This is a genomic window from Streptococcus halichoeri, assembly GCF_009870755.1.
Lineage (GTDB): Bacteria > Bacillota > Bacilli > Lactobacillales > Streptococcaceae > Streptococcus > Streptococcus halichoeri.
In genome coordinates, this window is the sequence record NZ_WLZU01000002.1 from 57,672 (window position 1) to 115,342 (window position 57,671).

At 43.8% G+C, this 57,671-nt stretch carries 50 protein-coding genes and 1 pseudogene (1 of these 51 only partly in view); 19 read left to right on the plus strand and 32 right to left on the minus strand.

The genetic code is table 11. From position 1 onward, the window contains the following. Positions 1-139: 139 nt before the first annotated feature. The 8 genes from GWD08_RS01060 to GWD08_RS01090 all read left to right on the plus strand — a co-directional run bounded on the left by GWD08_RS01060 (position 140) and on the right by GWD08_RS01090 (position 9,815). Positions 140-979 carry a hypothetical protein gene (locus tag GWD08_RS01060; RefSeq protein WP_159563937.1) on the plus strand — a complete coding sequence of 280 codons (840 nt, stop codon included), beginning with the start codon at positions 140-142 and terminating at the stop codon, positions 977-979. Between the two features lie 18 nt (positions 980-997). Beyond that, positions 998-2,251 (plus strand): toxic anion resistance protein, encoded by a 1,254-nt coding sequence (locus GWD08_RS01065; RefSeq protein ID WP_159563938.1) that lies wholly within the window; start codon positions 998-1,000, stop codon positions 2,249-2,251. Between the two features lie 495 nt (positions 2,252-2,746). Continuing rightward, the gene (gene gshAB, locus GWD08_RS01070; RefSeq protein WP_159563939.1) at positions 2,747-5,014 is read left to right on the plus strand and encodes a bifunctional glutamate--cysteine ligase GshA/glutathione synthetase GshB; all 2,268 of its coding nucleotides are present in this window, start codon (positions 2,747-2,749) and stop codon (positions 5,012-5,014) included. A gap of 682 nt (positions 5,015-5,696) precedes the next feature. Then, a complete protein-coding gene (locus tag GWD08_RS08720) occupies positions 5,697-5,972 on the plus strand; it encodes a hypothetical protein (protein WP_244295462.1) in 276 nt (91 codons plus the stop codon). A gap of 6 nt (positions 5,973-5,978) precedes the next feature. Then, the gene (locus GWD08_RS01075; protein WP_280114347.1) at positions 5,979-7,217 is read left to right on the plus strand and encodes an AcpB/EbpR/MafR family transcriptional regulator; all 1,239 of its coding nucleotides are present in this window, start codon (positions 5,979-5,981) and stop codon (positions 7,215-7,217) included. A 103-nt stretch (positions 7,218-7,320) separates the two neighbouring features. Next, positions 7,321-8,193 (plus strand): Hsp33 family molecular chaperone HslO, encoded by an 873-nt coding sequence (gene hslO / locus GWD08_RS01080; protein ID WP_159563940.1) that lies wholly within the window; start codon positions 7,321-7,323, stop codon positions 8,191-8,193. Continuing rightward, entirely contained in the window at positions 8,180-9,157 is a 978-nt protein-coding gene (gene dusB / locus GWD08_RS01085) for a tRNA dihydrouridine synthase DusB (RefSeq protein WP_159563941.1), read from the plus strand. Before hslO ends, dusB begins: the two co-directional genes overlap by 14 nt. Before the next feature lie 16 nt (positions 9,158-9,173). Further along, the gene (locus GWD08_RS01090; RefSeq protein WP_159563942.1) at positions 9,174-9,815 is read left to right on the plus strand and encodes a deoxynucleoside kinase; all 642 of its coding nucleotides are present in this window, start codon (positions 9,174-9,176) and stop codon (positions 9,813-9,815) included. A gap of 394 nt (positions 9,816-10,209) precedes the next feature. Here the strand turns inward: GWD08_RS01090 and GWD08_RS01095 are convergent, their stop codons facing one another. The 4 genes from GWD08_RS01095 to GWD08_RS01110 form a co-directional block, all read right to left on the minus strand. Then, complete coding sequence (locus GWD08_RS01095) at positions 10,210-10,605, minus strand: single-stranded DNA-binding protein (protein ID WP_159544735.1); 396 nt, start codon at positions 10,603-10,605, stop codon at positions 10,210-10,212. Positions 10,606-10,800: 195 nt separating this feature from the next. Beyond that, positions 10,801-11,427, minus strand: coding sequence for a YtpR family tRNA-binding protein (ytpR, locus tag GWD08_RS01100; protein WP_159563943.1), 627 nt, complete (start codon positions 11,425-11,427; stop codon positions 10,801-10,803). Further along, positions 11,424-11,762 carry a thioredoxin family protein gene (locus GWD08_RS01105; RefSeq protein ID WP_159544731.1) on the minus strand — a complete coding sequence of 113 codons (339 nt, stop codon included), beginning with the start codon at positions 11,760-11,762 and terminating at the stop codon, positions 11,424-11,426. The genes ytpR and GWD08_RS01105 overlap by 4 nt, the downstream gene beginning before the upstream one ends. Further along, entirely contained in the window at positions 11,732-12,043 is a 312-nt protein-coding gene (locus tag GWD08_RS01110) for a DUF4651 domain-containing protein (protein ID WP_159547931.1), read from the minus strand. The genes GWD08_RS01105 and GWD08_RS01110 overlap by 31 nt, the downstream gene beginning before the upstream one ends. A 213-nt stretch (positions 12,044-12,256) precedes the next feature. Between GWD08_RS01110 and pepA the strand changes: the two genes are divergently transcribed. Both pepA and proC read left to right on the plus strand, forming a co-directional pair. Next, a complete protein-coding gene (gene pepA / locus GWD08_RS01115) occupies positions 12,257-13,324 on the plus strand; it encodes a glutamyl aminopeptidase (protein ID WP_159563944.1) in 1,068 nt (355 codons plus the stop codon). A gap of 11 nt (positions 13,325-13,335) precedes the next feature. Then, positions 13,336-14,136 carry a pyrroline-5-carboxylate reductase gene (proC, locus tag GWD08_RS01120; RefSeq protein WP_159563945.1) on the plus strand — a complete coding sequence of 267 codons (801 nt, stop codon included), beginning with the start codon at positions 13,336-13,338 and terminating at the stop codon, positions 14,134-14,136. A 404-nt stretch (positions 14,137-14,540) separates the two neighbouring features. Here the strand turns inward: proC and GWD08_RS01125 are convergent, their stop codons facing one another. The 14 genes from GWD08_RS01125 to pbp1b all read right to left on the minus strand — a co-directional run bounded on the left by GWD08_RS01125 (position 14,541) and on the right by pbp1b (position 32,613). Continuing rightward, positions 14,541-15,203 carry a CPBP family intramembrane glutamic endopeptidase gene (locus GWD08_RS01125; protein WP_159563946.1) on the minus strand — a complete coding sequence of 221 codons (663 nt, stop codon included), beginning with the start codon at positions 15,201-15,203 and terminating at the stop codon, positions 14,541-14,543. 596 nt (positions 15,204-15,799) lie between these two features. Further along, positions 15,800-16,990 (minus strand): acetate kinase, encoded by a 1,191-nt coding sequence (locus tag GWD08_RS01130; protein WP_159544721.1) that lies wholly within the window; start codon positions 16,988-16,990, stop codon positions 15,800-15,802. 56 nt (positions 16,991-17,046) lie between these two features. Further along, positions 17,047-18,003 carry a class I SAM-dependent methyltransferase gene (locus GWD08_RS01135; RefSeq protein ID WP_159547923.1) on the minus strand — a complete coding sequence of 319 codons (957 nt, stop codon included), beginning with the start codon at positions 18,001-18,003 and terminating at the stop codon, positions 17,047-17,049. 231 nt (positions 18,004-18,234) lie between these two features. Then, positions 18,235-18,630, minus strand: a complete 396-nt coding sequence (comGG, locus tag GWD08_RS01140) for a competence type IV pilus minor pilin ComGG (protein ID WP_159563947.1) — start codon at positions 18,628-18,630, stop codon at positions 18,235-18,237. Then, the gene (gene comGF, locus GWD08_RS01145; RefSeq protein WP_159544715.1) at positions 18,620-19,069 is read right to left on the minus strand and encodes a competence type IV pilus minor pilin ComGF; all 450 of its coding nucleotides are present in this window, start codon (positions 19,067-19,069) and stop codon (positions 18,620-18,622) included. Before comGF ends, comGG begins: the two co-directional genes overlap by 11 nt. Continuing rightward, positions 19,023-19,382 (minus strand): competence type IV pilus minor pilin ComGE, encoded by a 360-nt coding sequence (comGE, locus tag GWD08_RS01150; RefSeq protein ID WP_159560368.1) that lies wholly within the window; start codon positions 19,380-19,382, stop codon positions 19,023-19,025. The genes comGF and comGE overlap by 47 nt, the downstream gene beginning before the upstream one ends. Further along, the gene (gene comGD / locus GWD08_RS01155; protein ID WP_159563948.1) at positions 19,336-19,782 is read right to left on the minus strand and encodes a competence type IV pilus minor pilin ComGD; all 447 of its coding nucleotides are present in this window, start codon (positions 19,780-19,782) and stop codon (positions 19,336-19,338) included. The genes comGE and comGD overlap by 47 nt, the downstream gene beginning before the upstream one ends. A gap of 17 nt (positions 19,783-19,799) precedes the next feature. After that, a complete protein-coding gene (gene comGC, locus GWD08_RS01160) occupies positions 19,800-20,129 on the minus strand; it encodes a competence type IV pilus major pilin ComGC (protein WP_269437354.1) in 330 nt (109 codons plus the stop codon). Then, positions 20,129-21,151, minus strand: coding sequence for a competence type IV pilus assembly protein ComGB (gene comGB, locus GWD08_RS01165; RefSeq protein ID WP_159563949.1), 1,023 nt, complete (start codon positions 21,149-21,151; stop codon positions 20,129-20,131). The genes comGC and comGB overlap by 1 nt, the downstream gene beginning before the upstream one ends. Then, the gene (gene comGA, locus GWD08_RS01170) at positions 21,096-22,037 is read right to left on the minus strand and encodes a competence type IV pilus ATPase ComGA (RefSeq protein ID WP_159547913.1); all 942 of its coding nucleotides are present in this window, start codon (positions 22,035-22,037) and stop codon (positions 21,096-21,098) included. Before comGA ends, comGB begins: the two co-directional genes overlap by 56 nt. Positions 22,038-22,100: 63 nt before the next feature. Further along, complete coding sequence (locus GWD08_RS01175) at positions 22,101-22,463, minus strand: DUF1033 family protein (RefSeq protein WP_159547911.1); 363 nt, start codon at positions 22,461-22,463, stop codon at positions 22,101-22,103. Positions 22,464-22,745: 282 nt separating this feature from the next. Further along, the gene (rpoC, locus tag GWD08_RS01180; RefSeq protein ID WP_159547909.1) at positions 22,746-26,387 is read right to left on the minus strand and encodes a DNA-directed RNA polymerase subunit beta'; all 3,642 of its coding nucleotides are present in this window, start codon (positions 26,385-26,387) and stop codon (positions 22,746-22,748) included. 97 nt (positions 26,388-26,484) lie between these two features. Then, entirely contained in the window at positions 26,485-30,051 is a 3,567-nt protein-coding gene (gene rpoB, locus GWD08_RS01185; protein WP_159547907.1) for a DNA-directed RNA polymerase subunit beta, read from the minus strand. Positions 30,052-30,318: 267 nt separating this feature from the next. Then, positions 30,319-32,613: a penicillin-binding protein PBP1B gene (pbp1b, locus tag GWD08_RS01190; RefSeq protein ID WP_159547905.1), complete on the minus strand. Its 2,295-nt coding sequence runs from the start codon at positions 32,611-32,613 to the stop codon at positions 30,319-30,321. Positions 32,614-32,714: 101 nt separating this feature from the next. On the opposite strand from pbp1b, the gene tyrS reads away from it, so the two are divergent. Beyond that, positions 32,715-33,971: a tyrosine--tRNA ligase gene (gene tyrS, locus GWD08_RS01195; RefSeq protein WP_159547903.1), complete on the plus strand. Its 1,257-nt coding sequence runs from the start codon at positions 32,715-32,717 to the stop codon at positions 33,969-33,971. A 48-nt stretch (positions 33,972-34,019) separates the two neighbouring features. Here the strand turns inward: tyrS and GWD08_RS01200 are convergent. Then, a pseudogene (locus GWD08_RS01200) lies at positions 34,020-34,410 on the minus strand (DDE-type integrase/transposase/recombinase); the annotation flags it as partial. Between the two features lie 349 nt (positions 34,411-34,759). Between GWD08_RS01200 and relB the strand changes: the two are divergent. Then, on the plus strand, positions 34,760-35,047 hold the full coding sequence (relB, locus tag GWD08_RS01205) for a type II toxin-antitoxin system RelB/ParD family antitoxin (protein ID WP_159547901.1): 288 nt from the start codon (positions 34,760-34,762) through the stop codon (positions 35,045-35,047). Further along, positions 35,037-35,375 carry a type II toxin-antitoxin system mRNA interferase toxin, RelE/StbE family gene (locus GWD08_RS08645; RefSeq protein ID WP_167547757.1) on the plus strand — a complete coding sequence of 113 codons (339 nt, stop codon included), beginning with the start codon at positions 35,037-35,039 and terminating at the stop codon, positions 35,373-35,375. The genes relB and GWD08_RS08645 overlap by 11 nt, the downstream gene beginning before the upstream one ends. A gap of 305 nt (positions 35,376-35,680) precedes the next feature. Here the strand turns inward: GWD08_RS08645 and GWD08_RS01215 are convergent, their stop codons facing one another. The 6 genes from GWD08_RS01215 to ispE all read right to left on the minus strand — a co-directional run bounded on the left by GWD08_RS01215 (position 35,681) and on the right by ispE (position 41,777). After that, complete coding sequence (locus GWD08_RS01215; RefSeq protein ID WP_159547899.1) at positions 35,681-36,319, minus strand: hypothetical protein; 639 nt, start codon at positions 36,317-36,319, stop codon at positions 35,681-35,683. A 378-nt stretch (positions 36,320-36,697) separates the two neighbouring features. Then, the gene (locus GWD08_RS01220) at positions 36,698-37,981 is read right to left on the minus strand and encodes an MFS transporter (protein WP_159547897.1); all 1,284 of its coding nucleotides are present in this window, start codon (positions 37,979-37,981) and stop codon (positions 36,698-36,700) included. Between the two features lie 639 nt (positions 37,982-38,620). Continuing rightward, on the minus strand, positions 38,621-39,436 hold the full coding sequence (locus tag GWD08_RS01225; protein ID WP_159547895.1) for a metal ABC transporter permease: 816 nt from the start codon (positions 39,434-39,436) through the stop codon (positions 38,621-38,623). Further along, the gene (locus GWD08_RS01230; protein WP_159547893.1) at positions 39,437-40,138 is read right to left on the minus strand and encodes a metal ABC transporter ATP-binding protein; all 702 of its coding nucleotides are present in this window, start codon (positions 40,136-40,138) and stop codon (positions 39,437-39,439) included. It abuts the gene before it with no gap. A gap of 4 nt (positions 40,139-40,142) precedes the next feature. Continuing rightward, complete coding sequence (locus tag GWD08_RS01235; RefSeq protein ID WP_159547891.1) at positions 40,143-40,586, minus strand: zinc-dependent MarR family transcriptional regulator; 444 nt, start codon at positions 40,584-40,586, stop codon at positions 40,143-40,145. 336 nt (positions 40,587-40,922) lie between these two features. Next, on the minus strand, positions 40,923-41,777 hold the full coding sequence (gene ispE / locus GWD08_RS01240; RefSeq protein ID WP_159547889.1) for a 4-(cytidine 5'-diphospho)-2-C-methyl-D-erythritol kinase: 855 nt from the start codon (positions 41,775-41,777) through the stop codon (positions 40,923-40,925). A gap of 171 nt (positions 41,778-41,948) precedes the next feature. On the opposite strand from ispE, the gene GWD08_RS01245 reads away from it, so the two are divergent. After that, on the plus strand, positions 41,949-42,941 hold the full coding sequence (locus GWD08_RS01245) for a polyprenyl synthetase family protein (RefSeq protein ID WP_159547887.1): 993 nt from the start codon (positions 41,949-41,951) through the stop codon (positions 42,939-42,941). A gap of 749 nt (positions 42,942-43,690) precedes the next feature. Here the strand turns inward: GWD08_RS01245 and cydC are convergent. From cydC to GWD08_RS01280, 7 genes are all read right to left on the minus strand, one after another. Beyond that, a complete protein-coding gene (gene cydC, locus GWD08_RS01250; RefSeq protein WP_159547885.1) occupies positions 43,691-45,439 on the minus strand; it encodes a thiol reductant ABC exporter subunit CydC in 1,749 nt (582 codons plus the stop codon). After that, positions 45,432-47,150 carry a thiol reductant ABC exporter subunit CydD gene (gene cydD, locus GWD08_RS01255; RefSeq protein WP_159547883.1) on the minus strand — a complete coding sequence of 573 codons (1,719 nt, stop codon included), beginning with the start codon at positions 47,148-47,150 and terminating at the stop codon, positions 45,432-45,434. Before cydD ends, cydC begins: the two co-directional genes overlap by 8 nt. Next, a complete protein-coding gene (cydB, locus tag GWD08_RS01260; protein ID WP_159547881.1) occupies positions 47,140-48,168 on the minus strand; it encodes a cytochrome d ubiquinol oxidase subunit II in 1,029 nt (342 codons plus the stop codon). Before cydB ends, cydD begins: the two co-directional genes overlap by 11 nt. A gap of 1 nt (position 48,169) precedes the next feature. After that, complete coding sequence (locus GWD08_RS01265) at positions 48,170-49,597, minus strand: cytochrome ubiquinol oxidase subunit I (protein WP_159544672.1); 1,428 nt, start codon at positions 49,595-49,597, stop codon at positions 48,170-48,172. 89 nt (positions 49,598-49,686) lie between these two features. Next, a complete protein-coding gene (locus GWD08_RS01270) occupies positions 49,687-50,895 on the minus strand; it encodes an NAD(P)/FAD-dependent oxidoreductase (protein WP_159547879.1) in 1,209 nt (402 codons plus the stop codon). A gap of 14 nt (positions 50,896-50,909) precedes the next feature. Further along, complete coding sequence (locus tag GWD08_RS01275; protein ID WP_159547877.1) at positions 50,910-51,812, minus strand: prenyltransferase; 903 nt, start codon at positions 51,810-51,812, stop codon at positions 50,910-50,912. Between the two features lie 157 nt (positions 51,813-51,969). After that, the gene (locus tag GWD08_RS01280) at positions 51,970-53,190 is read right to left on the minus strand and encodes a peptidoglycan bridge formation glycyltransferase FemA/FemB family protein (protein WP_159547875.1); all 1,221 of its coding nucleotides are present in this window, start codon (positions 53,188-53,190) and stop codon (positions 51,970-51,972) included. Positions 53,191-53,527: 337 nt separating this feature from the next. On the opposite strand from GWD08_RS01280, the gene GWD08_RS01285 reads away from it, so the two are divergent. The 5 genes from GWD08_RS01285 to GWD08_RS01305 form a co-directional block, all read left to right on the plus strand. Next, a complete protein-coding gene (locus GWD08_RS01285) occupies positions 53,528-54,292 on the plus strand; it encodes a (S)-acetoin forming diacetyl reductase (RefSeq protein ID WP_159547864.1) in 765 nt (254 codons plus the stop codon). A gap of 518 nt (positions 54,293-54,810) precedes the next feature. Then, positions 54,811-55,959, plus strand: coding sequence for a betaine/proline/choline family ABC transporter ATP-binding protein (locus GWD08_RS01290; RefSeq protein ID WP_159544662.1), 1,149 nt, complete (start codon positions 54,811-54,813; stop codon positions 55,957-55,959). Further along, positions 55,959-56,591: an ABC transporter permease gene (locus GWD08_RS01295; RefSeq protein WP_159563950.1), complete on the plus strand. Its 633-nt coding sequence runs from the start codon at positions 55,959-55,961 to the stop codon at positions 56,589-56,591. The genes GWD08_RS01290 and GWD08_RS01295 overlap by 1 nt, the downstream gene beginning before the upstream one ends. A 6-nt stretch (positions 56,592-56,597) precedes the next feature. Beyond that, a complete protein-coding gene (locus GWD08_RS01300) occupies positions 56,598-57,521 on the plus strand; it encodes an osmoprotectant ABC transporter substrate-binding protein (protein WP_159544658.1) in 924 nt (307 codons plus the stop codon). Beyond that, positions 57,518-57,671, plus strand: partial view of an ABC transporter permease gene (locus GWD08_RS01305; RefSeq protein ID WP_159561586.1) — the 5' end (the start) only. The gene runs 524 nt beyond the window's last position; only the first 154 of its 678 coding nucleotides appear in the window; its start codon is at positions 57,518-57,520; its stop codon lies beyond the right edge, outside the window. The genes GWD08_RS01300 and GWD08_RS01305 overlap by 4 nt, the downstream gene beginning before the upstream one ends.

Below are 57,671 nucleotides of genomic sequence, written 5' to 3' on the forward strand. Positions count from 1 at the left end.
TCACAGGCTGCTCGGTCTTAGTACTGATTTTTAATGACATTACCATAATTTCTTTAAGAAAAAAATAAATTGCGGTAAAATATGATAAAGTCCCCTAGGATTAGGGGTCCAAAGTCTATAGAAATCTCAGAGAAAGACCATGAAAAAAAAGCAACTGATCCGATTTATCCCCCAAATGCCGCGCTGGGCATGGCTACTCCTTTACTTGGCTTGTCTAGTCGTCCTCACCCAGCTATTACCAGACGCACTAGCCTTTTTGACATCGGTGGCCCTGGCCATTCTTTTCTACCAGACCAGACAGGCACAAAAGCAGCTAACTGCGCAACAAATGGCGCAACGCGTTCAGCATTTAAAAGACGTGATTCATTTGGCTGATCGTCAACACGAGCTGCTCGAAGACGCCTTGCTTCGCAATGACTACCAGCAATTCCAACGAGGCGCTGCTCAGCTATTGCCTAAACTAGAAACGATTAAAGCAGAATCCTTTCAATTACAGCAACAAATCCCCACACATGTCTATCATCGGATTAACCGCAAGGCCGATGAACTCAAAGTAGATATAAGGCTAAAGCTTGAACAGCTGGAGCTCAAGCAGCAAAGTCCACAATTACTGGGCTTAGAACGCATCCAGCGGCTTGGGGATGAGGCTTTGACCACACTTTATACTTCCATCCAAAACGACCACCAGCACATTCTTCAAATCATTGAAAAGGCCGATAACAAGGCGGAACTGCTGGCGCTCCATGAAAGCAGTATGGCACAGTTTTATGATGTGCTTGAAGGCTATTTAAAGATCAAGGAAGCGCCCAAGGATTTCTACCAGGCTGAGGAACGCCTGGCACGAGCTATGAGCAGTATGCAGCAATTTGACCTCACACTGGATGAAACGCTTCGACGTCTCAATGAGAGTGATTTAAAAGACTTTGAAGTGAGTTTACGAATGATGCAAGACCAGACCCCACCAACAAATCATGTCTAAAAAGAAAAAGGAGCTGCTATGGCTGAATTTAACTTTGATAGTGATCAGATTGCTAACCAAACCCTCACAAAACCTGATCCCACTACCCAAATGATTACCGAACAAGAACTAGATGCGACTAAACCCGTTGCCTTTTTTGACAATCTCACACCTGAACAGCAAACAGCTATTGTGCAAAAGGTTCCCGCTCTGGTTGACCAGTTTATAGCTGACCAAAACGTCCTGTTAGACTTTGGGCAAGCTGCCGTTGATGATGTCAACACCACCGTCACCCATATCCTCAAGGAGCAAAAGAAAATTCAGATTCCCCAAGTCGATGAGTTGCTCAAAAACGCCAACAAAGAGCTCAATGGTTTTGTAGCCAAGTACAAAGATGTGAGCCCAGCAGATTTGGAAAAGAAACCAAACTTGCTGCAAAAGCTGTTTAAGCAAGGGCGTAGTGGCTTACAAAACTTCTACTTGGATGCTCAGACCATTGAGCAAAAGATGGATGCCATGGCCGCAGTCGTGGTCAAACAAGAAGACAGTTTGGCACGTAATATCATCGCAGCTCAGCTATTAATTGAAGAAAACACCAAATCCATTGAAAATTTGGTTGGTGTCATTGCTTTTTTAGAGGCCAGCCAACACGAAGCCACACAGCGAGCTCAGCAATTACAAGCACAATTAGCCCCACTGACCACTTCAGATGCTGACTACCATGTCTTAACCAATCAACTAGCCCGTACCACCGAGGTGGTCAATACCTTGGAACAACAACACACCGAATATGTCAGCCGGCTCTATGTCGCTTGGGCGACCTCACCGCAAATGCGAAACTTGATCAAAGTTTCTTCTGATATGCGGCAAAAATTGGGCATGTTGCGGCGTCATACCATCCCAACTATGAAATTATCCATTGCCCAGCTAGGCATGCTGCAACAGTCTGTCAAATCTGGCCTTGCAGCCGATGCCATTGTCAATGCCAATAACACTGCTTTACAGATGCTAGCCGAAACTAGCAAAGAAGCAATCCCCGCCATGGAGCAATCAGCCCAAAACCCTACCTTGTCTGTCGCTTCTGTAACAGCCCTGGCAGAGAGCCTCGTTGCTCAAAACAAGGGCATCCTTGAAGCTATTGAAGCTGGCCGCAAGAAACGCTCACAACTAGAAGCAACTATCATCAAATCTGCCGAGACTATTAATGACTCGGTCAAGCTGCAAGATAAAAAAATCATTGAGGCCCTTTTAGAAGAGGGCAAGCATCAGCAAGACCAGCTGGAAAATAGCTAACCCGCACTTTAGCAGCTAGCTAGCAACGTGCGATTATGGTGCTGGCGCAGACTCTCAGGTGATAAGCTAAGGTAATAAGCTAAGGTAATAAGCTAAGGTAATAAGCTAAGGTAATAAGCTAAGGTGATAAGCTAAGGTGATAAGCGAGGCCACAGCGATTGAAGGAACTGCCAGTTAGAGCAAAGCCCTTCAATCGTTTTTTAGAAAAAAACCAGGCGGTCTCACGTCCTAGACAAGCACCATCAGGCAAGCATTCTTTACTCGCTTAAGTTTAAAAGTTGCCTCTAAAGAAGAAGCAAACTGACCAACAATATCAAGTAAGAAGAAACTCAACAGCCGCTAGTTTCCTTAACAAGCAAAGGCATGGCTGTTAAGCTAGCTTCAAGAGCTAGTATTCTGTGTAAAGACCATAGTAATAAATTGTATTTACGACTGTAAAATTGTACACTAAAACAAATGATTACAAACGAAAGGTAAGCAGAAAAAAAGAACATCGTGGTAGTAAATCAACTCTTGCAAAACTTGCCAAAGGGGACTCCTATTTTGGAAGCAACTTTTGGCATTGAACGTGAAGGGCTGCGGATGTCCTCAGGGCATCACGTGGCACAATCTGCACATCCCAAACCGCTAGGCCAAAGAGACTATCATCCTTATATCCAGACCGATTTTAGCGAAGCCCAGCTAGAACTCATTACCCCCATTTCCACTAGTACAAAGCAGGCGCATCGGCGCCTCACGGCCATTACCAATGTAGCTCGTAAGTCACTCGAAAATAACGAGTACATCTGGCCTCTATCAATGCCGCCCTTTCTTAGGGAGGACGATATTACTATTGCACAGCTAAAAAACCCAGACGAAGTTCGCTACCGCCAACAACTGGCCAAGCAATATGGCAAAAAACTCCAATCCATCTCTGGCATTCATGTCAACATGGGCTTGGGACCACAGCTACAGCAGCAGCTCCATTCGTTGGTTCCGCATCTAAGTCAGATAGATTTTCAAAATAGTCTTTATCTCAAGTTAGCTCGCCAATTTCTCAATTATCAGTGGTTCATCACCTATCTTTTTGGTGCAACCCCGCTAGCTGAAGCAGAATTCTATAGCTCTAATCCTGAAAACTTAGTCCGATCACTTAGAGCCAGTCAGGCTTACGGCTATAGCAATCCCGCTGAGCTCCATGTTTCGTTTGCCTCCTTGGAAGACTACGTTCACGATATTGAAGCAGCCGTACAGAGCAAACAGCTGGCGCTAGAAAAGGAATTTTATTCAGCAGTACGCCTGCGAGGGAGCAAGCATTGCCGAGATTACCTCACCCAGGGCATAACCTACCTAGAATTTCGTTCCTTTGATCTTAATCCTTTTGAGCAGCTAGGCATTACTCAAGAAACCTTAGATAGTTTTCACTTGCTCTTACTGGCTTTCTTATGGTTAGATGATTTGAAAAAACCAGACCAAGAACTCAACCTTGCAAAAGCCCTTAATGAACAAATCGCACTAGCTCATCCCCTAGCCCCCTTACCTGAGACAGCTAATCCCAAACCTTTACTAAAAGCCATGCGTGAGCTGGTCGCTCATTTTGGGCTTGATCCTTACTATCAAGAGCTGGTTGAGCAAATGGCTCGCGCTAGCCAGCAGCCGCAAGAGACGATCGGTGGTCGCTTGGTCAGTGAGGTCACAAACCAATCACTGCAAGTTTTTGGCCAAGAAAAAGGCCAAGCCTATCAAAACGAGGCGCTAGCGATTCCCTACGCCTTGCAAGGCTATGAGCAGATGGAGTTATCAACACAATTACTCATGTTTGATGCTTTGCAAAAGGGGCTTAACTTAGAAATTCTTGATGAGGATGACCAATTTTTAAAACTATGGTTCAAAGACCATGTTGAGCTGGTGAAAAATGGCAATATGACTGCAAAGGACAATTTTGTGGTTCCGCTTGCCATGGCCAACAAGTCAGTCACCAAACGTTTGCTGCGCGATGCTGGTTTTCCAACACCGACAGGTCAGGAATTTAGCGAGCGCCAGGCAGCCATTGATGCCTTTTCCTATTTGGCACAGCAAGCCATTGTCATTAAGCCCAAATCCACTAACTTTGGTTTGGGAATTTCGGTTTTCCAAAAACCACCAACTTTCAAGGACTTTGCTAAGGCGGTTGATCTTGCCTTTGCAGAAGACTCAGCCATTATCATTGAAGAATTTGTCGCTGGCACAGAATACCGTTTCTTTGTCCTTGATGGCAAATGCGAGGCTGTCTTACTGCGCGTGCCGGCTAATGTGGTTGGTGATGGAAAGCACACCATCCGCCAACTGGTCGCCCAAAAAAATGCGAGCCCGCTTAGGGGAAGCAACCATCGCTCACCGCTTGAGAAAATCAAGCTAGGCGACATTGAGCGCCTCATGTTAGCCCAAGAAGGCTACGATGAAACAAGCATTTTGCCTAAAGGGGTGAGCGTTACCTTGCGCCGTAATTCCAATATCTCAACTGGCGGTGACTCTATAGATATGACTGATCAGATGAACCCTTCCTATAAAGCATTGGCTGCGCAAATGGCTCAGGCCTGTGGTGCTTGGGTCTGCGGTGTTGATTTGATCATTCCAGACTATCGCCTTAAAGCCAGCCAAAACGAGCCTCATTGCAGCTGCATTGAACTTAATTTTAATCCCTTAATGTATATGCACACCTATCCCTACAAGGGACCCGGTCAAGCCATTACCCCCAAAATCTTACAAGCCCTATTCCCTGAATTAATCATCTATCCAGGCTAACTCACAAAACCTTATCTCACTAGACCGAACTTGCCTTTGCTAGCCCTAAAAAGCTCACCTGTCAAGTCAGTGCTGTTGATAAGGTTTTTTGATTTGTTGAAAACTAGGCCGTTTGAAAAATTGCGGCTGCTTGCTAGTTTTGGGCATAAATGACCAGCTAAGTTTGATAGAAACACCTGACACACAAGTAAAAATAACAAGTTAAGCTTGCCCTTACAAAAATCAAAGGGGCCAAATACTGTCCAAAGATGAGGATACTTTTTCTCTCTTTAATCTTTTTGCTAAAAAATTTTTTACTTTGGGTCCTTTTTGTAATATTTCTCATCCGTGCGCTGAAAGCACTATTTTATACCTTTAAGCCACATTTCCATACAAACATTATTTATTTCTAATATTATTTATAATAAAAAACTCATAAAACCTAGTTTAATGACTTTTCGAAAAGAGAAAAATAGTATATATTATAATTACTGCATTTATAGAGCTCATTTTTTCATTTAAAATTTTAACTTATGAATATAAAATGAGTTTTTGAGGCATTATAATAACTGTAGAATAAAGATGCTAGTTTTCCGATCATCCTGTTAGAGTACTTTCGAAAGTATGGCGGTTCCCTCACAGTCTTAGAAATGACTAATCTTATTGACAAAGCATCAAAAACGTTAATCACTAAGGAGAATCCATGGATATCATCAAACACCTTTTTTCAAATCAACAAGTTCGAAACCTTAACTTAGCTAGGCTATTAAACCAAAAGGATCATCAATGTGACTATTCAGAAATCTGTCATCACCTTGACTGTTCTTTTTTAACCATGCAATCAGAAATTGCCCACTTAGCTTCATTCCCTGAAGTTCAAAGCCTTCCTTATATCGAACCTCACTTAACTGTTAGTTATCATCATGAATTTGGCCCCAGAAAGCTTTACCAATCTATCTTGCTAGAGTCCCCCTCTTGACGTCTGATTGAGGTACTCTTTTTTCAAACCTTTCCCGCACTAGATGATTTGGCTGAAGAACTCTTTATTAGCCTATCTACCTTAAAACGGCTTATTAAGCGTACAAACCTATACTTACAATTAGGATTTGACTGTATGATTGGCGTGATGGGAATTAGAAATATTTCTATCATGGGGGAAGAAGAAAAGATCCGTCTACTATATTCTAAATATTTTTCAGAAGCTTATGATAGCCATGTATGGCCCTTTGATGAACGAGTCGATGAGCAGCTTTTATCACGTCTGCTTAAATTAATTGCTAAAAAAACAGCCAGCAAAATGGACCTCTCACTATTTCACCATTTGAAAATCACTGCCGCTGTCAATCTCTTTCGCTTTTCACAAGGCCATGGTATTAATCATATCTATAGCCGTAGCCGGGTGCTTTATGACCAGTTGGAAACAGATCCAGAGTTTCAAGAATTAGCAGAGCTCTTTAGTCAGGCTTACGCTTTACCATTAGACGTTCGTGCCCTCTCAGAAATGTTTTCACATTATCTCCAACAAGAATTAGTCACTGATGCACAAGTGGATAACTACGAAACATCAGCTAGCAACTACCGGATTCCACCAAGTGCTTGGCTAGGCACACTAGAAAGCATTGAGAAGAAATTTTCACTTCAAATGCCCAATAAACGTGAAATTGCTCGGCTACTCCATAATGCCACTATTTTACAGGATAAGGATACCTATGAAGATTTCCTCGTTTATGATTACAGAGAACCCTATATTGAGTATTTTGCAAACGATTACGCTGTCTTACTAAAAGGCTTTCAAACAGCTCTGCTATCCCCCTTTGAAAAACGTGGTCTGACCTGCTCAAAAGAACAACAACGTCAATTGCTCTATCTCTTGTTGATTAATTGGGATAATCTCTTTTTGCGCCTCAGTCATGCCATTCCTCAACAAAGAGTTTTGATCATTGAACGGGGTTCTTGCAATACAGGACAATTCCTCCAAGCTTACTCTGGTCATTACTTTGATATTACCATTCATGATCACTATGAAGTAGATATGCACCAAATCAAAGATGACTATGATCTCGTTTTAACTGATATGAATCTCGAAAATGTAGATGGTGTTGATATTTACTTTTTCAGTCAGTTTGTGCCAAGCTTAGTGATTAAGCAACTCAACTTGTACTGGAAAGAAAAAATTCAAAGTCACTTTATGCAAACAGATGACGTCCCAAAACCAATTGATTAAGCTCTTTTTGTAAATAAAACCCTGCCAAGCTAAGGACTCTTTTACCGAAAATTCAAGAGTCTTCCTGACCTTAGGCAGGGTTCTTTATGTTATAATAATAGCTATGGATAAAATGATTAAGACACTTTCACAATCAGGCTCTTTTCGAGCCTTTGTGCTTGATAGTAGCGAAACTGTCAAAACTGCTCAAAGAAAACATCAGACCTTAGCCTCTTCGACCGTTGCCCTAGGACGGACCCTCATTGCCAATCAAATCCTTGCAGCCAACCAAAAAGGAGATTGTAAAATCACCGTAAAAGTCATCGGTGATTCTTCCTTTGGTCATATCATCTCTGTTGCTGACACCAAGGGCCACGTCAAGGGGTATATTCAAAACCCAGGCGTTGCAATTAAAAAAACAGCCACAGGTGAGGTTTTGGTAGGACCCTTTATGGGAAGTGGTCACTTTGTTTCCATTATCGACTACGGCACCGGTAACCCCTACACCTCAACAACCCCCTTGGTCTCTGGTGAGATTGCTGAAGACTTTGCCTACTTTTTGACAGAGTCAGAACAAACTCCTTCTGCTGTTGGCTTAAATGTACTATTAGATGAAAATGATCAGGTCACGGTTGCTGGCGGCTTTTTAGTTCAAGCACTCCCTGGCGCACCAGAAGACGAAATTGCTCGGTTTGAGCAACGCCTCCAAACCATGCCGTCCATCTCAAGCTTGCTTAATAGCGAAGACCATATTGAGGCGCTTCTTGCTGCCATCTACGGTGATGAACCTTACAAACGCCTGATTGAAGAAGCGCTAAGTTTTCAATGCGATTGCTCCAAAGCACGCTTTGAAGCTGCCCTGCTGAGCTTACCTCGTACTGATCTACAGGAAATGAAAACGCAGGATCACGGCGCTGAAATTACATGCCAATTTTGCCAAACCACCTACCAGTTTACCGAAAATGATTTGGAGGCCTTGATTCATGACCAAGCTTAATTCATCTTTTATGATTGGCAATGTGGAAATCCCACATCGAACAGTTCTTGCGCCCATGGCTGGCGTTACGAATTCGGCCTTTCGGACCATTGCCAAAGAATTTGGAGCCGGTCTTGTCGTTATGGAGATGGTTTCAGAAAAAGGCCTGCTCTACAATAATGAAAAAACCCTGCACATGCTCCACATTGATGACAATGAACATCCCATGTCTATCCAGTTGTTTGGCGGTGACGCAGAAGGGCTAAAGCGGGCCGCAGATTTTATTCAAAGCCATACCAAAGCAGATATTGTTGACATTAACATGGGCTGCCCTGTCAATAAAGTCGTCAAGAATGAAGCCGGGGCAAAATGGCTGCGTAATCCAGATAAGATTTACCATATTGTCTCTGAGGTGACCTCGGTGTTGGACATTCCCTTAACTGTCAAAATGCGAACCGGCTGGGCAGATAGTTCCTTAGCAGTGGAAAATGCCCTAGCTGCTGAAGCTGCTGGTGTTTCGGCCTTAGCCATGCACGGCCGCACCCGTGAGCAAATGTATACAGGGCATTGTGACCTTGATACCTTGGCGCGGGTGGCCAAAGCCATTACCAAAATTCCTTTCATCGGTAACGGTGATGTGAAAACCGTCACCGATGCCAAATACATGATTGAAGAGATCGGTGTTGATGCCGTAATGATTGGGCGCGCAGCTATGAATAACCCTTACTTATTTACACAAATCAATCATTTCTTTGAAACAGGTGAAACTTTACCTGAACTTCCATTTAACAAAAAATTAGATATTGCAGCGGAACATTTAAAACGTCTCATCAACCTCAAAGGAGAAACCATTGCTGTCCGCGAATTTCGAGGCTTGGCACCTCACTACCTTCGTGGAACAGCTGGCGCTGCTAAGGTGCGCAGTGCCGTCTCACGCGCTAGCACTTTAGCCGAAGTTGAGGAGATTTTTGCACAAATCCGCTAAAGAGATAAGGAGACTCATGTTGATTGTACTAGCTGGAACCATTGGAGCCGGTAAAAGCTCCCTTGCAGCTGCTCTAGGAGACCATCTGGGCACAGAGGTCTTTTATGAAGCAGTTGATAATAATCCTGTTTTAGATCTTTATTACCAAGATCCCCAAAAATATGCTTTCTTGTTACAAATTTATTTTTTAAACAAACGTTTCAAATCGATTAAAGAGGCCTATGTCGCTGATAATAATGTCTTAGACCGCTCAATCTTTGAAGATGAACTTTTCTTAACATTGAATTACAAGAACGGCAATGTCACTGAAACCGAACTGCACATCTACCAAGAGCTACTAGCCAATATGCTAGAAGAACTAGAAGGCATGCCCAAAAAGCGGCCCGATCTCTTGGTTTATATTGATGTGTCTTTTGATACCATGCTAGAGCGCATCCAAAAACGCGGTCGCTCTTTTGAGCAAGTCGCTGACAATCCTAATTTACTGGATTATTATCGTCAAGTGCACGGCGAATACCCGCAGTGGTTTGACCATTACGCGATTTCGCCTAAAATGCGCATTGATGGCGATGCCTTTGACTTTGTCCAAAGACCAGAAGATTTAACCACTGTCTTAGCCATGATTGATCAAAAATTAGCAGAGCTAGACTTGCGCTAGCCTAAGCGACCAAGTCAGGTCAATTAGATTCGTTCTGATTAGTTCAGATTAGATTAGCTCTAATCAGATTAGCACAGCTCACCTCAAACCCTGACTCAGCTTGCCCGTAACAAGTTAGTTAGGGCCAGTCAGCTTATTATCTGTTTTTTCATAAAACAGCATAAGGGTAAAACACTTAGCCATACTGATCAGTCAGCACAGCTAAGTGTTTTTTGTTTTACTCGCCTAAAAGAGAGCACTTGCAAAGCGTTAGTTTTAAGTAAAAAGGGAACAAAGGGGATTTGCGGCCCAAACACACAAACCCTAACCACATCCGCTCAGAAAACCTACTGGGCTTGTTCTTAGAAGCTTACCTGCCGCTCTAACCCCTTTTTTTGAGAACAAGTAAAGGCATTTAAAAGGGGAGCTCAGCTTCTTCTACTTCTAGGTCTGCTAAGTCAGGATTGAAGTGATTTGCACGCATAGCCCGTTGGGCCTTACTTTCTAAGAGTTGAAAGGACTGGCCTAAAACCTCAGTGAAATAGACCGTCTGGCCGTCTTTGTCATATTTGCGTGTGCGCAGCTCTCCTTCTACCGATAATAAACTGCCCTTATTACCGTAGGAAACCAGGTTTTCCGCTAGCTTTCCCCATAAGACCAGATTAATAAAATCAACCTGTCTGTCACCATCAGCATTGCGATAACGACGATTAACAGCCAGTGATAAACGGCAGACTGCTTTGCCATTTGGGGTTCTGATTAATTCTGGAGTGGCGACTGCCCTTCCTATTAGTATGACACGATTATACATATTTTTCCTCCTAACTGACTATTCGAAAAAACAGTCGCTAAAAGGAGAAGAAATAACAAAAAAGCCAAAAAGCAAGGCTAACTGTCCAAACTTTTGGCTTTTCATGGGATTATTAAATGCCTTATCTTTCCTACTAAGAGGGCCGGGCCTGACTGACTTACTGGCTGGCTGATTGCCTGACTAACTGGTTGCTTTTTAGGCCTGCCAATGTTTGCTGGCCGCAAAAGCTTGCCCAACTGGCGCATCAGCAGCCAACTCAATAATGCCCCGTTTTTGTGGAGCATTTGGCAAAGCTAACTCCCTAGGGGAGCACATCATGCCATAGCTAGCAACGCCGCGTAATTGCCCTTGGAAAATAAGTGCTCCACTTGGCATCATAGCCCCAGGTAGAGCAACGATGGTTTTAAGACCTACAGCCGCATTAGGGGCGCCAGCAACAATTTGAATAACGCGGTCTTGGGCCACTTGCACTTGACAGATATTCAGGTGATCGCTATCTGGATGGGCAACCATTTCCTTAATCTCCCCGACCACAAAAACCGGATAAACAGGGACTTCTAAACGCTCACGAAAACCTGCTTCATCTAGCAGGGCATTTAAGTGAGTAATATCAGCGGCACTTGGAAAAACTTGTCCTTGGCCTTCTAGCGCGATTTTCTGGCTCGCCTCAAAAATATTCCAAGCCACTGTCCGTCCGTCTTCCAAAGCATAGACACGGGCAAAGTCGCCTTTACGTTCAACGGCTCGTTTGATGTCCTTTTTGTCCTCTAAAAGGACCATTAAGACATCGCCAACTTGTGCTTTATTATATGCAAAAATCATTTTTCTTCCTTCATCTCTTCGTTAAATTGGGCTAAAAAAGCCGATACTTCTGCCTTGGTCTTGCGTTTTTTATTCACCAAGCGCCCAAGCTCTCGGCCATCTGCAATGACCACAAAGCTAGGAATGCCATAGATGTCCCATTTTTTGGCTAAGTCAAGAAAGCTATCTCGGTTAACCTCTACAAAGTTTAGATTGGGATGGTCTTGTTCAATAGCTGGCATCAAAGGAGCGATAAACTGACAGTCCGGACACCAATCAGCCGTGAAAAAAAGCACGCATTTGCTCCCACTGTCAATGATTTGGGCTAATGCTTCATAAGAGGCTGGTACTTGCATTCTTCCTTCTCCTGTTCTGTTATCTGACCGTGGTCATAGCTAAATAAAAAAACACGCTGATCAGCCAGCACGACACCACCTGTCAAGTGCGTCAAGCTAGCGGAAAAGTCATTGATATAAAGAACAGCCACTGGCCCTCTAGAGGCAAAGTAAGCCCGAATTTGCGCCTTGACTTGCGCCAGGTGCCTTTCTTGCCATTCTTGTTTGAGCCTGAGTCCTGCCGCCAAAAGCATCCCCACCGACAGTGCCAGCGCCCATTGTTTTCCCTTTGCTTTGTTCATACAGTCTATTTTATCATAAAGCTTGCCCTTTTTACCAGTAGCTAGGTGGCGAAAATCAGCCTAAGCCCCTTTTTTTAGGAAAAATCGCTGCGCAAAGAGCCAGCCAATTCTTTAGACTTTGTCCTCCTTTAGCTTCATTTTCCAGCAGAACGTGGTAAAATAAAAGAAATATGAAAAAAAGGCTTGGCCGATTGAGTAGAAAAGAGGTAAACAATGTCAACATTATTTGAAAAAATCAAAGAAGTTACGGAATTAGACGGGATTGCCGGCTATGAGCACCAGGTCCGCCATTTTCTTCGCCAAAAAATGACGCCACTGGTTGATCGCGTGGAAACAGATGGCCTGGGCGGGATTTTTGGAATTAAGGAAAGTCAAGCAGTCGATGCTCCCAAGATTTTAGTGGCTGCTCATATGGATGAAGTCGGCTTTATGGTCACTGAGATAAAAGCTAATGGCAGCCTGAGTGTGGTTGGTATTGGCGGCTGGAATTCCCTCGTTGTGAGCTCACAGCGCTTCACACTCTATACACGCCAAGGCAAAGCAATTCCAGTCGTTTCTGGTTCTGTTCCGCCTCACTTTCTGCGTGGTGCAGCTGCCAGCCAAACGCTCCCTGCTGTTTCAGATATTATTTTTGATGCTGGCTTTAGCGACAAGGCCGAAGCCGAAAGCTTTGGCCTAGCTCCGGGTGATATTATTGTTCCACAAGCTGAGACGATTTTAACTGCCAATCAAAAGAACGTCATTTCAAAAGCCTGGGACAATCGTTATGGTGTGCTCATGGTCACTGAACTCCTAGAGGCTCTCAAGGACCAGGCCCTTAATAACCATTTGATTGCCGGCGCCAATGTCCAAGAAGAAGTTGGCCTACGAGGAGCCCATGTCTCTACGCACCAATTTGATCCGGAGTTGTTCTTTGCCGTTGATTGTTCGCCAGCTGGTGATATTTATGGTGACCAAGGAACAATTGGTGAGGGCACCTTGATTCGCTTCTACGATCCAGGCCACGTCATGCTCAAGGACATGCGCGATTTCCTTTTGACCACAGCTGAAGAAGCAGGCATCACCTACCAATATTATTGTGGTAAAGGAGGCACCGATGCCGGCGCAGCCCACCTCCAAAATAATGGCGTCCCATCAACCACCATTGGTGTTTGTGCCCGTTATATCCACTCCCACCAAACACTCTATGCTCTTGATGATTTTATCCAGGCCCAGGCTTTCTTACAAGCTATCGTTAAAAAATTAGACCGCACAACCGTCAATACCATCAAAGGTTACTAGGAGGTCAAAGCATGAAGATTGGCTTTATCGGAGCCGGTAAAATGGCTAGCGCTATTATCCAGAGTCTGCAAGAACATCAGCCTGTGCACCAGCTGATCATCTCAGGTTCCTCGCTTCAACGCTCAAAAGACATTAGCCAGGCATTAGGTGTTGCCTACGCCAATTCACACCAGGCATTACTCGATGACGTAGATATTGTCTTTTTGGGCATTAAGCCGCAGCAATTTCAAGAAGTCCTAGCGCCTTTGGAGTTTAAACAAGCGGTGGTTTCAATGGCTGCTGGTGTAACACTAAAACAACTCGAAAGCCTCATTGCCAAAAAACTTCCCCTCATCCGGATTATGCCCAACATGAATGCTACAATCGGCCTTAGCACCACCGCCATCACCGAAAACGCACAAGTCCAAGCAGACTTACTAGCGCAGGTGACAGAGCTTGTGAATGCCTTTGGCACTGCTCATGTGATTGCTGAGGAACAGTTTGACACCTTTACTGCCCTTGCTGGCTCTAGCCCAGCTTATATCTATTATTTTGCAGAAGCCATGGCCAAAGCTGGACTCAAGCATGGCATGCCAAAACTAAAAGCCCAAAAGATTGTAGCCGAGACGATGCTAGCATCAGCCCAACAACTCTTAACAACCAATCAACATCCTGGCCAATTGATTGATGACATTTGTAGCCCCGGTGGGGCAACGATCACAGGTCTCATGGAGCTTGAACGTACGGGCTTTGCACATTCGGTTAGCGCAGCTATTGATGGCACCATCAACAAGGCAAAACAGGCAGCTGGTAACCGACCAATCAAAGACTGAGCAACTCGATTTGCCAAAAAACGCGAGAGAATGGGCGGGATTTATTAGACTCTTAAGCTAACTGACAAGCCCTTGTGCAGGCTTACTTGTGCTAATACCTCTCATTTTTGAGGGCTTAGGCTAACGTGCAGTGGCTCTAACATTTCACACCTTTGTCCTGGTAACAGGGTTTTGTAAAAAAACTGGGAGAATTCCCAGCTTTTTTGTTTGCTTTTATTTTTTCTTTACCAGACTTGGCTGAAATACCCCTTCAATAGCAGTTCTGTTCCACTATGGGGCGCAGGGCCTCTTTAGATTTTTTTACTAGCTAGCTTCACTTCTGTCTTTTTGCTGTTAGTGAAAGTTAGTCAAAAAAGCATTGAACCTGCTGGGCTTACTGCGCACATCATAGCTGTTCTTGCTTGTTATTGTAGCTGTGGTAAAAAGAGCATGAAGAGCACTGAAATACCATTATTCAAAAAATGAAGCAAGATACTGTAATGAAGTTTTTCTGTTTTATAATAAATAAATCCTAAAACGAGGCCCATTCCGCCATAGACAATCCAACTGCCAAGACTAGTCAGGTCCGTTGTCATATGAAGCAGGCCAAAAGCCAAACTGCTAAAGAAAAGGCCCCAGATTGATTTTGGACCAAAGAGTTTGCCAAATAGTAGGCCTCTAAAGATCGTTTCTTCAACAATGGGTGCCACCACTACAGCCAAAGCAATAAGCAGCAGCGGCGGTAAGCCTGCCTGCTCAAGCGCCATTTGGTTGGCCGTATTAGCCTGGCTGCCTTTTTCCAACACAAGCACCAAACCACCTAGCATCTTAATCACAGTGAGGGCTACAAAACCAAACCCAAGCCACAAAATAGTGACATCTACAGCATCGCTTTTGAGCGTTTTGAAGAAACCAAAACGATAGGCAAGATAGGCTGTTGCAGCAGCAACGCTCAATAAAAGTAAAGCAATGAGCTCAGTCTGCCAAAAGGGTTGGTCCTTTCTTACCAACAATAAAGGAGCCTGCTCGGCCATCAAAATAGCAAGAGCTAACAACAACCATTTGATCTTTGTAAAGACTGTTTTCATAATTCTCCTATCTCTCTCTTTCCAAAAGTCACTTGATAGCAATAAAAGTTAACAAGCTTAAGTATAAATCAAAAATCAGAAAGAATCTAATATTAACTCCCTTGAACCAAAGGACAACTCAAATGAAACACCTGCTACATAGGACCAAGTAACCTACTAAGGTCAAGTGCTGATGAGATGTAGGAGAATGTTATTGTGCTTACCAAGCTGCTTCATATATAGATCATACAAGACCTGCTTACAAGGGGGACGAGGAAAACCAAACTATTTCTTAGCCTGGCGCCTTAGAGACTGACCTGCTAAAAAGCCGTTCCTTGGAGACTGCTGCTACTTGCAAATGGGAAAAATGACCTATTTTAAAAAATGCTTACTATAGGCTGTTATTTAGCATTTTTAAAAACGAATGATTCTAGCTCGTTCAAAAGACAGTAAACTAAAGTCATTCGTTAAGTATAGTGAACAGATCCAACCAGATAAAAAAGGAGAAACTGAACTTTTCATACAAGCGTCCCTTGCCAAAGCCTTAAAAGGAAGTGCTTGAAATCTTGCGCGCTTTTCTTTTATTCAGAGACGTTCGATGCTGGCCTGTCTTATGACTATTTTTTTAAGCGCTCAACATCACGTGCAATGCAAAGCTCCTCGTCGGTAGGAATAACAAATACTTTGACTTTGGCATCAGCAGTTGAAATATCACCAGAGACACCAAAGACATTTTTTGCTGGATCAAGCTCAAGACCAAAGCAAGTTAGGTCTTTAATGACAGCTTCACGGAAGGTATCTGAGTTTTCACCAACTCCCGCAGTAAACACAATGGCATCCACACCATTTAATACTGCTATATATTGACCAATATATTTTTTAACGCGATCAACATACATGTCAAAAGCTAATTTGGCGTGTTCATCGCCTGCTTCCCAGGCACTAATAATATCACGCATATCACTAGAAGTACCAGAAATACCCAGTAAGCCAGACTCACGATTAAAAACATTGCGGAGTTTTTCGGCATCTGCCAACTCTGGCTCGCGATCAATTAAGAAAGGAATGATAGCTGGATCTAAGTCACCAGAGCGGGTCCCCATCATAATCCCACCTAGCGGTGTCAAACCCATAGAAGTGTCAACTGACTTTCCACCTTTGACAGCGGTAATAGAGGCACCATTACCAATATGACAGGTGATAATTTTAGTATCTTCAAGTGGACGACCCAGTAATTTGGCTGCTTCTTGGGCTACATATTGATGGCTGGTCCCATGTGCACCATACTTACGAACCTGATAGTCTTCATAATAACGATTAGCAATAGGATAGCGATAGGCAACAGCTGGCATTGAGGTATGGAAGGCTGTGTCAAAAACGGCTACATTCGTTACCTTTGGTAATACTTCTTGAAATGCGCGCATAGCGGCAACATGAGCAGGGTTATGAAGCGGTGCTAAGGCACTTAATTCTTCAATTAATTGAATTTCTTTTTCGCCAATGACTGTTGATTCTTTGAAAATCTCACCACCAGCAACGACACGGTGACCTACTCCTGTAATCTCAGAATAATCATCTATAATATGCAAACGCAATAAGTCTTCTAAAAGAATCTTAACAGCCACTGTATGATTAGGAATATCAGTCACTTCTTGTTCGCTTTTACCTTGAAATTTTACGGTAGAAATTCCATTGTCAATACCGATACGTTCGATCAGCCCCTTAGCAACTACCTCTTCTTCTGGCATATTGTACAATTGCCATTTAAGACTGGAACTTCCTGCATTGATTGATATTGTTTTTGACATTTTTGCTCTCTCCTGTAATCGTTTTCTATAATGCGCTACTATTATAACAAAAAATTTTATTTGGTTACACTATCCGCTTGCCATTTTTTAAATTTTGTCATAAAATCCCGTATGTTTTCCGGGCTTGAGAGGTCATTTATCGGGTAAACAAAGGTCTGTCCTGTAACAAAACGACTTTTCTGTAGTATAATAATCGCTTTTTGCATTGCCTTATCACCAAAGATATTTGCTGGCAAGGTAATCAAGGCTCTGATTTCAGCATCATTTTTTAACCATTTTTTGAGGAGCGGACTCTGAGGACTGGTCAGTAAATCTGCTGGAACTAGGAAAATAGCAAAGCCATCAGCTTTTAGATATTTTAATGATTGCTCCATCAGCAAGTGATGCGCATAGGTATGTTCATCTGGACTTGCCACCTGATACCTTTTAGCAATTTGGTCATTAGGATAATAACCAATTGGCAAATCGCTAATAATAACATCACTTTCTTTAAGGATTTGCGGACGAACAGCATCCTCTTGAACAAAGTCTACTGGGCAAGCCATCACTTCTGCAATACTAGCTGCCAGATCAATTAACAAATCATCTAGTTCAATCCCCAAATAGGTAATAGCTTTGGTAGATTGCTGCAGAATTGTAAAAGCTAGGTTGCCTGTCCCACTGCCGATTTCTAGCAAATCCACCTGCGGAGCTACTGCTAATTGGTCAATCAAAAAGGTCATTAAAAAGCCAATGCTATCCGGTGTAAACTGGTGATTCATCTGCAGCTGCTCTGTTTGATTAGCTTTTATAAATAGGAATTGGAAAACACGTCGCCATTCTTTGGCTGTTAAGTGGAGAGCATGCAACTGCTTGTTATTTGCTGCAACTGCTTCAGGTGCGCCCTCAGCCCCTAAATAATAAGCATTTTGCTCAATTAAAGCATCGTAAATATGTGTTTTAAGCTCATTTTCAAGGCGCTGGCAATTGTCTAATAAAAGCTCATAAGCTTGTTCGATTTTTTCAAAATTCATACTCTTATAATAACAGAATCTCTTAGAAATATAAAGAATAGCTCCGCTGGGTGAGGGACGCCTTAGCAAGCAAACCCCATAACTAGGACCACTCCTTCTTGATCTCCTCATCTGGCAACAAAGAGGCGTGTTCTTCCTTTGGAAAGGCTCGCGCAAGCTATTTTCAAAGTGAGAATGACTAACAGCTTATAAGAGTCTAACTAACTGTTAGGGTGCTTTGCTGAGCTCTGCTTATTTTTTTCTGGGTGTATCTGGTGAAATTGGTCGCTTGCTTTTAGCGCCAGGTTGCAAGCTTTCTTGCTCTAAGGAACGCTCTTGCTCAGTCTTAACGAAATCAAAGCGATAGCTATTCTTAGAATTTGTGGTAACTGTGACCTGGGTAGTGTCTGTGCTTGATTGGTAGTGGACCTGTCCAAGGTTGTACCAGATGGTTCCTGTTTTTGCCTGCAAATCGGATTTGCTAAGTTCAGCCATCAGAGCTGCTTGCGTGGCTTCAACCTGCCTAAGATGGGCGGTGCGCTGTAAGTGGAAATGATACAGATAAGCTTGAATCACAAGGACAAACAAGGAGGTCATTAAGAGGGCATAGAGTAAGATGCCTCCTTTAACGGTTTGTTTAAAAAGCATAATAAAAGGTCCTCCTAAGGCCGCTGCGCCACTCCAAATCAATGGTTAGCTGTTTATCTTGCAGCGTCATGGTCGTTGCTTTTAGGTCCAATAGCATGGGATTGTAACCTTTCCCACTGCTAGCTGATTTTCGAAAATCACCCTTGCCTAATTGACCAAAACGAAGCGCCTTTCCATTTTTGGTCACGTAAAGGTAGTTATCCTGAACCTTTTGCAGCTGGCTGCCATTAAGCTCAGCTCGCATTTGTTGAACAAATAATAGCCACTTATCCTGGTCCTGAAACCTTAAACCATGCATTTGCTGAAATAAGGAACGGCTCAAGAGGCTAAATAGCATGAGCGAGGAGCTCAATACCAGCAATGCAGCTAGGCATTCCACTAAGGTAAAGGCCTTAACCCTTGTTTTGCAGCCTACTTTTTGCTCCTGCTTCTGATTCATTAGTGCTGTCACTTTTTTGTTTAATTTTTTCAATGGTAACAATCGTTTTCCTCTGTTCCTTAATCCTTACGAAATGTTCTGTTTTTTCAATAGTCAGGTCATGCCCGTTGAGACCTAGCTGGTCTTGCTTGGTTTGAATGGCCATCACTGCACCTGCTAAGGCCTCTTCTTCTTGACGCCATATGTTGACCTGCCTTTGCTGCGTTTGTAAGCATGTCAATAAGACTAGGGCAATATAAGCAAAGAGGCCAACTGAAATGAGACACTCAAGGAGTATGTAGGCGTTGATGTTCTGTCTTTTTATAATTACCACTTCCCAACATTAATTGATAGCTGATTTCCTGGTGAGGGGTTAAAAATTGGATTTTGCCCAAGGAATGGTGCCCACCTAGCGTATTGATTGGCAGCAACATTGGCTTTTTGACGGTAATAGTCCTTGGCAGGGCAAGCCTGCGCCCCTCAAAAGTAACAGCCCTGTCCTTAACGACAAATTCGCCCTGGCTTTGGCTCAGGACAGCCATTTTTTGCGCATGGCGGTAGAATTGTTCAAAGGAAAGAAAAAATAACCGTTCTTCTACCCGGGCATGCAGGTCATGCCAGGGCCCAGAGATGAGAAGAGTCATTGAAGTAATCACTAATAACACCACTAGGGACTCTGCTAGGCTAAAGGCCTGTATCTGGCACGCTGGTTTTTTGGTTTGTGTGTTTGGCATAATCATCCTTGTAACCGTTAATCTAAAAGCTTGCGTTCTTGTTTTTTGTGTTTTTCATAATAATCCTTGTAAGCCTGAACCTGCTTATCACTGAGGCTTCCCTCTTTCTTTAATGCCGCAAGACTGGCTTTTTGCCCCTGCGTTAGCTCATACAATTCTGCCTGATTTTCCACTACCTTGACAACGGCAGCATTGCCAGTGTCTGTAATCTTGGCCTTTTGCTTACTTAAATTTGGGATAAACAAAAGCATCAAAACACTGATGACAATCAAAACCAGTAACATTTCTAAAAGAGTAAAAGCAGGAACAGGCTTATTGAGCCTTAGCATTGTGCGGTGTTTGGTCATTAAATGATTCCTCCCATAGTTTCATACATCGGTAATAGCAAAGCAGCATAGACCAGCACGATAATCAAAGCAACCCCTAGAAAAATCAAGGGCTGAATCCATTGCGTGGCCTGGTGGCATTTGCTAAAAAAGTGTTGCCAGGTTTCTTGAGCATAAATTTCTAACTCTTGGCCTAGCTTTGCTTTGACTTCTCCATATTCAATCATCAGGGCTAATTCCTTTCTAAAGAAAGGATAGGTGGCAACCTTTTCATGGAAAGCCTGGCCGGACTCCAAGGCGTCTTGCAGGTCCAAACTGAGTTCTCGCATCAACGGAGACTGTTCTTGCCCCAAGACCTGCAAGATGGTCGCTAACTCTAAGCCCTGCCCGATCAAATGGCCCCATTCCCTTGCATAAAAAGCCGTTAGGTAAAGCCGAATAAAGGAACCAAGCAAGGGCCAACGGCTCAGCCCTGTAAGCCAATTTAGGCGTTTCCCTCGTTTCCAAAAGTACGTCAAGATAAGGCCAACCAAAGCAAGACCGACCGCAGAGAGCAAAAAGAGAGTCGGAAAATGACTAACCAAAGTCATTAGCCTACTTTGATGTTCTAATTGCGGTATCAGATAGTGCTTCATTGCAATCATAATCACTAGTAAAAATAGTAACAATATCAAGGGATAGGTCATGACACTAAGGAGCTGTCTTTTAACAACTTGAACCTGCTTGAGATAAGCGACCATCTTCTCTAGACATAAGTGAATATTGCCATGCACCCCAGCCAGACTCATCTGAGTGACTAGCCCTTCTTTGTAGCCTAAGTGCTCTAGCATCTGAGCTAAGCTATGACCTGCCTCTAAATCTTCATACATTATCCGAACAAAAGCTGGTGCAACTAAGCGGCTCTTATCCAAAAACTGCACCATTTCAGGTAGGCTAAAGCCACTGGCATAAAGATTACGAAGCAGCTGTAAGAGTTGATATTGTTCCTTAGCAGTCAAGCGTTTCGGTTTGATATTGATCTTTTGAAATAAGACCTTCTTCATAGAGTGCTTGAATCTGTTGATTCCATGCATTTCCTGAATAGTTTTCATAATCTGAGGCACAGCTATCGATGACCCCCTTTCCTCCTAATAATCGCTGGTAGATAATAGCTGATAAGGTATGCGATAGCTCTTTGCGACTAACGCCCAATTCAAGGAGGCGGGCAAAGACGCCGGGGATACTCTTAGCATGAATAGTTGAGAAAACCACAGCTCCCGTTAGACTAGCCCGAACTGCTGCCGCAGCCGTAGTAGGGTCACGAATCTCACCAATAATTAATAAATCTGGGCGATGTCTAAGGGATAATTTGATGAGCTCATCATAGGTCATGCCAATCGTGGTATTGACTTGGAGCTGAAGCATGCTGTCATTTTGGATCTCAACGGGATCTTCAATGGCAATCATTTGCTGCTTGGCAAACTTTTCCCGAGCAAGGGCATGCATCAATGTGGTTTTGCCTGAACCCACTGGCCCTGCAAACAAGTAGAGTCCGCGTCCTTTAATCTTAGTTAAGACTTGTGACCAGCCATCACCCCAATAAGCCAATTCTCTAGAGCCATCCTGTAAGAGCCGAATGACCAAGCTTTCCCGTCCTTGATAGTCTCCAACCGTTGATAAGCGCAGCCTTATTTTTTGATGATCTGGTAGGTGATAAGTACAGGCTCCCAGCTGGCTTCTACGTTTTTCACCAACGTTCATCCCTGAGAGGAATTTCAGATGGCTAATGACTTGGAGCATTAGCTCGCTTGCTTGTGCACTGAGGTGCTTTCTTCCCGCAAGTGTTTTTATGTAAATCTGATAAGTCTTTTTATACGGTAAAAGATAAAGATCTTCTGCTCCAGCAGCAATCGCTTCTTGTAGTAATTGTTGTGTAAATCCTTTAACCATAGAACCTCCTTACCAGATTATTCGAAAAAAATAAGCAAGATTTAAAAAAATCCTGCTTATTTTTTATAAATTGAGTTTGCAAAACGAAGTTGCCGAGCAATCATTGCGCTGTTCCATCTCAACAGCATTCTTTTCTGGTCCAAGCACTGCTCCATCTTTTAGCAATAAGAGGGAGTGGTATTGCTGAAGGTCGTCATCGCATTTTTCACACCAGCGTTTTTCTTCTTCGGTCCAAAAAGTGGCCAGCCAATTTTTTTGGCTGTGGTATTTGGGAAAGCGTGCTTTCATTTGATACCACTCTTTCTGGTAAGCCTTTACCGCTTCGTCCCAATTGGAATAGGTTTTTTCTTCTGTAATATCCTCTTGCCAGTCTTCCATAAACCACCAAGGTTCCCAATCTCCATACATTTTGATTACTTGATACATAACTTCTTCCTTCTGCTACTCATTATATCGAAAGATGAGAGTTTAATAAAAATATTTGCTCATTTCCGACAACTGTAACCAAATTGTCCCGTTTTTGAAAATCGCTGAGCAAGCAGTGAGCGTGAAACCAGGCATTTGAGCCATTTATCAGTAAAAGCTTACAGCTCTTTCCCTCTAAAGCTTGCAGAGGGCTTTTTATAGATATTTCGAATCTAAACTAAAAAAGATTGAAGAAAAGTCCCAGCAGGGCAATTTTCTTCAATCATAAAAGCTTCTAGATGCTTAGTTACCTTCTTCAATCGTTGCCACAAATTCATGTGAATGGTCACTGTCAATGATTTCTACATCATTAATTGCTTGTGGTTCAATGTTTCGGTAACGCGCCATACCAGTACCAGCTGGAATGATCTTACCGATAATAACATTTTCTTTAAGACCAAGGAGATGGTCTTTTTTACCACGGATGGCAGCATCTGTAAGGACACGAGTGGTTTCTTGGAAGGATGCAGCAGACAAGAAGGAATTGGTCTCAAGCGAAGCCTTGGTAATCCCCATAAGCACCGGACGAGATGTCGCAGGAATGCCACCAGAAATAACAATTTCTTTGTTGGCTTCGGTAAAGTCGGCAATGTCCATAAGTGTGCCTGGTAAAAGATCTGTATCGCCTGGATCCATTACTCGTACTTTGCGCAACATTTGACGGACCATTACTTCGACGTGCTTATCACCGATTTCAACCCCTTGACTACGGTAAACTTTTTGCACTTCGGCAAGGAGGTAGGTCTCAACAGATAGTGTATCGCGCACTTCTAAGAGATGTTTTGGCTGGATAGATCCTTCTGTTAAGGAAGCACCGCGGCTAATCTCATCACCAACAGCAACTTTCATCCGGGCAGTGAACGGTACCACGTATTCACCTTTACCAGTTTTACCTTCAACATAGACTTTCTTGGTACGAGTTGCGGCGTCTTCTTCAATGTCAACAACCCGACCTTTAACTTCGGTAATCACCGCTTCCCCTTTAGGGTTACGAGCTTCGAAGATTTCTTGGATACGTGGAAGACCTTGAGTGATGTCGGTATTAGAGGCTACACCACCCGTGTGGAAAGTACGCATGGTAAGCTGTGTACCAGGTTCACCGATGGATTGCGCAGCAATTGTACCGACTGCTTCACCGACTTCAACGGCATCACCTGTCGCAAGGTTAATGCCATAACAGTGGCGGCAAACCCCGTGACGGGTGGCACAGGTAAAGACAGAACGAATCGTGACTTCTTCGACACCGGCATCAACGATCTTACGAGCCATGTCTTCAGAGATTAATTGGTCGGCACCAATAATCACTTCACCCGTTTCAGGGTGTTTAACAGATTTGCGGGTGTAGCGGCCTTGTAGGCGTTCTTCTAGGGTCTCAGTCACTTCTTTGCCATCAGTAATAGCCTTAATGACAAGACCACGGTCAGTACCACAGTCATCTTCACGAATGATGACGTCTTGGGCCACATCAACCAAACGACGGGTTAAGTAACCAGAGTCGGCTGTTTTAAGGGCCGTATCAGTCATACCTTTACGCGCCCCGTGCGTGGAGAAGAACATTTCCAAAACGGTCAAACCTTCGCGGAAGTTCGAAAGGATTGGCAATTCCATGATGCGGCCATTTGGTGCGGCCATCAAGCCACGCATACCGGCAAGTTGGGAGAAGTTCGAAATATTACCACGCGCTCCTGAGTCCATCATCATAACGATTGGGTTTTTCGGATCTTGTGTTTCCACCAAGCGTTTTTCAAGCGCTTCTTTGGCTTCTCGCCAAGTTGTCGTTACGGCAATGTAGCGATCATCTTCTGTCATCAGACCACGCCGGAAGGCTTTATTAATTTCTTCGACTTTGTGGTGAGCAGCTTCGATAATCTCAGCCTTATTGTCAATCACCGGAATATCAGCGATCCCCACTGTCAAACCAGCAAGGGTTGAGTGATAGTAACCTAGGTCTTTCAAACGGTCAAGGAAAGCAGAAGTCTCAGTTGTTCGGAAACGTTTGAAGGTTTCGGCGATGATATTTCCCAAGTTTTTCTTCTTGAATGGCCCATTAATTGGCAAACGATCAATCAAGTCTTGGATGTCTTGACCAGGTTCAAGGAAGTATTGATCAGGAGTTCCATCAGTTAGGTTAGCATTATTTGGCTCTTGTAGGTAGGGTAAATCTTCTGGCATAATCGCATTGAAGAGAATCTTACCAACAGTTGTCACTAAGATTTTATGCCTTTGGCTATCTTTCCATGGCTTATTTAGCATAGAATCAACAGCAATACCAACCCGGCTATGTAAGTGAGCGTAGCCATTTTGATAAGCCATCACCGCTTCGTCCTTATCCTTGAAGATCATACCTTCGCCTTCACGACCAGCATCTTCCATGGTGAGGTAATAGTTCCCCAAAACCATATCCTGAGATGGCGTAACAACCGGTTTACCATCTTTAGGGTTAAGAATATGCTCCGCAGCAAGCATCAGGAGGCGGGCCTCAGCTTGCGCTTCTTCAGACAGTGGCACGTGGATAGCCATTTGGTCACCATCAAAATCGGCATTGTAGGCTTCACACACCAGTGGGTGCAAACGAAGGGCTTTCCCATCAATCAGCACAGGTTCAAAAGCCTGAATACCAAGTCTGTGAAGAGTCGGTGCGCGGTTTAGAAGAACTGGGTGTTCTTTGATAACTTCCTCTAAAATATCCCAGATCCGCTCATCACCACGTTCTACCATCCGTTTAGCAGCCTTAACGTTGCCAGCAAATTCACGGGCTACGATTTCGCGCATGACAAATGGCTTAAAGAGCTCAATAGCCATTTCACGTGGCACACCACATTGATACATTTTAAGCGTTGGCCCAACCGCGATAACCGAACGACCTGAGAAGTCTACACGTTTCCCAAGTAAGTTTTGACGAAAACGCCCTTGTTTACCCTTGAGCATATGGCTCAATGATTTTAGCGGACGGCTACCTGGTCCTGTAATCGGACGACCACGCCGGCCATTATCAATCAAAGCATCTACGGCTTCTTGCAACATCCGCTTTTCATTTTGCACAATGATACCAGGTGCATTTAATTCTAAAAGACGGGCCAAACGGTTGTTGCGGTTGATCACACGGCGATAGAGATCATTCAAGTCAGAGGCCGCAAAACGACCACCATCTAATTGCACCATCGGCCGCAAATCAGGTGGGATAACCGGTAAAATATTGAGAATCATCCATTCAGGCTTGTTGCCAGATTTGTGGAAGGCATCAAGTACGTCAAGACGACGGACAGCTTTGATGCGTTTTTGACCAGTAGCTGTTTTTAGCTCTTCTTTAAGCAGAGCAATTTCTGCTGGTAGATCAACACGCTTTAAGAGGTCTTGAATGGCTTCTGCTCCCATCTTGGCTACAAAAGCACCGTGACCGTATTCTTGGACTTTTTCACGGTATTCACGCTCCGTTAGCAAGGATTTGGCTTCTAATGGGGTTTCCATTGGATCAATAACCACGTAAGCAGCAAAGTAGATAACTTCTTCAAGAGCACGCGGACTCATATCAAGCGTCAAGCCCATCCGTGATGGAATGCCCTTGAAATACCAAATATGGGATACGGGTGCTTTTAATTCAATATGGCCCATCCGTTCGCGCCGAACTTTAGCACGTGTGACTTCGACCCCACAGCGGTCACAAACGATACCTTTGTAACGGATACGTTTGTACTTACCACAGGCACATTCCCAGTCTTTTGTTGGGCCAAAGATGACTTCATCAAAGAGGCCTTCGCGTTCGGGTTTTAGTGTACGGTAGTTGATTGTTTCAGGTTTTTTAACTTCTCCATAAGACCATGAGCGGACTTTACTTGGTGAAGCTAAGGTGATTTGCATACTTTTAAAACGATTTACGTCAACCACTAGTATTACCTTTCTTCGTTTGTCACATACCAGAGGCTAACAGCCAAAAGAGGCTGTCTAGCGTGGTAAGAGGTAGTGTCGTTTTACTTGTTAAAACTTAGTTTTCTTCAGCTGTTTCAGCCACTTCAGTGACCTCTTGTGCTTGCTTTTCACGCGCTTTTTCAAGGTCATCAACGTGCATCACATCATCATCTTCACCTTCATCAAGGTCACGGAGTTCGACTTCTCTATCATCCTCATCAAGGACACGCATATCAAGACCAAGTGATTGCAATTCTTTGACAAGAACGCGGAAGGATTCTGGTACACCTGGTTTTGGAATAGGTTTACCTTTGGTGATGGCTTCATAAGCTTTCAAACGACCATTAACATCATCAGACTTGTAGGTTAAGATTTCTTGCAGCACATTTGAAGCACCATAAGCTTCAAGGGCCCAAACTTCCATCTCCCCAAAACGTTGCCCACCAAACTGGGCTTTACCACCAAGTGGCTGTTGGGTAACAAGCGAGTAAGGTCCAACTGAACGGGCGTGAAGCTTATCATCAACCATGTGGTGGAGCTTGATCATGTACATGACCCCAACTGACACCCGGTTGTCAAAAGGTTCACCAGTCCGCCCATCGTAAAGGACGGTCTTTGCATCAGCGTCCATACCAGCTTCTTGGACAGTTTCCCATAAATCTTCTGAGGTAGCACCATCAAAGACCGGTGTCGCAATGTGAATGCCAAGGTTACGAGCAGCCATACCAAGGTGCAGTTCCATAACCTGACCAATATTCATCCGTGATGGCACCCCAAGAGGGTTCAACATGATGTCCACTGGTGTTCCATCTGGAAGATATGGCATGTCTTCCACTGGGACAATCCGTGAAACGACACCCTTGTTTCCGTGACGACCGGCCATTTTATCACCGACTTTAATCTTACGTTTTTGAGCGATGTAAACACGCACCAGCATATTGACACCTGATTGCAACTCATCGCCATTAGCACGGGTAAAGATCTTAACATCACGGACAATACCATCGCCACCGTGCGGCACACGAAGAGAGGTATCACGCACTTCACGTGATTTGTCACCAAAGATGGCGTGAAGCAAACGTTCTTCGGCTGAGAGGTCTTTTTCCCCTTTTGGTGTAACCTTACCGACCAAGATGTCGCCTTCTTTGACCTCAGCACCGATACGGATAATCCCCATCTCATCAAGGTCTTTAAGAGCTTCTTCACCAACGTTTGGTACTTCGCGGGTAATCTCTTCCGGTCCAAGCTTGGTATCACGTGTTTCGGATTCAAACTCTTCTAAGTGAACAGAAGTGTAAACATCTTCTTTGACCAAGCGTTCACTCATGATAACGGCATCCTCAAAGTTATAACCTTCCCAGGTCATATAGGCAACGACTGGGTTTTGACCAAGAGCCATCTCGCCGCTTTCCATAGATGGGCCATCCGCAATAAAGTCGCCTTTTTCAACAATATCTCCAACTTTAACAAGTGTGCGTTGGTTGTAGGCGGTTCCTGAGTTTGAACGGCGGAATTTAGTAATGTGGTAGACATCGAGCGAGCTGTCTTCACAGCGGACTTCGACTTTTTCTGCATCGGAAAAGACAACCTTACCATCGTGCTGAGCAATCACAGCCGCCCCAGAGTCGTGGGCTGCCTGATATTCCATCCCCGTACCAACAAATGGTGCTTTGGGATCAATCAATGGCACAGCCTGACGCTGCATGTTGGCACCCATGAGGGCTCGGTTGGAGTCATCGTTTTCTAAGAAAGGAATACATGCCGTCGCCACAGCAACTACTTGTTTTGGTGACACATCAACGAAGTCAACAATGCTTGCTGCAAATTCTTGGTTGTTCCCTTGATGGCGACCCATGACAATGTCCTCAGCAAAGGTGCCGTCTTCATTTAGCTTCGAATTAGCTTGCGCTACAGTATATTCATCTTCTTCATCGGCCGTTAACCACACAATCTCATTGGTGACTTGGCCCTTAGAACGGTCAACTTTCCGATAAGGTGTTTGGATAAAACCATATTTATTGAGGTGCCCATAAGATGACAAGTTATTGATCAATCCAATGTTTGGTCCCTCAGGTGTTTCAATCGGACACATACGGCCGTAGTGGGTATAGTGCACGTCACGCACTTCATAGCCAGCACGGTCACGGGTCAAACCACCAGGCCCTAAGGCTGACAAACGCCGCTTATGCGATAATTCTGACAGCGGATTATGCTGGTCCATGAACTGGGACAATTGGGATGAGCCGAAGAACTCTTTGACAGAAGCAGTCACCGGCCGGATATTGATGATTTGTTGTGGGGTTAACACATCATTGTCTTGGACAGACATCCGCTCACGCACATTACGCTCCATGCGGGCAAGACCAATGCGGAATTGGTTTGCTAGCAATTCGCCGACAGCCCGGATCCGTCTATTCCCCAGGTGGTCAATATCATCCACCTTGCCGATCCCCTCAGCTAGATTGAGGAAGTAGGACATTTCAGCCAAAATATCAGCAGGTGTCAAGGCACGTACTTTATCATCAGGGTTAGCATTCCCAACAAGTGTCACCACGCGGTCAGGATCAGTTGGTGCAACAACCTTGAATTTTTGTAAAACAACTGGCTCTGTCACTACCGCGTAGTCATTTGGCGTGTAGACAAATTTGTTCAGATCACCGTCAATGTGCTCAGCGATCGAATCAATCACCTCGCGAGTCATCTCGGTACCCGCCTCAACCAGGATTTCGCCGGTTTCACTATCAACCAAGTTTTCAGCAATCACTTGATTTAACAAACGCGTTTTCAGATTGAGTTTTTTATTGATTTTGTAGCGACCAACAGCAGCCAAGTCATAGCGTCTGGCATCAAAGAAACGAGCGATCAAAAGACTCCGTGAGCTGTCCGCTGTTTTAGGTTCACCTGGACGCAGACGCTCATAGATTTCTTTAAGTGCTTCGTCAGTCCGTGAATCAGATGGGTTTTTATGAATATCTTTTTCGATGGTATTACGTACCAGCTCGCTATCCCCAAAGATGTCCACGATCTCATCATCGCCTGAGAAACCAAGCGCCCGAACAAGCGTCGTAAAGGGAATTTTCCGTGTCCGATCAATCCGAGTATAGGCAATATCCTTGGCATCGGTCTCAAGCTCCAACCAGGCGCCACGGTTAGGAATAACCGTTGACCCATAACCAATCTTGCCATTCTTATCAACCTTATCATTGAAATAGACACCAGGAGAACGAACAAGCTGAGAAACAATGATTCGTTCGCCACCATTAATGATAAAGGTTCCCATTTCTGTCATAATTGGGAAGTCTCCAAAGAAGACTTCTTGGGTCTTAATCTCACCGGTTTCTTTGTTGACTAAACGAAACGTCACAAAAATCGGTGCTGAGTAGCTAGCATCATGGATACGAGCTTCTTCCAAAGTATACTTAGGTTCCTTAAATTCATAACCGACAAACTCAAGTTCCATGGTATCTGTAAAGTTTGAAATAGGAAGCACATCTTCAAATACCTCTTTCAAACCAGCATCAAGGAAGTCTTTGAATGAGTCTGTTTGGATCTCAATCAAATTTGGTAAATCAAGAACTTCTTTAATTCTTGAAAAGCTACGACGTGTACGGTGTTTCCCGTATCGAACTTCATGTCCTGCCAAGTTTTTAGCTCCTTTTTCTTTTTAACAGTTGCTGTTATGCAAAAGCGTCGCCATCATCATTTGCCGCATGTGTAAATTTTTAGAATCTTTAAATTTAGGTAACAATTCCCTATTTAAGGCAAAAATAAACACAAAAAGAGCAGCTAAATCTGACTGTTTCAGTATGATTTAACTGCTGTTCTTCCTAGTTGGACAATAGATCAACTAGATTGGACGACAAATAGTTGATACTATTATACCTTATTTACTTATATAAGTCAAGCACTATCATCTCACACTAAAGCTTGACCAAGCTTTTTGATAATCACTGTCGGTACCACCGATGGCAAATTTGTAAGTCATCGCTCCTGGGCCATTTTTGGCCCACAGACTGGTCGTTGTCGGCCCACCGATTGTAATCTTGCGGCCATTAACTGTGACCGGCCCCGGCCGTAGGCCCGTGCTTCTTAGGACATTAGCCTTAATCACACTCCTATCCAAGGCAAATCTCTGCGAAGCACCAAAAGCATTTGGATCCGCCTGGTGGATCGCATTGACAAGATGCGCCATGAAGTTTGATTCATTGTTGTAGCCCGTCCATTGTTCCATTGAGGCATTATTATCATGACCAGCCCAACCGCCCAGTGTCACCTTCGGCGTAGCTAGCATGAGCCAAACATCAGAATAGTTCTCTGTGGTTCCGGTCTTACCGATCCAATCCGCCTTAGCAAGGCCCGGATTGATCCCTGACAAGCGTCGTTTGAAGGTGGTTGTTGAGCCTGAGTCGATGGGGCCTCGTAAGAGCTGTTGCATAATCGTTGCTGTCGCAGCAGAGAAAATCCGCTGCTCCTTATCCTCATGCTGGTAAACCACCGTCCCGTCCGTCTTAGTAATACGGTCGACCACAAACTGCTTCTTGTAAACACCGTTATTAGCCAGCATCTGATAGGCATTGGTCTGCTGAGCGACGGAGACATCCACACCTGCTCCTAGAGGTAAACTTTCAATCGAATAATCGGGAATGCGGTAGCCCATTTCACTCATATAGCCTTCCACATCAACGCCTTTGCTGCGCAAGAGCTTTTGCGTCCAGTAAGCAGGAATATTCCATGACGTATTTAGGGCCTCTTGCAAGGGCATCATGGCCGTTCCTTCACTGTCAACGTGCATGATCTTTTGCCCACTAGAGTAGGTCGTTGGGTAGTTGGACAATATGCTAGCGCTGCCCATTAAGCCTTGGTCAATAGCTGGGCCATAAGCAATAATCGGCTTGATACTAGAACCCGGTGAGCGTTCGGTATTAAAGGCATGATTGTTTTGGTTAGCACTGTAATTACGCCCTCCGATAAAGCCAAGTACAGCACCGGTCTTATTATCCATCAGGACATTACCCAGCTCTGGCGCACCGCTTGCGTCATTGAGTAAGCCGGCGTATTGGGTAACCGCTCTTTGCATAGCGGTATAAATCGGCTTATTAATGGTAGTCTTGACGGTATAGCCGCCTTGGCGCAGCTCTTGGTTGGCCCGTTCTTGATAAGCGACCTTGGTCTCATCGTTTTTTAGATCTTTTGCTGAGACATGGTCACGCCGCACCAGGTAATCATACATGGCTTTTTTAGCTTCCAAAAGTACGGTGTAGTAGAGATAATCATGCTCATTAAGCGTCTGCGCTTCTGATTTTCTAAAATCCTTTTCAATCGGATAGTCTTTGTAAGCTTGATAGTCTTTTTTGCTTAGTTTACCGGTCCGGTACATGTTATAGAGCACATTTTTTTGCCGCTTTAAGCCAAAGGCCATGTCCTCTTTGGATTTTAACTGACCCGTCGCCAGATAGGGCGAATAGGTGATTGGGCTTTGGGGCAAACCGGCCAAGAAAGCAGCCTGGGGCACGGTTAAGTCTTTAGCAGAAACATTAAAAATCCCTCTGGCAGCTTCTTCAATGCCGGCAATATTTTGTCCCTTATTATTGCGCCCAAAAGGCGACACATTTAAGTAGATGGATAAAATAGCATCCTTAGAAATATAGCGCTCTAAGGCCAAGGCATAGATAATTTCTTTTGATTTTCGTTTGAAGGTGGGGGCATCTCCCAATACTTGTTGCTTGACGAGCTGTTGAGTCACGGTAGAGCCGCCACTTGATTCACCCAAGCCCAGCAAAGAACCCAAGGTTGCCCGAAAAACGGCCTTAGGAACAACACCCTGATGCTCAGCAAAGTGCTCATCTTCGGTTGACACAATAGCATTTTTGACATTAGCTGAAATGGCCTCACTAGCCACAGGCGTTCGCAAAAGGTCGGTATCAATGGTTGCGATTTGACTGTTATCAGAATAGGTCATGTTTGAGATTTGGGAAATGGTTTGCACCTGTTTCACAAGCGTTTCTTTAGCAGGGACCTTAACACCATCAACTTGGCTTGCCAAATAACCCAAGGCTAAGCCCAGTCCAAGCATGCCAAATAAAAAGAGGATGACATATAAAAAATTAGATAAGACTTTGACAATTCGTAACCCTACCGCCCCAAAATCACCATAATTCAGCGCGGGGTTTTTCTTTGATTTCACATTCTTTTTTTGTTGCAACATACACTACCTCAACATCCATTATACCAAACTTTAGGCAAGCTTGCATAGCGCGTGCGCTTTTTGCTATAATGATTAGAAACTATAGAAATTGGAGAAAGCCTATGAATATTTTTGAAGAACTCAAAGCGCGGGGCTTAGTCTTTCAAACAACAGACGAAGACGCCCTGGTCAAAGCATTAACAGAAGGGCAAGTATCCTATTATACTGGTTATGATCCAACAGCCGACAGCCTGCATCTCGGGCACTTGGTGGCTATCTTGACATCGCGACGCCTGCAACTAGCTGGGCACAAGCCTTACGCCTTGGTTGGTGGGGCAACCGGCCTGATCGGTGACCCCTCTTTTAAAGACGCAGAGCGCAGCCTGCAAACCAAGGAAACCGTGCTTGAGTGGTCCGACAAAATCAAAGGGCAGCTGGGGCAATTTTTAGATTTTGAGCACGGGCAAAATAAGGCCGAGCTGGTTAATAACTACGACTGGTTCTCTCAGCTTAGCTTTATTGATTTCCTACGTGATGTCGGAAAATATTTTACTGTTAACTACATGATGAGCAAGGACTCCGTCAAAAAAAGGATTGAAACCGGTATTTCCTACACTGAGTTTGCCTACCAAATCATGCAAGGCTATGACTTTTACGAATTGAACACTAAGTACAATGTCACCTTACAAATCGGCGGTTCCGACCAGTGGGGCAATATGACCGCTGGGACTGAGCTTTTGCGCCGCAAGGCCGACAAGGTCGGGCATGTCATGACCGTGCCGCTCATCACCGATGCCACTGGCAAGAAATTTGGCAAATCCGAAGGCAATGCTGTCTGGCTCGATGCCAGCAAAACCTCGCCTTATGAGATGTACCAATTTTGGTTAAACGTCATGGATGATGATGCCATCCGTTTCTTAAAGATCTTTACCTTCTTATCGCTTGATGAGATTGCTGAGATTGACCGGCAATTCCAGGCAGCGCGGCACGAGCGCTTAGCACAAAAAACCTTAGCGCGTGAGGTCGTCACACTCGTGCATGGTGAAGCAGCCTACAAACAAGCCCTTAAGATTACTGAGCAGCTCTTTGCCGGCCAGATCAAAGAGCTATCGGCCAAGGAACTCAAGCAAGGCTTGAGCAATGTGCCAAACTACCAGGTCCAAGACCAAGACAGCCGAAATCTTGTTGATTTACTAGTCGCAGCTAAGATCTCATCGTCTAAGCGCCAAGCACGGGAGGATATAACCACCGGCGCCATCTACCTCAATGGCGAGCGCATCCAAGACTTAGCCTACCAGCTGACAGATGCTGATAAGATCGATGATCAGCTCACCGTCATCCGGCGGGGTAAGAAAAAATACGCAGTGCTGACCTACTAGAGGCCACTCGTGCTAAGCCAAAATCATAACCACTCGTCTAACGGGTGGTTATGATTTTACTTTGATACGTTTATTGTTGTCATAATCAATGTCATTTGTAATAGCTTGTTCTAAATCCCCTAAAGATTTATAGTCCCTCTCATAACCATAGAACATTTCTGATTTCAATATGCCAAAGAAGGATTCCATCATTCCATTGTCAGGACTGTTTCCCTTACGTGACATAGATGGACGAATACCTTGAGAGTTTAGAAAGCGATGCTAGTAATTGTGTTGATACTGCCAGCCTCTGATCGCTATGTAATAGAGTTCCATCATAATGTTCTTCTGGAAATGTCTTTTCAAGCATACTTTTAACTTGTTTCAAATCAGGAGAACGTGAAATAGTATAGTTTATAATCTCGCTATTATAACCATCAAGAACAGGTGACAAACTTAAAATACAACAATAGGGAGTTAACTGAATGAGAATATGAACAACCAGCCCATAAACATATCCAGCGAGAAAATAGCCATCACAATATTGTTGTTAGACAAGAAAGTCTTGATGGTGTTTATCAAAAAGAATTTGGTCAAGCTCTTGAGGAATATAATGCTAAGCAAAAAAGAGCGGATCGAAAAATTAAAGATTATAAGAGTCATGTTTATCACAGTAAGACTCTTGATTTACAAAGGGAGTTCATTGAAAAGGCAACACTAACGACCTAGGTTACTTGCTGACAAGAGGAAATTGGAATAAAGTAAGCAGATATAATATAATGATAAAAATAATGAAAGGAGACATTATTATGGTTGCTTTAAATCCAATAAAAATGGTTAACTTCCCTGCAGATAGAACTTTAGCGGATCAAGCGAAAGAAATTTTAGAAAAACAAAATAAAACTCAAACAGAAGTCTTTAATCTGTTTTTGAAGAATATTGTTATCACTGGAAAAATTGGATTATTAACAGAGGAGGAACTGGAGAAAGAGCAATTATTTAAAGAATTGCAATCAGAAGTAAGAGCGAGTATATCCGAAATGGAAGCAGGAAACTATTATACAGAAAATCAATTGAGAGAATATCTTGGAATCTAAAATTTACGATATAAGATATTCTCCCATAGTTGCTCGTACATTGATGGAAATAAAAAATGATATTTTAGAAATGTCAAAATCAGAAAGTATAGCAAATAAGAATACCGATAAAACAGTTAAAGGGATAGAGGTTTTGAAACTTTTTCCTGAAGCAGGTTTCAATGCTGATGAAAAATTTGGAAAGAAAATAGATCCTCACAAAACTATTCGGGGCATCACTCTAAAAAAGGATTATATAGCACTATATGATATTGATGATGAAAATCCCATTGTTAATGTGCGCTATTTGTTGGCAACAAAGAGTGATTATATGAAATTATTTAAATAAAAGTTCTACACTAGATTTTAGGGTAAAAAATAGGTCGCCCTTTCTAACAGGCGGCTAAGTGTCTAAAATGTGTACGCTTGGTCTTGACTGACCTTCTACTCGCTTTACAATTGGCTTGAACACCTTTATTGTATCGCGTTTGGAAAAAATTTTTTGTATAACATCCGATGCGCACCTGCATAGCGGGTGCTTTATTGTTTCGCACCTACGGAGCGAAACGGACTAAAGTCACTAACCAAAAGCCCTCGTGCGATCGCACGAAGGCTTTTTAGCTTTACTGGCTGCGTGACAAAGAGCAAGACCTATTAGAACAATCCCTTGAAGTTCCACCACTGGTCACGAATGCTGTCACCCAGACGTTGGTACCAGGTTTTGGAGTTGTCGTAATTGATATATTCGAGGTACATATCTTCCATTTTCTCATCTTCAGCCCTTTGCTTGGCTTCAGTTATAGTTTCTGAATCCCAAAGGTAGACACTGCCCGCATAAAAGCCACCACCTTGAAAGGTGATTGCAAGTGTATCTCCTTTTTTCGTAGGAGATCCTAATGTAATAGTTACTGGTATTGATGCTGGTCCCTGATTATCATTATAGATAGAACTTAATCCTAGGTTTTCACCTTGGTTGCCAGATACATTTACTTTGGGACTCGTATTTGGTTGTCCCTTCACTCCATACTCTGAAGTTGGTGCTGACGTTTCTTGATAGTCCGTAAGCGGTTTATTATTTACTTTTGTTGGTCTACCCCCAAACCACATAGACCACCCCTTGGGTAGCGCAACTGTTATATTATTGTCATTATCAATACTAACATGGATAGGTTGATTGTTATCATCGTAAACTTTTTGTTGATCTGGAGCTAAGCCCCATTTTCGTCCTTCCGCGTTTACCGCCACCGCGCAGAAGGCTAAGCACATGGCCACCACCATAAGCAGCTTTTTCATCTTTCTCTCCTTAAGCTTTAGTTTTACGTGTTTGCTAAAAAGCAACAGTACCCATCCTAACAGGTCTTACTCTGTTCGCCTAAGTCTTTTTTTGTGGTTTTTGACAATATCTGAGCCGGTTGTTTTCGCCGTTAGGAAAGGGCTTACTTGACTGGACTTTCCTGGCTGCTTAGGCTGCATAGGGGCGACCTTGTCGTCACAGCAGAAGCGGCGCAAACTCCGCCTGCCTTTCACGACTCACTGCAGGGCTCTGCAATTTTTTAAAGCGAATAAAAATGGCTAAAAGGGCTACGATCACACAGACCGCAAGCCCTTTCTAGTCGTTTGTTAAGTTTGACACCGCAGGGAACAAAAACCATTATCTGGCCATTTGCTAGGCTAGCGATGCTTCGGGTTCTTTTTGGCATTTGAAAAAACCGGCAAGCCAAAAATATAGCGGTAACGCTGGCCTGCTAGCAGCATGAGGCCAGCTGAAGCAAAGCCACACAAGGCCACAAAGAGCATAATGTCAGCGGCGCGATTGTGGGCCACAAGCTTAGCAGCAAGGACCGGGACAATGTAAGCTCCTAGAGACATGATCAGATAGTAGAAACTGGTATTGCGGCCCTTATGTTTATCAAAAAACTGATTGAGGACGGCATTGCCCATCTGAAGTAAGCCACCCGCCGCAAAAAAACCAATCACAATGCCCGCAAGAATCAAGGTTTGAGCAGTCGGTACAAAATACACGAGGAGACCAGCAAGCCCGGCAAAAATCGGGCTAATCATCAAAAGCGCAATGTCGCGAATGCCACGAGCCATCAAGATGGCAAAGACAAGGGTTGCTACCAAGCCACCCAACTGGTAATAAGAGGTGACCGCAGAAGCACCCGTCTCAGACATGTGGATGACATTTTGGGCATAGAGTTTTGAAGCCTGCTGGAACAAATAAAACGTTGAATAAATCATTAAGGCAAAGGCAGAAAGAATCCCCCCATCAATGGCAAAGTTGGGCGTATGCTTTCTAGGCATAGCTGCCTCTGTTACTGCTGTGCTTTGTTTTTCTTCTAATAGTTTTATCGCCTGACGCGGGGAGACCCGTTTTTCCTTGCGCAGATCATTGTCAGGAAAACGGGAGAAGACCACCCCAAGCAGTACTAGGGCACTGAGCACAAAAGGCACAAAAATGCTGAGTTCTGGCGCCAAATGATGGCTCATCACATAGGCCACAAATAAGGGATAAAGCATCGAAGCGATGGAGATGAAGGTCTTGCTCATAATGGATGCCGTTGCTTTATTGTTCGGATACATTTCAAATAGCGCAGGGTTAACGGCCCCATCATAAAAGGACGTCATCGCACCACCAATAAAGGCCAAGCCATTTGCAAGCCAGATATTGCTTGCGACCAAAAGCATGCCAAACATGATAACATAGCCCAGCAAACCAAGCACAATCACGGGCTTGCGGCCAATCTTATCTGAGAGGGAACCAGAGAAGGTCAAAAAAGCGATTTTGCCAAGTCCGGTCCAAGCGATCACACCAAAAACAGCTGCCGCTTCAACACCCCACTTCTGCGCAAAGAAAGCAGCGTTTTGCGAAATGAGGATGGCTTGGATACCATGACAAAAATAAGTCAACCATAACAAGATGGCCGTTAGATTATAACGATTATTCTGAAACATCTTTTTTTAAAACTCCTATTTAATTTTTGAACTCTTCATTAGTCAGACTGACTCCTACTTTAACATGGTTAACACCTTTAGAAAAAGCTAGGGAGCAGCCATCGACTAAAAGCACGAAGGCGTAAGGCAGATCAATCTGGTCCAGGCATTTGCCCAGCGCAGCTCCTAAGGCTAGCTTCCCTAGTAAAGCAAGATGTGTTACAAAAGCAAAAAAGGGGGCCTACTCCTACTAGCAGCATTTTTTGCTGCGGCTGAGCTCTTGACAAATGTATATCTTCTTTTGATCTGATCATTTTTACCTGCCTTTTTATTATAGCGCATTTTTTGTGGTCAGTGACAGGCTTGTTAGTGATTTAACAAAAAATCCGTGAACTACTTCTTGAGGCGAGAGCAAACACCTTATGGGGTTTAGCCAGCCGTCCAGCGGCTAAAGTAGGCGACAAAACAGCAAACAACCCGACTCTTACTGGGCAAGAATCAGGTTATTATACTGTTGAAAAAACGTGAGAAGGGTGAGGTTAGAAAGCCTCATCCACAAGTGAGCGATTGCGCATTTAGTCGACGGGTGAGAGGGATTAGATAGATAAGTGCTTAGCCTTAGTGCTTATCTCCCTACTCAGTCAAGACTGACACAATGGCCTAGCTGAATGTCTTGCGCAGCGCTCCAACCAGGCTGACCACCAAGAAAATACTGATAAAAATCATGGTAATCGTAGCACTGGCTGGTGTTTCCCAAAAGTAAGAGAGGAAAATGCCAGACAGCATGCCAACAAAACCAATCATAATGCCAAGAGCAATCACGGTCTTAAAGTTTTTGCCTAAGCGCATAGCAATACTGGCTGGCAAGACCATGATCGTTGATACCAAAAGAGCACCCGCAGCCGGAATGGTTAAGGCAATCGCAATCCCGGTCACGATATTAAACAATACCGACATGAATCGCACCGGCAGGCCATCAACAAATGCCGTATCCTCATCAAAGGTCAAAATATACATCGGCCGGAAAAAGAGCAGCGTCAAGCTTAAAATAACAGCGGCAATCGTGTACAAGGCAATGACTTGCTGGTGGCTGATCGTCACAATCGAACCAAATAAATACTGGTCCAAGCTAATATTAGACGAACTCGCTGACTTACTCATAATAATCAAAGATAAAGCCAATCCCAGCGACATCAAAATAGCCGTCGAAATTTCCATATAATGCTTGTAAACCACGCTGAGATACTCCAGTAAAACAGCGGCTAAAACGACCACAAGCACCGTTGTCCAGGTTGGGTTAATCCCAATCACAACACCAAGCGCCACCCCTGCTAGGGAAACGTGACTGAGCGTATCACTCATTAGGCTCTGCCTGCGCAGAATCAAAAAAATCCCTAATATTGGTGCAAAAATACTGATAGCAATCACAGCCAAGATGGCACGTTGCATAAAATCATAAGAGAGAATTTCCAGCATCTAGCCAACCTCCTTTGTTTCAGTGTCATGCACATTGAAACAACGCCAAGGCAGGTTTTGATTGCGAACCAGGTGAATATTACGATCTGCATAATCCACAACCTCATCTGGATCGTGTGTAATCATCAACACCGCTTTGCCATGCTCATGGGCATTATGGTGCATGAGACGATAAAAGGTTTCGGTGGTATGACTGTCCATTCCTGTTGTCGGCTCATCTAGGATAAAGACATCCGGATCAGAAGCAAACATCCGGGCAATAACCACGCGCTGTTTTTGTCCACCAGATAGACTGCCTATGCGTTTTTGCCGATTATCCCACATGCCGACAGATTCTAAGCTAGCCTTGATATGCTCTTCGTCGTGCTTAGATAAGCGCCGAAACCAACCAGTTCTTGGGTAGCGACCAGACTTGACAAATTCATAAACCGTTGAAGGAAAGCCCGCATTAAAACTGGCTACTTGCTGGGGCAAATAGGCAATCCGTAATTTTTTGCCATCCTTATTGACAGCAGATAAGGTCACATGGCCTTGCTTGGGCTGCAAAATGCCCAGGGTTGCTTTGATCAAGGTGGTTTTGGCCGCGCCATTTTCACCCGTTAGGGTCACAAACTCGCCACTATCTAAATGGTAGTTAATCCCTTCAAGGACAGGCTCACTCTCGTATTGAAAGGAGAGGTTTTCAACAGTAATATATCTCAATAGTTTACCTTTCTAATGTATGAGCAAAGACATCCAAGAAGCGTTCAATAATATCTTTTTCCTGGTCTGAAAACTGCTCAACGAGGACTTGATAGACGTCTAGCGTCTGATCATGGTGATGGGTATGCTCATGGGCAATCGGCAAAGCCAGTTCTGTTAGTTCAAAGTAGGTCACACGGGCATCAACCGTATCTTTTGTTGCAGCTAGCATGCCCTGCTTCACCAAACTTTTAATCGCCTTGGTCACAGCAGCCTGGCTAACATTTAATTTGCGGGCCAAGTCTGTGTTGGTCAAGCGCTCTTGTGAGAGCAACATCAAAATATGCTCTTGCGTATTGGTCAACTTGACATCGCTTTGGCAGGCACCAAAAAGCAATTCATGCTGATTTTCAGCCTTTAATAAAATAGTATTTACGAGTTGATCAATCTTTTTCTCTAACGTCCCCATGGCAGTTTCCTCCCTTTGTTAACCAGTTAATTATAGCAAACTTTTCCCCGAGAAGCAATATAAAAAGGCGTCTTGAGGCCGTCATAGACATGACGAAAATGCATGTAACTATTTTGAACCACGCCTCACCAGTTAGACACAACATCTATTTTTTTGAAGGCCGTTCATTGCTAACGACATGCTTTTTTTATATATTTTTAATAAATTGGCAGGCACATCTAAATGGTCTTCCAATTAGCTTGATTATACCATAAATGATTCCAAAAAAGGTTCAAAGGCAACCTAAAAACTGCTGATTTCCCAGCAACTCTGGTCTGCCTCACGCGAGGTTTTGGCTCACAGCAGCGTGCGAACCTTATATACCTCTTGGCAAAAGCCTTTTAGGCTATTAACCACACGATTAGCTTGTTTTTCCGTGCGGCACAGGGCAAACACTGATGGACCACTCCCTGTCATCAAAGCAATATCTGCGCCAGATTTTGCCATGCGATCTTTCATTTTTTGGATGAAGGGCCGTTTAGCAATCGAAACATCTTCTAAAGAATTGCCCATGGCTGCCAGTAAACGGGGATAATCATTGCTCTTTAAAGCTTGAACTAGCGCAGCAATATTCACCCGTGAAATCTGATCACAATCAATATCTGGAAAAATCGTTCGTGTCGAAATACCAAAGTGTGGCTTTGCCAGCACCACCCAACAAGACAGCTCACAGGCTATCGGGGTTACAATCTCACCCTTACCGCTGACCTGAGCACAACCGCCTTTGAGACAATAAGGGACATCACTCCCTATTTGCATACCAATAGCAATCATCTCAGGCAAAGACATATTCAGTTTCCAGAGCTGGTTCAAAGCACGGATGGTTGCTGCGGCATCACTTGAGCCGCCACCCATACCCGCACAAACGGGGATTGATTTTTCAACAAAAATCGAGACCCCTTGGGTGATATGATACTTTTCTTTAATCAATTGAACGGCTTTGTAGACATCATTTTTGCGATCATTTGGCATCTTCAAACAGTCTGAATCTACCTCAATGACATTAGCCTCAAGCGGGGTAACCGTAACATAATCACATAAGTCAATACTGATCATGACCATATCCAAATCATGATAGCCGTCAGCGCGCTTGCCAAGCACATCAAGGCCAAGATTAAGCTTAGCAGGCGCTCTCTCAATTATTGAAACCATTTACTACTCTCTTTCTGCCTCCATATCATAGTAAAGACTATACACAATATCCCCTAAAATAGCAACTATCTATCACTCAGCTCCCACTCCTAAAAGGCAGAAAGATAATGGTGGTCATAAGCTCCTAAATGCGGTAAAATAATAAAGAATTAGCCAACAAGGAGAAAAAGCATGCCACAGTACTGGAAACACTTCCCAGATATTCAAAATCAACTCGATGACGTCTGTACGATGATTGCCACGCGCACAGCTATTCGTAATACCGATATCTCACAAGCGATTGTCCAGTTAAGCCAAGCCGGTGGCAAGTATCTGCGCCCAGCCTTCTTTTTCCTTTTTGCCTCCCTTGGTTCTTTACAGCGACCACAACAACAGTCCAAGCAAGAAGGCCTGATTAAGATTGCCACCTCACTAGAAATTCTCCACATGGCCACCTTGATCCATGATGACGTGATAGATGATTCGCCGCTGCGCCGCAATCAACCCACCATACAAACAACCTTTGGCAAGGATGTCGCCGTCTACACTGGTGATTTTTTATTCACCGTTTTCTTTGAGTTAATCTTAGAAACCATGGAAGGCAGCCCCTTTATGGCGATTAACGCCAAGGCCATGAAAAAAATCCTGGTCGGCGAACTCGATCAAATGGCCCTTTATTATAACCAAGCCCAAACCATCCAGGATTACCTGCGTGCCATCTCAGGCAAAACAGCCGCCTTGTTCAAACTCGCTTGCCAAGAGGGAGCCTATTTTGGCGGCAGTGACGCAAAAACCGTCCACTTAGCCGGACGCATTGGCTACGCAATTGGCATGACCTTCCAGATCCTCGACGACATCCTCGACTACACCGCTAGCCCCAAGGACTTCACCAAGCCCGTCCTTGAAGACGTGCGCAACGGCGTCTATAGCCTGCCCCTCTTACTAGCCCTTAGGGAAAAGGCAAGCCAGATACAGCCTTTATTAGACAAAAAGGCTGCTATTACTGACACAGAATTAAAACAATTAGCTAAGCTAGTCAAGCAGGCCAAAGGCATTGATCAGGCTCGCAGCCTGGCGAATCGGTTTACACAAAAAGCCCTAGCAGACATTGAACGCATCCCAGATAGCAAAAGACGCAAGGAATTACTAAGCCTCACCAAACACCTCCTTAGCCGCCAAGTCTAAAAGGACTGCTCGATCAAGCTATAGCCCAGAAGTTAGAGTGTAGCTCAAAGATTAGGGCTCTAAGGAATTGCAGCTCTAAGGAACCGGGGCCCCAACCTTAGAGCGAGGCACAGAAGAGCGGGGCCTGAGGGGCTAGACCAGCTTTGTGAAGTTTGCTTTCTGAGTGCTGGGACCTGAGGGGCTACTGCTCAAACTTGTAGAGTTTGGCTCTAGGGAGCCGGGGGCTCAAGCATTCGAATCTGGCCCAAAAACCACAAGCCAAACTTCTAGAATCTAGCCCCAAAAACCGCAAGCCCAAACTTCTAGAATCTAGCCCCAAAAAACCGCAAGCCCAAATTTCTAGAATCTGGCCCAAAAAAACCGCAAGCAAGCTTTACCTTGCAACTCCTCTAAGGAGCCGGGGCTCTGAAATTATCTAAAAAACACCCCAACCGTTAGACACCTGATGGGTCCTCAAAATCCAGGACACCTATCTCCAACTCTAACATAGGGTGTTTTTTTCTAAAGTCACACAGGCGACTACACCTATAAGGGCACTTGCTGGCTCCTAGCCAAAGCAGCAAGTGCAAGTAAAAAGGATTAAACGCTTGATTCTCCTTGCATTTAATCCTTTTCTGAACACATCGTGACCTGCCTTGTGAGTGGGTAGACTCACTGAAACTAATTAAAACAGGTTGTTTTATCATTTCGGCGGCAAGGGCTGCCCAAGCAGGCCTACTTTCACCTCACCTTGCTGACCTCGGACTTTTTTATAGCTGACCATCATCTACTGCCTTTAGCCGCCGGTAACGAGCGCTGATTTTGCTCAGTTCAGTCGGCGGACCGTCTAACTCCAATACACCATCTTCAAGGAATAGCACACGATCCACAGCTTCAATGCCTTTCAAATGATGGGTAATCCAAATCAGGGTTTTTCCTTCTAAAGTTTTTAAGAAGGTATCAATGAGGGCCATTTCCGTAATCGGGTCCAGCCCAACTGTTGGCTCATCTAGGAGGACGATTGGGGTGTCTTGCAATAAAATCCGCGCCAAGGCCAAACGATGGCGCTCACCGCCAGAAAAACGTAGACCAGCTTCATCGACCATGGTCGCAAGACCTGCCGGCAGCTGACTTACCATCTCTTTTAGGCCGACCTGTTCTAAGGCTCGCCACATGGCCTCTGGAGTTGCAGAGGGATTGCCGATGCGCAGGTTATTTTCAATTGTCGTGTGGAACAAATAAGGGGCCTGCTGGATGACGCCAATAACATCAGCAATACTTTCTGACAAGTCACTGACAGCAAGGCCTGACAGCGTAATCAAGCCCTGGTCAGGCTGCAAGTCGCCTCGCAAAAGGCTAGCTAAAGTACTCTTGCCCGAGCCGCTTTTTCCTAAAATGGCCAGTTTTTGCCCCTGCGGGATGGTCAGACTCAGATCTTTTAGCACCTCGCGACTATGCTTGTCATAGGCAAAGCTAACTGATGTGACCTCTAAATCATAAGGAGCTGCTGGTGCTAGCATAGATTGCTCAGCCGGATGAATGGCCGGCAAAGCGTTCAGACGATTAATCGAATCGGCATAGCTGCCCGTCTCTTGTGCCGCTGCCGACAAGCCTCCAAAAGCTTCCACCAAAGGGAAAACAGAAAGGACAAAAGCAGCTATCCAGTTTGCAGCACCGCCATAATGCCCTGTAAATTGATAGGCTGCCCAGATGAGGACCAAGATGGCTAAACAGCCAAAACTCATTTCCAGCAAGAGTTGCCGGCGATTGTTAAAACGCCGCATACTAGCCTGAACAGCTATGAGCTTAGCTTGTGATTGCTGATGCAAAGCCACGTAGTCATGCCCACGACCACTAAAAATCCAGTCAGATACTCCCAAGATATTATCGGTTAAATCCTGATAGAGGGCATTTTTGAGACTTTTTTCCCGTTCCTGGCGCGCGCCATTGACAATCACCGACCACAAGGGAAAAACAAAGACAATTATCCCTAGATAGAGCAGCATCAATAAAGCAAAGGGCAGCGAGAAAAAGCCTAAGCCGATCACCAAAAAGCAATAGAACAACCACGCAATGATAGTTGGAAAGACCGTACGCAAATAGAGGTTTTGAATGTGATTAATATCCTCAGATAACAAGCCCATAATATCACCTAACCGATACTGCCCCTTGATAAATACAGCATCTTGTTCAATGGTTTCATAAAGCCTGCGCCGCAATTGCGAAGTCATCTTCAAGACCCAGTTATGGCTGGTCAGACGCTCCAGATAGCGAAAAACCGGACGGCCAATCCCAAAAGCCCGAGTCAAGACAATCGGCACATAAACTAACAAGATATTACTTGGTAGCGCAGCTGATTTACTAATGAGAAAGCCTGAATTAAACATCAAGCCACTGGCACAAAAGAAAGTCAAAAACCCTAAAAACAACGCCAGCAGCAGCGAACGCCGGTATTTCTTAAAAAAAGGTTTAATCCAACTATCTCGCTGCAAGGCTGCTATGATTGGTAATTTATGCATTTTCCCCTCCCATGGCATGACGCAGACGGTACAAATGCCCCTTTTGCGCCATTAAGTCCTGATAGGTCCCAAGCTCAACCAGGTCACCGCCTTCTAAGACCATAATCAGATCCATTTGGTGCAACCAATGCAGCCGGTGTGTCGCAAAAAACACCAGCTTGTCTTGCATCAGGGGTACCATTTTCTCCTTTAGCTCCAATTCAGTCTCAATATCCAAGTGGGCTGTTGGCTCATCAAAAAGCAGGATCTTGCGCTTTGGATCCAAAAAAGCTCGCGCCAAGGCGATTCGCTGCGCTTGACCACCACTCAAAGAGCGGGCACCGTTACCGATAGGCGTATCTAAGCCCAGAGGTAACTCAGCCAATAGGTCATCCAAACCAACTAGCGAAATGGCCTGCAAAATCGCCGCATCACTGGCCTTTGGCGTGTAAAAAGCAATATTATCTCGCAAGGTCTGATCAAAAATATAAGGATTTTGCGGGATATAGGCCAGCTGTTGCCGCCAGGCTGCTTGATTAAAGTCAGATAGGGCCTGGCCGTTTACAAGGAGCGAGCCGGCCTTTGGCCTAAGAAAACCTGATAAGACATTAATCAATGTTGATTTACCAGAACCACTCATACCGATAATGCCTATTTTCTGATAGCCTTTAACTGTAAAAGCAGCCTCCTTTAGCATGAGCTTGCCGTCATAGTCAACCGCGATGTTAGCCACAGAGAACTGACTGTCTGGCCCCCATTCTCCCAAAGGCAGCTGTGGAGCTTTAGGGCTGTCTTGTTGCAGAATGCTTTGGATGGCCAAAAAGGCATTTTTCCCATCTAAGGTGGCATGGTAATCACTTGAAAAATCACGAACAGGTAAAAAGTAATCGGGCGCTAAGATTAGGACTGTTAAGGCAGGAAACAAAAGTATTTGTTGATTAATCAAGCGCAAGCCGAGCATGACAGCCACAATCGCAATTGACAACGTGGTAAAAAAGTCCAATGCAAAGGTTGATAAAATCGCGATTTTTAAAGTGCTCATCGTCGCCTTACGGAAACGCTCACTCGTTTGATAGATGCTTTTAGCATAATCTTTGCTTAAGCCAAAAAAACGTAACGTATCAATTCCGCGAAGCGCATCTAAAAAATGATTAGACAATAGCTGATAGGAAGCATACTGCTTATCGGCCTTGGCCTTAGCAGCATAGCCCAAGATAATCATAAACAGAATAATCAAAGGGAAAACCAGCAGCAAGACGAGACCCGATTGCCAATCCAAAAAAAAGATAAACACTAACAAGACAGCGGGAATAATCGTCATGTTGATCATCTTATTCAAAACCAGGTGCAAATAGTTCTCAACAAGACCAACGCCATCAAGTGCCATGGTGATAACATTGCCCGAGCCTTCTTTTTGCACGAGAGTTGGCCCCAATTCGAACAGCTTATCTAGGAGCTGCTGCCGAATGTGCTTGGCTTCTTGTGCCGCAAATTGGTCTAATCGCTGGTCCTTGATAAAATTAATCAGATGCCGCCCCAAATACACAGCCAAAAAACCAGCAATTTTTAGGGCTTGTTGATCTAAAGGCTGACCCTGCCATAAGCCTGTAATGGCGCCACTTAAAAAATAAGCTTGTCCAATAATAAAGATTGCTTGTAGGAAATCTAGTCCTGCAAGCAACCCCATTAACTGATGAATACCCGACAAGCGCATAACTGCTTTATCCAGCATGTTGCTCTCCTGTCACTACCACTGGTAAGTGAATTCTTTTTCTAAAAATGTAATATGCCCAAACGGTATAGGCTAATACAAAGGGCACTAAGGTAACAGCCACGATTGACATCACCTTAAGCGTGTAGGGTGTTGATGAGGCATCCTTGATCAACAGATCATATTTGGTACTGATAGAGCTGATCAGCACCCGAGGAAATAGACCCTGGAATAATAGTACAACTACTGCAACCAGTGTTAAGCCACTAGAAAGGAAGGCTGCCATCTCTTTTTTGGCAAAAACACTAGCATGCGCAAAAACAGATAAAGCGACAATCACTACTAACAAAGCCAAGGTCGCAAGTAAATGCTTACTAAAGAAATCCGTCTTCACAAACAAAAGAAGCGCAAAAGCAAGTAAACCTACATATAGCACCCAGTAGAGTAAGCGGGCATAATTAGCTGCGCGATCACGAACTGGCCCAGTAGTCTTTAAGGCAATATAGTTCAACCCATGCAAATAGGTCAGCAAAAGCATAGCTACGCCACCAACAAGGGAAAAGAGATTAAAATAATCTCCAAAAGCTGCCGCCATATTGCCTTTAGCATCAATTGGCATACCTTGAATCATGCTAATAAACATCAAGCCAAAAAAGAAGGGGACCAAGGCAGAACCAAGGCTAAGCGTCCAGTTCCAAATCTGTTTCTTTTCAGGTGCGACATTGTGACGAAACTCAAAAGACACGCCGCGAATAATCAGGCCAAAGAGAATCGTAAACAAAATCAGGTAATAACCACTAAAGAGCGAAGCATACCAGTAAGGAAAAGAAGCAAACATCGCGCCACCAGCTGTTAACAACCAAACTTCATTCCCGTCCCAGACCGGCCCGATAGTTGAGACAATCTGATCTTTTTCAGCTTCATTATGAGCTAGCGTCTGAACAGCCATCCCCACACCAAAATCAAAACCTTCTAGAAAGAAGAAGCCAGAAAACAGCAAACCGATTAAAAAGAACCAAAAGAATTGTAAACCTGTCATCTTAGTAAGCCCCCTTTTCAAATGGATCAATACCTGCTTGGCCCAAACCAGTCAACGGTTCATCACCATATTCAGGACCCTTATTTAACTGACGAATGGTCAAGGCAACCATCATTGCGCCAAGGCCTGTAAAAAGCAAGAAATAAACGGTATTTGAAACTAATAAAGAAGCAACCGATACATTTGGTGAGACGCTGTCTTTAATTTTAAATAAGCCATAAACTGTCCAAGGGTAGCGCCCTTGTTCCGTAATAATCCAGCCAAAGGTGTTAGCAAGAAAGGGTGCAAAAGTGGTTAAGGCAACAATTCCTAACAGCCATTTATGCTGATAAAGAATTGGTTTTTTCTTACGTGTCAAAATGAGGCCTAAGGCAGAGACACCTAACATTAAAGTACCAAAAGCGGCCATTGCCCTGAAACTGTAAAAGAGCAGGTTAACCATTGGAAAATAATTATCTTGGCCATACTTTGCCACTAATTCTTTATTAGCCGTATTCATGCCCTTAACAGAACCAGAAGGTTTACCATAAGAAAGGATACTGAGCATATAAGGTATCTTGACACCAAAGACTTGTTTTTTGTCAGCTTCATTGGCCCAGGCAACTACTGTCCAGGCAGCAGGATCACCTGAGTCTTCATAGTCGCCTTCCATCGCAGCAAATTTCATAGGCTGTTCATGCAGCAAAGCTTTCATCTGTAAATCCCCTGCGCCAAGCACAGCAATCGAACCAAACAAAGCAATCACTAGACCAAGTCGCAGTGATTTCTTGTAAATGGCCTGGGTGCTGGCCGCCAGACTGTCTTTTTTAAGCAGCTTAAAAGCAGCCATCCCAGCAACCACAATCCCACCCATGGTGATTGCACCTGTGATCACATGGGAAAATTCATAAAAGAATTGGGGATTCGTGATTAGGGCAAAAAAGTCAGTCATTTGGGCACGGCCATTTTTAATTTCATAACCCACAGGGTTTTGCATGAAACTGTTAGCTATCAAAATCCACATAGCCGACATCAAAGAGCCAAAAACCACTAACCAGATAAAAGCGGCATGTAATTTCTTACCAATCTTTTTATTATCCCAGGTAAACATCCACAAACCTAGGAAAGTTGATTCCATAAAGAAAGCTAGGAGGGCCTCAACCGCCAAAGGTGCCCCAAAAATATCTCCTACAAAGCGCGAATAATCAGACCAATTCATTCCAAATTGGAATTCTTGAATGATTCCTGTCACTACCCCAACAGCAAAGCTTAGGAGCATGATGTTGCCCCAAAACTTCGTCATTTTTTTGTACTCTTCTTTTTTTGTGACCACATAACACGTTTCCATAATAGCCACTACCAAGGCTGTTCCAATTGAGAATGGGACAAAGAAGAAGTGGAAAATGGTGGTCATTGCAAATTGGAAGCGTGCCAAAGCTTCAATAGTCATAATAATCCCCCAATTTTTACAAACAAGAACATAAAGTTACCAGCCTCACAACAGGTGGCTTTAGGCATTAGCTAATAGACAATCCAATCTTAATGGTATAGATCAAAGCGGCCCTTGGCGAGCAGCTCTTTTAAGCCACCCATCTCTACCAATGATTTATTAACAATGTTCTTTTTGACAAAGGAAGCCGGATAACCCTTGACCTTTGCCTTACCAACCAGTCCCAAGGCGTTGGTATTACCAATCGAAGCTACTGTTCCAAGGGCTTTATAAGTAAAATCTTCTAGAGCTTCTCCTTTTAGCTGATGGACAATGTTAGTGGCAACATGTGCACCCATCCGAGTTGCTATTTGCGCAGTAGTTGGGAAGGGGCGATTCGTTTGTGAATCCATAAAGGCCGAAACATCACCAATAATGTAGACATTGTCATGATTTGGATCACGCAAATCGGCGTTGACCACCACACGACCGCGCCGTTCATTAAAACCAGACTCTGTCATCACGGCGCTACCACTAACACCCGTTGTCCAAACAATCGTTTCAGCAGAAATGGATTGCAGTGGCGCAGCATCTTCTTGGCTAGTGACATAAACCACTTCGCCTGGTTTGATTTCTTTAATCATTGAACCTAGCATTAGAGTGATGCCTCGTTTTTTAATGAGATCTACGCCATACTGGGCTAGCTTATCATCAAACATTGGCAAAATGCGCTTGGCTGCTTCAATGCAGACAATCTCAATGTCATTTTCTGAGACGCCCGCTAGCTCAGCATAACGCTTGCGCTCATCTGCAAACGCTCCTGCCAATTCAACACCAGTAAAGCCAGCTCCACAAATCAAAATACGTAAGTAATTTTTATCTTTTGTTTCTCGGTATTTAGCCATCATATTAACAATATGATGATGAATATGCTCAGCAGTATCAATGTCAACCATTTGTAGGGCATTTTCTAACGCCCCTTTAATACCAAAGGTTTCAGAGCGAAAACCAAGCGAGACAACAACAATATCATAGGTAAGGGTTCTATCACTCTTTAGGACCACGCTATTTTTTTCAGGGATAACTTGTGCCACTTCGTCTTGGATAAAAGTGACCTTATCATTAATAACATCGGCTACTGGAAAAATAATCTTCTCTTTTGAATGACTACCAGCTGCTACTTCGTGCAACTCAGTCGCCTCGTAATGATATTTATTGCGATCAACCAGCGTGATATGGAAATCACCTGAATGCTTTTGTAGGCTGCGCACAGCCTTTAATCCTGCATAGCCAGCTCCTAAAACTAACACTTCTTGCATAATGTGTCACCCCTCTATAAAATAAACATACCAAGAGCGTACAATAGCACGTAGGTTATCGAACCAACTGCTAAAATACGCACCGCACAGATAAATGTCTCGCTTTTGACTTGCTTTTCGAGCAAGAGTCGCGTCTGCTTAGTGATATATGGAATCAACAGCAAACAAAAAACAACTGATGCCGGAGCAAGTCCCAAGCCCGCTTGTATTACAATAGCTATCATTGCCAAAACATTAGCCAAAACGAACAAGATAAGCCCATATCGACGCCCTGTATAGTGAACGAGCGTGTACCGATGATTGCTTTCATCTTCTTCCTTATCACATAAGTTATTGGCGAGCATCAAATTAGCAATCCACAGGGTATTGGGTAAGGCAATGAGAAAAACTTGACCTAAATGCTCAAAATCCCAGACAAATTGCTGATAAGTGTTTAGATAGACACAGATTAGGCTAATCATGAAGCCCATGGTAAATCCTGAAAAAAGCTCACCTAAAGGCAGGCTTGACAGGGGGCGTGGCCCTGCTGAATAAAGAATACCAATGGCAAAGCAAAAAAGTCCCATTAGTAACAAGGGCCAGCCAACCAAATAGGTTAAGATCAGACCAATGATTGCCGAACTAGCAACCAGGCCCATCATCACTTGCTCAATCAATTTTAGTGATAGATTTTCTCTTCCAATAATGTTAACTTCTTTTTTATAGCTACTATTGATCGCCTTTTGATAATCGTTGTAATTATCCCAAATATCCACGAACATATTAAAGAAAAACATGGCTATAAAAAACAACATAACATAAATCGGATGTACCGATCCATAGTAATAATAGCTAAAGCATAAACCAATCAAAAAAGGTAAAACACTAGCTGTTTTTGCTTTTATTTCTACCAATTCTAAAAATTGAGTTAAGGACATTCAAGGACTCACTTTCAAAATATACTTTAACATTATTATTATAAAAGAAAAGCTTGAAATAAGAAACCAATTCGATTGCATTTTGTACAGATTCTCACAAAAAATGAGTCTTACTCATCTAAGAGGGTAAATTGTTCTCATTATTTTAATTTTAGGACTACTGCCGCTTGCGACATTTTTTACCAAGCTGATATATCTGATAAAAAAGAGGGTAAAAAGGGTGTACCGGAATGTCAAATTCCCCAATAAACTCTTCAATTGTCGGACTAAAATGTGATTTGAAAATCGTCAAACCATCATTAAGCTCCCCTTCAACACCGCCCATATTAGCCCACCTGATTTGCTTGGCTGAGGCATCTGTAAACACCCGCGGGTAAAGAAGATACTGCGGGTAGCATTTTTTAAAGCGGTCATCCATCCCGGCATAGAGCATCTCCATCACATCCCCATAAGCGACCGATAAAATTCCTGCTACCGCAGGATTATCAGCCGATTCATTTTCCTGATAGTGCTCAAATTCTTCAATATATTTGTCCAAAGATCTTTTTTGATCATTGAGCATCTGCAGACGCCGCTTTTGATGCTGCGGTGTTTGAGCAAGCGCCTGCTTGACCTGACTCAGATGCTCACGAAATAGCTCAAGCTGAGCATCAATGTCAATTTTAGCAAAATGCAAAAAAGCATCCTCCCCATAAACAGTCATCAATCTGGCAAAGTAATCTCGGTTTCTTAGGGAAATCTGCTTGCGCGTCTTGGTCTTAGCAATCAGCTCACAAAAAGCATCCAGCTGATCAATTGACCCTCTAATCGTTTGCACTCCCCGCTTTTTGGCGTCTGCCATTAAACGTTTCGTGTGCTTGGGAAATGGGATCTCTCTGTCTGGTAAAAGATATTTGTTAGCTTGAAAACGTGGTTGAATACTCTCAGCCATCCGACTGGTCAAACCAGCCCATTTAGCTCCCGCTGCTAGTAAATGGTTGATAGCCTGCTCGCCTTCTTTGGCAATCTGGACTTCTTGCCCAATCCTAAATTGCCTATACAAGACAGCCGGGTCACACTTAATAAAGAGGGCTTTTTGCGCTTTGCCATAGGCTTTAAGATAGCTCAGCGTTTTGTGAACCAAGCAAGCATTCCTATAATCCATAACAGGCCCACGTGGAATATAGATAAGCGAATAACCCAGCGGCAGCCTCTTAATAAGTAAGCTCATCGATGCGACTTGAACGCCCGCCTGGTAAATGCCAATCCGTTCGTTTTCCCAGTTATCTTTAACCTTAGCCCAGCGACTACTTTGTAGAAGGTTAATTTGCGCGTGACCTGTCACAAAGCTATCGTGTTCTGCTTCTGAAATACCAATTTTACAACTATACCGTTCCATCTCATATCCTTTTCATATTATCCAACTATTTGGTTCACTTATTTATTCGAAAAAAATGAGACTTCTTTTTGCTAAAAGCTAATTTTTTTGATATTTATTCATTTTTTGTAGAAACAAGGCAAGCCTGCCAGTCAGCTGAACTCTATCTGCTTTAGGACTTAGCAGCATGGGAGCTTAGCGATAACCCCTTAAATGAACAAACTTGCGAAAAAACCATGGAAAAATGGAAACTGCCATTCAAAAAGTTGCAATATTTTGAATATTAAAAGAAAATGCTTGAAAGCGTTTCACAAAAGTGGTACACTTAAACTATCAAACAAAGAAAAGAGGACTTACGATGGTAAAAGTAGCTATTGTCACTGGAGCAGGCCAAGGAATCGGACTTGCCATTGCCCAAAGACTTCATAAAGATGGTTTTAAAATTGGCATCGTGGATTACAATAAAGAAACTGCCCAAGCAGCTGTTACCAAATTTCCAGAAGGAGATGCCTATGCCGCTGTTGCTAACGTTGCTTCGCGTGAAGAGGTCTTAACGGCTTTTGATCAAATCGTTTCTCACTTTGGTGACTTGCATGTGGTGGTTAATAATGCTGGCGTTGCCCCTACAACTCCTCTTGATACTATCACTGAAGAACAATTCTCAAAAACCTTTGCGATTAATGTCGGTGGGACCATTTGGGGAGCACAAGCAGCGCACAAGCACTTTAAACAACTAGGCCACGGTGGGAAAATCATTAATGCCGCTTCTCAAGCTGGATGTGTCGGAAATCCTAATCTTACCGTCTATGGGGGAACAAAATTCGCCATTCGTGGTATTACCCAAACCTTGGCGCGTGATTTAGCAGAAGAAGGCATTACGGTCACAGCCTATGCTCCTGGTATTGTTAAAACTCCAATGATGTATGACATTGCCCATCAAGTCGGTAAAAACGCTGGAAAAGATGATGAATGGGGTATGCAAACATTTGCTAAAGACATTGCCCTCAAACGCTTGTCTGAACCCGAAGATGTTGCAAATGCCGTTGCTTTTCTTGCAGGTCCAGATTCTAATTATGTCACTGGCCAAACCCTTGTCGTTGACGGTGGTATGGTCTTCCATTAATGAAAAAAGCTGACCATGTCAAAGATAGACCTTTTGGGCGATGGGTTTTTCTGTCCTTAATGCTATTTTTGAGAGGAAAAGCCAACTGATAAAGGATATTACCGCTAAATGAGGTAGGCACAAAACATTCTGATAAGACTTGTTTCCTGTATTAAAACGAACAGAAGACAAGTCTTTTACATTGGGCTGATTGTTCCTTGCGACCCAAACGACCTTTGCCATAAAACTTGCTTGACAGCTGGGCCATTCTACAGAAAACTTGACAGCTCTAGCTCGCCACAACATGCCTAAACCGCCTAGCTGTCGGACTGATTCTACTTAGCCCTCAACTTCATGTAAAGAAGACTGTAAACAAGTGCTAGGTAAGCTGTTTGGTCGGTTTACAGCTCTGTAAACGAGCTAAACACAGCTGCTGTGAGCGATTAGCACGAGGTCAAATGTGATTTTATCACAAGAATAGAGTATAATGTAAGTAATTCAACGATTGTTTGAGAGACTTTAAAGAAATGGAGAGAAGTATGGAGCAACCAATCATTGCATTTCAAAACATCAGTAAAGTATACGGGGATAACGTCGCTGTTGAGAAGATGAGTTTAGAGGTTATGCCTGGCGATTTTATTTGTTTTATCGGGACCAGTGGCTCCGGGAAAACAACGCTTATGCGGATGGTTAACCGGATGCTAAAACCAAGTAGTGGTAAGATTATGTTTAAGGGAAAGGACATCGCCAGCTTTAATCCGGTCCAATTAAGACGAAAAATCGGCTATGTGATTCAAAACATCGGCCTCATGCCGCACATGACCATCTATGAAAATATTACCTTAGTTCCTAAACTGTTAAAATGGCCAGAAGATAAAAAAATGGCCAAAGCTAAAGAATTAATGAAGTTGGTCGAGCTTCCCGAGGAATATCTAGAACGCTACCCTTCTGAATTATCAGGCGGCCAACAACAACGGATCGGGGTAATCCGCGCTCTCGCTGCCGAACAAGATATTATCTTAATGGATGAACCTTTTGGTGCACTAGATCCTATCACGCGCGAAGGGATCCAAGATCTGGTCAAAAACCTGCAAGAAAAGATGGGAAAAACCATCATTTTAGTAACGCACGACATGGATGAAGCCCTAAAATTAGCAACAAAAATTGTTGTCATGGATAAGGGCAAAATGATTCAAGAAGATACGCCAACCGACCTCCTCCATCATCCCGCCAATAGCTTTGTCGAAAAAATGATCGGGCAAGAACGGCTGCTGCGAGCCCAGTCTGACATTACACCGGTAAAATCCATCATGGTCAAAAATCCTGTTGCTATTACTGCCGATAAACCGTTATCTGAAGCAGTTACCCTCATGCGACAACGACGGGTTGATACTCTCTTAGTTACTGATAAGGAACGCTTGATTGGCCTTATTGACCTTGAATCCTTAAGTAATTATTACCAAAATAACCTTTTAGTATCTGATCTCATGACCGAGGTTCCCTTTAGCGTCCAAGAAGATGCCATCTTACGCGACACCGCACAAAGAATCCTCAAACGCGGCCTCAAATTTGCTCCAGTTATTGACAAAGACAAACGACTTAAAGGCATTATTACAAGAGCCTCACTGGTGGACATGCTCTATGACTTTATCTGGGGCAGCAATGACCAAGACAAGGAGGAAAGGTAATGGTTACATTTCTATCTCAATACGGTAGTAGGCTCCTTGTAAAAACCTGGGAGCAGACCTACATCTCAGCCACGGCCTTAGCTTTTGGGATTATCGTGGCAATCCCACTAGGTATCCTTTTAACCCGCTTTCCTAGAGCCGCCAAACTCACCATCGGCATTACCGGGATGCTACAAACCATCCCCAGTTTAGCACTCTTAGCGATGATGATCCCAATTTTTGGCGTGGGCAAAGTACCTGCGATTGTTGCTTTGTTTATTTACTCTCTTTTGCCCATTCTAAGAAATACCTATATTGGTTTAAACAATGTCAGCCCCGTGCTCAAAGATAGTGCCAAAGGAATGGGCATGGAGCCTATCCAGTCCATTTTTCAAGTAGAGTTGCCCCTAGCAATGCCAGTTATCATGGCTGGCGTACGCTTATCAGCTATCTATGTCATTGCCTGGGCTACCTTGGCTTCTTACATCGGTGCAGGCGGCCTGGGTGATTTGATTTTTAGTGGCCTAAACTTGTTCCAACCCGAATTAATTATTGGAGGAACTATTCCTGTCATCGCCTTATCACTACTGTCTGATTATCTGCTTGGCTTATTAGAAGACCGGCTCGTACCAAAACAAAGAAGGGAGGCGTAATCACTCATGCGCAAAAAAATCTACGCTTTCACAGGCTTACTGGTCGTGATTATCGCAGCCTTCTGGTCCTATCTTGCTTTTAACGGCCAAAGCACACCGAGAATCAAAGTTTCTGCACAGAGTTCGACAGAATCTAGCATCATGGCCAATGTAGTCGCTGAGCTCATTAACCATGAAAGCAAATACCAGGCAACTATTATTCCTAATCTTGGTTCTTCAAATGTCTCACATCAAGCCCAATTACGTGGCGATGCTGATATTTCAGCCACCCGTTATACCGGAACAGATATTACGGGCGCTCTTGGCATGGCGGCTATTAAAGACCCCAAGGAAGCCTCTAAAGTTGTCAAACGCGAGTTTGCCAAACGTTTTGATCAAACCTGGTTTCCCACTTACGGCTTTTCTGATACCTATGCCTTTATGGTGACCAGCGACTATGCTAAAGAAAATGGGCTTACGACCATTTCAGATATGGCAAAAATCAAAGACAGCGCCAAAGTCGGTATTGATAGCACTTGGATGAATCGTAAGGGAGACGGTTACCCTGATTTTACTAAAACGTATGGCTTTAGCTTTGATCACATTTCTCCTATGCAGATTGGACTAGTCTATGATGCCGTAGCCAGTAATAAAATGCAATCTGTTTTAGGGTATTCAACAGACGGGCGCATCAAAAGTTATCATTTGACGATTCTTAAAGATGATAAGCACTTTTTCCCACCTTATGAATGTTCCATGGTTGTTAACAACAAACTCTTGAAAAAATACCCTGAATTAAAGCCATTGCTTCACCGGCTTGATGGCCAAATTAGCTTAGAAGAAATGCAATCTTTAAACTACAAGGTGGATGACCAATTATTAGAACCTTCCGTAGTTGCCAAACAATTTCTTGAAAAGCATCATTATTTTAAAGAGGGGGATAAAAAATGAGTGATTTATCACTTTGGCAACAACTAATCTACTATTTTAACCATAACGGCACTTATATTTTGACACAGTTTTTAAGGCATTTTCTCATTTCTGCCTATGGGGTAATGCTTGCCGCTCTTGTTGGCATTCCTTTGGGCATCTTGATTGCCA

Coding starts and splice junctions, on each gene's coding strand:
- pbp1b (WP_159547905.1), bottom strand. CDS start 32,613: ATGTTGCAACAAAAAAAGAATGTGAAATCAAAGAAAAACCCCGCGCTG.
- GWD08_RS01245 (WP_159547887.1), top strand. CDS start 41,949: ATGCCACAGTACTGGAAACACTTCCCAGATATTCAAAATCAACTCGAT.
- GWD08_RS01090 (WP_159563942.1), top strand. CDS start 9,174: ATGTTGATTGTACTAGCTGGAACCATTGGAGCCGGTAAAAGCTCCCTT.
- GWD08_RS01290 (WP_159544662.1), top strand. CDS start 54,811: ATGGAGCAACCAATCATTGCATTTCAAAACATCAGTAAAGTATACGGG.
- relB (WP_159547901.1), top strand. CDS start 34,760: ATGGTTGCTTTAAATCCAATAAAAATGGTTAACTTCCCTGCAGATAGA.
- pepA (WP_159563944.1), top strand. CDS start 12,257: ATGTCAACATTATTTGAAAAAATCAAAGAAGTTACGGAATTAGACGGG.
- GWD08_RS01275 (WP_159547877.1), bottom strand. CDS start 51,812: ATGTCCTTAACTCAATTTTTAGAATTGGTAGAAATAAAAGCAAAAACA.
- GWD08_RS01125 (WP_159563946.1), bottom strand. CDS start 15,203: ATGAAAACAGTCTTTACAAAGATCAAATGGTTGTTGTTAGCTCTTGCT.
- tyrS (WP_159547903.1), top strand. CDS start 32,715: ATGAATATTTTTGAAGAACTCAAAGCGCGGGGCTTAGTCTTTCAAACA.
- GWD08_RS01220 (WP_159547897.1), bottom strand. CDS start 37,981: ATGTTTCAGAATAATCGTTATAATCTAACGGCCATCTTGTTATGGTTG.
- GWD08_RS01215 (WP_159547899.1), bottom strand. CDS start 36,319: ATGAAAAAGCTGCTTATGGTGGTGGCCATGTGCTTAGCCTTCTGCGCG.
- GWD08_RS01135 (WP_159547923.1), bottom strand. CDS start 18,003: ATGAATTTTGAAAAAATCGAACAAGCTTATGAGCTTTTATTAGACAAT.
- comGB (WP_159563949.1), bottom strand. CDS start 21,151: ATGAAGAAGGTCTTATTTCAAAAGATCAATATCAAACCGAAACGCTTG.
- comGF (WP_159544715.1), bottom strand. CDS start 19,069: ATGAATCAGAAGCAGGAGCAAAAAGTAGGCTGCAAAACAAGGGTTAAG.
- GWD08_RS01130 (WP_159544721.1), bottom strand. CDS start 16,990: ATGTCAAAAACAATATCAATCAATGCAGGAAGTTCCAGTCTTAAATGG.
- GWD08_RS01105 (WP_159544731.1), bottom strand. CDS start 11,762: ATGCAAGTACCAGCCTCTTATGAAGCATTAGCCCAAATCATTGACAGT.
- dusB (WP_159563941.1), top strand. CDS start 8,180: ATGACCAAGCTTAATTCATCTTTTATGATTGGCAATGTGGAAATCCCA.
- cydC (WP_159547885.1), bottom strand. CDS start 45,439: ATGCATAAATTACCAATCATAGCAGCCTTGCAGCGAGATAGTTGGATT.
- GWD08_RS01175 (WP_159547911.1), bottom strand. CDS start 22,463: ATGTATCAAGTAATCAAAATGTATGGAGATTGGGAACCTTGGTGGTTT.
- comGD (WP_159563948.1), bottom strand. CDS start 19,782: ATGCCAAACACACAAACCAAAAAACCAGCGTGCCAGATACAGGCCTTT.
- proC (WP_159563945.1), top strand. CDS start 13,336: ATGAAGATTGGCTTTATCGGAGCCGGTAAAATGGCTAGCGCTATTATC.
- GWD08_RS01235 (WP_159547891.1), bottom strand. CDS start 40,586: ATGGGGACGTTAGAGAAAAAGATTGATCAACTCGTAAATACTATTTTA.
- comGA (WP_159547913.1), bottom strand. CDS start 22,037: ATGGTTAAAGGATTTACACAACAATTACTACAAGAAGCGATTGCTGCT.
- GWD08_RS01110 (WP_159547931.1), bottom strand. CDS start 12,043: ATGAACAAAGCAAAGGGAAAACAATGGGCGCTGGCACTGTCGGTGGGG.
- GWD08_RS01265 (WP_159544672.1), bottom strand. CDS start 49,597: ATGACTATTGAAGCTTTGGCACGCTTCCAATTTGCAATGACCACCATT.
- comGG (WP_159563947.1), bottom strand. CDS start 18,630: ATGCTTTTTAAACAAACCGTTAAAGGAGGCATCTTACTCTATGCCCTC.
- GWD08_RS01300 (WP_159544658.1), top strand. CDS start 56,598: ATGCGCAAAAAAATCTACGCTTTCACAGGCTTACTGGTCGTGATTATC.
- GWD08_RS01225 (WP_159547895.1), bottom strand. CDS start 39,436: ATGCTGGAAATTCTCTCTTATGATTTTATGCAACGTGCCATCTTGGCT.
- GWD08_RS01295 (WP_159563950.1), top strand. CDS start 55,959: ATGGTTACATTTCTATCTCAATACGGTAGTAGGCTCCTTGTAAAAACC.
- GWD08_RS01280 (WP_159547875.1), bottom strand. CDS start 53,190: ATGGAACGGTATAGTTGTAAAATTGGTATTTCAGAAGCAGAACACGAT.
- GWD08_RS01285 (WP_159547864.1), top strand. CDS start 53,528: ATGGTAAAAGTAGCTATTGTCACTGGAGCAGGCCAAGGAATCGGACTT.
- GWD08_RS08720 (WP_244295462.1), top strand. CDS start 5,697: ATGGATATCATCAAACACCTTTTTTCAAATCAACAAGTTCGAAACCTT.
- GWD08_RS01095 (WP_159544735.1), bottom strand. CDS start 10,605: ATGTATAATCGTGTCATACTAATAGGAAGGGCAGTCGCCACTCCAGAA.
- cydD (WP_159547883.1), bottom strand. CDS start 47,150: ATGCTGGATAAAGCAGTTATGCGCTTGTCGGGTATTCATCAGTTAATG.
- GWD08_RS01270 (WP_159547879.1), bottom strand. CDS start 50,895: ATGCAAGAAGTGTTAGTTTTAGGAGCTGGCTATGCAGGATTAAAGGCT.
- ispE (WP_159547889.1), bottom strand. CDS start 41,777: ATGGTTTCAATAATTGAGAGAGCGCCTGCTAAGCTTAATCTTGGCCTT.
- cydB (WP_159547881.1), bottom strand. CDS start 48,168: ATGACAGGTTTACAATTCTTTTGGTTCTTTTTAATCGGTTTGCTGTTT.
- hslO (WP_159563940.1), top strand. CDS start 7,321: ATGGATAAAATGATTAAGACACTTTCACAATCAGGCTCTTTTCGAGCC.
- GWD08_RS01060 (WP_159563937.1), top strand. CDS start 140: ATGAAAAAAAAGCAACTGATCCGATTTATCCCCCAAATGCCGCGCTGG.
- GWD08_RS01065 (WP_159563938.1), top strand. CDS start 998: ATGGCTGAATTTAACTTTGATAGTGATCAGATTGCTAACCAAACCCTC.
- comGC (WP_269437354.1), bottom strand. CDS start 20,129: ATGACCAAACACCGCACAATGCTAAGGCTCAATAAGCCTGTTCCTGCT.
- ytpR (WP_159563943.1), bottom strand. CDS start 11,427: ATGATTTTTGCATATAATAAAGCACAAGTTGGCGATGTCTTAATGGTC.